53 protein-coding genes and 2 pseudogenes (1 of these 55 cut by a window edge) are annotated in these 56886 nt (G+C 71.0%); 22 read left to right on the forward strand and 33 right to left on the reverse strand.

All coding sequences use genetic code 11. The features are described from left to right. Nucleotides 1–34 precede the first annotated feature (34 nt). Nucleotides 35–715: an SMI1/KNR4 family protein gene (locus ACFYUY_RS23710; RefSeq protein ID WP_387903331.1), complete on the reverse strand. Its 681-nt coding sequence runs from the start codon at nt 713–715 to the stop codon at nt 35–37. A 374-nt stretch (nt 716–1089) separates the two neighbouring features. Here ACFYUY_RS23710 and ACFYUY_RS23715 point away from each other — a divergent pair, with 374 nt between their 5' ends. Then, the gene (locus ACFYUY_RS23715) at nt 1090–1704 is read left to right on the forward strand and encodes a hypothetical protein (RefSeq protein WP_387903334.1); all 615 of its coding nucleotides are present in this window, start codon (nt 1090–1092) and stop codon (nt 1702–1704) included. An 81-nt stretch (nt 1705–1785) separates the two neighbouring features. Here ACFYUY_RS23715 and ACFYUY_RS23720 read toward each other — a convergent pair whose 3' ends face one another. After that, on the reverse strand, nt 1786–2295 hold the full coding sequence (locus ACFYUY_RS23720) for a hypothetical protein (protein WP_387903336.1): 510 nt from the start codon (nt 2293–2295) through the stop codon (nt 1786–1788). Nucleotides 2296–2472: 177 nt separating this feature from the next. On the opposite strand from ACFYUY_RS23720, the gene ACFYUY_RS23725 reads away from it, so the two are divergent. Together ACFYUY_RS23725 and ACFYUY_RS23730 are read left to right on the forward strand one after the other, a co-directional pair. Next, complete coding sequence (locus ACFYUY_RS23725; protein ID WP_387903339.1) at nt 2473–2832, forward strand: hypothetical protein; 360 nt, start codon at nt 2473–2475, stop codon at nt 2830–2832. A 301-nt stretch (nt 2833–3133) separates the two neighbouring features. Further along, nucleotides 3134–3487, forward strand: coding sequence for a hypothetical protein (locus ACFYUY_RS23730; protein ID WP_387903342.1), 354 nt, complete (start codon nt 3134–3136; stop codon nt 3485–3487). Nucleotides 3488–3506: 19 nt separating this feature from the next. On the opposite strand, the gene ACFYUY_RS23735 is transcribed toward ACFYUY_RS23730, so the two are convergent. Further along, on the reverse strand, nt 3507–4889 hold the full coding sequence (locus ACFYUY_RS23735) for a sporulation protein (protein WP_387903344.1): 1383 nt from the start codon (nt 4887–4889) through the stop codon (nt 3507–3509). Nucleotides 4890–5083: 194 nt separating this feature from the next. Here ACFYUY_RS23735 and ACFYUY_RS23740 point away from each other — a divergent pair, with 194 nt between their 5' ends. Genes ACFYUY_RS23740 through ACFYUY_RS23750 form a run of 3 tightly spaced genes read left to right on the forward strand, consistent with a single transcriptional unit; the run spans nt 5084 to nt 8482 of the window. Beyond that, complete coding sequence (locus ACFYUY_RS23740; protein WP_387903346.1) at nt 5084–6109, forward strand: dTDP-glucose 4,6-dehydratase; 1026 nt, start codon at nt 5084–5086, stop codon at nt 6107–6109. Further along, the gene (locus tag ACFYUY_RS23745; RefSeq protein WP_387903348.1) at nt 6099–7328 is read left to right on the forward strand and encodes an ATP-grasp domain-containing protein; all 1230 of its coding nucleotides are present in this window, start codon (nt 6099–6101) and stop codon (nt 7326–7328) included. Before ACFYUY_RS23740 ends, ACFYUY_RS23745 begins: the two co-directional genes overlap by 11 nt. After that, a complete protein-coding gene (locus ACFYUY_RS23750) occupies nt 7325–8482 on the forward strand; it encodes a DegT/DnrJ/EryC1/StrS family aminotransferase (RefSeq protein WP_387903350.1) in 1158 nt (385 codons plus the stop codon). Before ACFYUY_RS23745 ends, ACFYUY_RS23750 begins: the two co-directional genes overlap by 4 nt. 51 nt (nt 8483–8533) lie before the next feature. Here ACFYUY_RS23750 and ACFYUY_RS23755 read toward each other — a convergent pair whose 3' ends face one another. Continuing rightward, nucleotides 8534–9703: a glycosyltransferase gene (locus ACFYUY_RS23755; RefSeq protein WP_387903353.1), complete on the reverse strand. Its 1170-nt coding sequence runs from the start codon at nt 9701–9703 to the stop codon at nt 8534–8536. 266 nt (nt 9704–9969) lie between these two features. Here ACFYUY_RS23755 and ACFYUY_RS23760 point away from each other — a divergent pair, with 266 nt between their 5' ends. After that, the gene (locus ACFYUY_RS23760; RefSeq protein ID WP_387903355.1) at nt 9970–10218 is read left to right on the forward strand and encodes a hypothetical protein; all 249 of its coding nucleotides are present in this window, start codon (nt 9970–9972) and stop codon (nt 10216–10218) included. A gap of 92 nt (nt 10219–10310) precedes the next feature. Next, nucleotides 10311–11102 (forward strand): DUF6215 domain-containing protein, encoded by a 792-nt coding sequence (locus ACFYUY_RS23765; protein ID WP_387903358.1) that lies wholly within the window; start codon nt 10311–10313, stop codon nt 11100–11102. Nucleotides 11103–11396: 294 nt separating this feature from the next. Here ACFYUY_RS23765 and ACFYUY_RS23770 read toward each other — a convergent pair whose 3' ends face one another. The 5 genes from ACFYUY_RS23770 to ACFYUY_RS23790 are packed head-to-tail and all read right to left on the reverse strand — an operon-like array spanning nt 11397 to nt 16117. Further along, the gene (locus ACFYUY_RS23770; RefSeq protein WP_387903502.1) at nt 11397–12236 is read right to left on the reverse strand and encodes a glycosyltransferase family 2 protein; all 840 of its coding nucleotides are present in this window, start codon (nt 12234–12236) and stop codon (nt 11397–11399) included. 45 nt (nt 12237–12281) lie between these two features. Continuing rightward, a complete protein-coding gene (locus ACFYUY_RS23775) occupies nt 12282–12917 on the reverse strand; it encodes a PIG-L deacetylase family protein (RefSeq protein ID WP_387903360.1) in 636 nt (211 codons plus the stop codon). Continuing rightward, a complete protein-coding gene (locus ACFYUY_RS23780; protein ID WP_387903361.1) occupies nt 12901–13545 on the reverse strand; it encodes an HAD family hydrolase in 645 nt (214 codons plus the stop codon). The genes ACFYUY_RS23775 and ACFYUY_RS23780 overlap by 17 nt, the downstream gene beginning before the upstream one ends. Beyond that, entirely contained in the window at nt 13542–15137 is a 1596-nt protein-coding gene (locus ACFYUY_RS23785; protein ID WP_387903362.1) for a PEP/pyruvate-binding domain-containing protein, read from the reverse strand. Before ACFYUY_RS23785 ends, ACFYUY_RS23780 begins: the two co-directional genes overlap by 4 nt. Beyond that, entirely contained in the window at nt 15134–16117 is a 984-nt protein-coding gene (locus ACFYUY_RS23790; protein WP_387903364.1) for a hypothetical protein, read from the reverse strand. Before ACFYUY_RS23790 ends, ACFYUY_RS23785 begins: the two co-directional genes overlap by 4 nt. Before the next feature lie 148 nt (nt 16118–16265). Between ACFYUY_RS23790 and ACFYUY_RS23795 the strand changes: the two genes are divergently transcribed. Beyond that, entirely contained in the window at nt 16266–16760 is a 495-nt protein-coding gene (locus tag ACFYUY_RS23795) for an NUDIX domain-containing protein (protein ID WP_387903367.1), read from the forward strand. Between the two features lie 10 nt (nt 16761–16770). Here ACFYUY_RS23795 and ACFYUY_RS23800 read toward each other — a convergent pair whose 3' ends face one another. Continuing rightward, nucleotides 16771–17436 (reverse strand): PolC-type DNA polymerase III, encoded by a 666-nt coding sequence (locus ACFYUY_RS23800; protein ID WP_387903369.1) that lies wholly within the window; start codon nt 17434–17436, stop codon nt 16771–16773. 171 nt (nt 17437–17607) lie between these two features. Between ACFYUY_RS23800 and ACFYUY_RS23805 the strand changes: the two genes are divergently transcribed. Then, on the forward strand, nt 17608–17997 hold the full coding sequence (locus ACFYUY_RS23805; protein WP_387903371.1) for a hypothetical protein: 390 nt from the start codon (nt 17608–17610) through the stop codon (nt 17995–17997). Nucleotides 17998–18512: 515 nt separating this feature from the next. Continuing rightward, nucleotides 18513–19127 carry a hypothetical protein gene (locus ACFYUY_RS23810; RefSeq protein ID WP_387903373.1) on the forward strand — a complete coding sequence of 205 codons (615 nt, stop codon included), beginning with the start codon at nt 18513–18515 and terminating at the stop codon, nt 19125–19127. A gap of 121 nt (nt 19128–19248) precedes the next feature. Here the strand turns inward: ACFYUY_RS23810 and ACFYUY_RS23815 are convergent, their stop codons facing one another. The 9 genes from ACFYUY_RS23815 to ACFYUY_RS23855 form a co-directional block, all read right to left on the reverse strand. Continuing rightward, nucleotides 19249–20163: a transposase family protein gene (locus tag ACFYUY_RS23815; protein ID WP_387903504.1), complete on the reverse strand. Its 915-nt coding sequence runs from the start codon at nt 20161–20163 to the stop codon at nt 19249–19251. Between the two features lie 163 nt (nt 20164–20326). After that, nucleotides 20327–21331 carry a hypothetical protein gene (locus ACFYUY_RS23820; protein ID WP_387903374.1) on the reverse strand — a complete coding sequence of 335 codons (1005 nt, stop codon included), beginning with the start codon at nt 21329–21331 and terminating at the stop codon, nt 20327–20329. Beyond that, nucleotides 21328–22119: a squalene/phytoene synthase family protein gene (locus ACFYUY_RS23825; RefSeq protein ID WP_387903377.1), complete on the reverse strand. Its 792-nt coding sequence runs from the start codon at nt 22117–22119 to the stop codon at nt 21328–21330. The genes ACFYUY_RS23820 and ACFYUY_RS23825 overlap by 4 nt, the downstream gene beginning before the upstream one ends. Nucleotides 22120–22296: 177 nt before the next feature. After that, nucleotides 22297–23403, reverse strand: a complete 1107-nt coding sequence (locus ACFYUY_RS23830) for a LuxR C-terminal-related transcriptional regulator (protein ID WP_387903380.1) — start codon at nt 23401–23403, stop codon at nt 22297–22299. Then, a complete protein-coding gene (locus ACFYUY_RS23835; RefSeq protein ID WP_387903382.1) occupies nt 23400–23834 on the reverse strand; it encodes a hypothetical protein in 435 nt (144 codons plus the stop codon). Before ACFYUY_RS23835 ends, ACFYUY_RS23830 begins: the two co-directional genes overlap by 4 nt. Next, on the reverse strand, nt 23831–24352 hold the full coding sequence (locus ACFYUY_RS23840) for a hypothetical protein (protein WP_387903385.1): 522 nt from the start codon (nt 24350–24352) through the stop codon (nt 23831–23833). The genes ACFYUY_RS23835 and ACFYUY_RS23840 overlap by 4 nt, the downstream gene beginning before the upstream one ends. Continuing rightward, a complete protein-coding gene (locus tag ACFYUY_RS23845) occupies nt 24349–25296 on the reverse strand; it encodes a hypothetical protein (protein ID WP_387903387.1) in 948 nt (315 codons plus the stop codon). The genes ACFYUY_RS23840 and ACFYUY_RS23845 overlap by 4 nt, the downstream gene beginning before the upstream one ends. 524 nt (nt 25297–25820) lie before the next feature. Next, nucleotides 25821–26381 carry an ATP-binding protein gene (locus ACFYUY_RS23850; RefSeq protein WP_387903390.1) on the reverse strand — a complete coding sequence of 187 codons (561 nt, stop codon included), beginning with the start codon at nt 26379–26381 and terminating at the stop codon, nt 25821–25823. Nucleotides 26382–26728: 347 nt separating this feature from the next. Continuing rightward, nucleotides 26729–27934 carry a helix-turn-helix domain-containing protein gene (locus ACFYUY_RS23855; RefSeq protein WP_387903393.1) on the reverse strand — a complete coding sequence of 402 codons (1206 nt, stop codon included), beginning with the start codon at nt 27932–27934 and terminating at the stop codon, nt 26729–26731. A 544-nt stretch (nt 27935–28478) separates the two neighbouring features. On the opposite strand from ACFYUY_RS23855, the gene ACFYUY_RS23860 reads away from it, so the two are divergent. Together ACFYUY_RS23860 and ACFYUY_RS23865 are read left to right on the forward strand one after the other, a co-directional pair. Further along, nucleotides 28479–28889 carry a hypothetical protein gene (locus ACFYUY_RS23860; RefSeq protein ID WP_387903396.1) on the forward strand — a complete coding sequence of 137 codons (411 nt, stop codon included), beginning with the start codon at nt 28479–28481 and terminating at the stop codon, nt 28887–28889. A gap of 51 nt (nt 28890–28940) precedes the next feature. Then, nucleotides 28941–29321, forward strand: coding sequence for a hypothetical protein (locus tag ACFYUY_RS23865; protein WP_387903398.1), 381 nt, complete (start codon nt 28941–28943; stop codon nt 29319–29321). Here ACFYUY_RS23865 and ACFYUY_RS23870 read toward each other — a convergent pair. From ACFYUY_RS23870 to ACFYUY_RS23880, 3 genes are all read right to left on the reverse strand, one after another. Next, a complete protein-coding gene (locus tag ACFYUY_RS23870) occupies nt 29313–29732 on the reverse strand; it encodes a DUF5959 family protein (RefSeq protein ID WP_387903400.1) in 420 nt (139 codons plus the stop codon). The two genes, ACFYUY_RS23865 and ACFYUY_RS23870, sit on opposite strands and share 9 nt — an antisense overlap. A 65-nt stretch (nt 29733–29797) precedes the next feature. Next, a complete protein-coding gene (locus ACFYUY_RS23875) occupies nt 29798–30280 on the reverse strand; it encodes an Imm21 family immunity protein (protein ID WP_387903402.1) in 483 nt (160 codons plus the stop codon). A gap of 496 nt (nt 30281–30776) precedes the next feature. Further along, on the reverse strand, nt 30777–31136 hold the full coding sequence (locus tag ACFYUY_RS23880; protein ID WP_387903404.1) for a hypothetical protein: 360 nt from the start codon (nt 31134–31136) through the stop codon (nt 30777–30779). A gap of 256 nt (nt 31137–31392) precedes the next feature. Here ACFYUY_RS23880 and ACFYUY_RS23885 point away from each other — a divergent pair, with 256 nt between their 5' ends. Next, nucleotides 31393–32721 carry a HEAT repeat domain-containing protein gene (locus tag ACFYUY_RS23885; protein WP_387903406.1) on the forward strand — a complete coding sequence of 443 codons (1329 nt, stop codon included), beginning with the start codon at nt 31393–31395 and terminating at the stop codon, nt 32719–32721. 26 nt (nt 32722–32747) lie between these two features. Here the strand turns inward: ACFYUY_RS23885 and ACFYUY_RS23890 are convergent, their stop codons facing one another. The 6 genes and pseudogenes from ACFYUY_RS23890 to ACFYUY_RS23915 form a co-directional block, all read right to left on the reverse strand. After that, nucleotides 32748–33083 carry a hypothetical protein gene (locus ACFYUY_RS23890; protein WP_387903408.1) on the reverse strand — a complete coding sequence of 112 codons (336 nt, stop codon included), beginning with the start codon at nt 33081–33083 and terminating at the stop codon, nt 32748–32750. A 147-nt stretch (nt 33084–33230) separates the two neighbouring features. Continuing rightward, entirely contained in the window at nt 33231–34157 is a 927-nt protein-coding gene (locus ACFYUY_RS23895) for an alpha/beta fold hydrolase (protein ID WP_387903410.1), read from the reverse strand. Nucleotides 34158–34255: 98 nt separating this feature from the next. Next, nucleotides 34256–34422 (reverse strand): annotated as a pseudogene (locus tag ACFYUY_RS23900) (site-specific integrase); the annotation flags it as partial. A 176-nt stretch (nt 34423–34598) separates the two neighbouring features. Then, nucleotides 34599–35825 carry a hypothetical protein gene (locus tag ACFYUY_RS23905; protein WP_387903412.1) on the reverse strand — a complete coding sequence of 409 codons (1227 nt, stop codon included), beginning with the start codon at nt 35823–35825 and terminating at the stop codon, nt 34599–34601. 3 nt (nt 35826–35828) lie between these two features. Beyond that, the gene (locus tag ACFYUY_RS23910; protein ID WP_387903415.1) at nt 35829–36470 is read right to left on the reverse strand and encodes a DUF6000 family protein; all 642 of its coding nucleotides are present in this window, start codon (nt 36468–36470) and stop codon (nt 35829–35831) included. 239 nt (nt 36471–36709) lie between these two features. Continuing rightward, nucleotides 36710–36995 (reverse strand): annotated as a pseudogene (locus ACFYUY_RS23915) (site-specific integrase); the annotation flags it as partial. A gap of 137 nt (nt 36996–37132) precedes the next feature. Here ACFYUY_RS23915 and ACFYUY_RS23920 point away from each other — a divergent pair. Then, nucleotides 37133–37255 carry a hypothetical protein gene (locus tag ACFYUY_RS23920; protein WP_387903418.1) on the forward strand — a complete coding sequence of 41 codons (123 nt, stop codon included), beginning with the start codon at nt 37133–37135 and terminating at the stop codon, nt 37253–37255. Further along, nucleotides 37252–38418: a protein-L-isoaspartate O-methyltransferase gene (locus ACFYUY_RS23925; protein WP_387903420.1), complete on the forward strand. Its 1167-nt coding sequence runs from the start codon at nt 37252–37254 to the stop codon at nt 38416–38418. Before ACFYUY_RS23920 ends, ACFYUY_RS23925 begins: the two co-directional genes overlap by 4 nt. Before the next feature lie 76 nt (nt 38419–38494). Here ACFYUY_RS23925 and ACFYUY_RS23930 read toward each other — a convergent pair whose 3' ends face one another. Both ACFYUY_RS23930 and ACFYUY_RS23935 read right to left on the reverse strand, forming a co-directional pair. Continuing rightward, a complete protein-coding gene (locus ACFYUY_RS23930) occupies nt 38495–38746 on the reverse strand; it encodes a hypothetical protein (RefSeq protein WP_387903422.1) in 252 nt (83 codons plus the stop codon). A gap of 104 nt (nt 38747–38850) precedes the next feature. After that, nucleotides 38851–39267 (reverse strand): hypothetical protein, encoded by a 417-nt coding sequence (locus ACFYUY_RS23935; protein ID WP_387903425.1) that lies wholly within the window; start codon nt 39265–39267, stop codon nt 38851–38853. A gap of 211 nt (nt 39268–39478) precedes the next feature. Here ACFYUY_RS23935 and ACFYUY_RS23940 point away from each other — a divergent pair, with 211 nt between their 5' ends. The 6 genes from ACFYUY_RS23940 (at nt 39479) to drmB (ending at nt 53837) form a co-directional block, all read left to right on the forward strand. After that, nucleotides 39479–40042 carry a hypothetical protein gene (locus tag ACFYUY_RS23940; protein WP_387903428.1) on the forward strand — a complete coding sequence of 188 codons (564 nt, stop codon included), beginning with the start codon at nt 39479–39481 and terminating at the stop codon, nt 40040–40042. A 707-nt stretch (nt 40043–40749) separates the two neighbouring features. Further along, nucleotides 40750–41403, forward strand: a complete 654-nt coding sequence (locus ACFYUY_RS23945; protein ID WP_387903430.1) for a hypothetical protein — start codon at nt 40750–40752, stop codon at nt 41401–41403. Nucleotides 41404–42636: 1233 nt separating this feature from the next. After that, on the forward strand, nt 42637–47355 hold the full coding sequence (locus ACFYUY_RS23950) for a sacsin N-terminal ATP-binding-like domain-containing protein (RefSeq protein ID WP_387903433.1): 4719 nt from the start codon (nt 42637–42639) through the stop codon (nt 47353–47355). Further along, a complete protein-coding gene (locus tag ACFYUY_RS23955) occupies nt 47352–48872 on the forward strand; it encodes an NERD domain-containing protein (RefSeq protein WP_387903435.1) in 1521 nt (506 codons plus the stop codon). Before ACFYUY_RS23950 ends, ACFYUY_RS23955 begins: the two co-directional genes overlap by 4 nt. Before the next feature lie 2 nt (nt 48873–48874). After that, entirely contained in the window at nt 48875–52048 is a 3174-nt protein-coding gene (locus ACFYUY_RS23960; RefSeq protein ID WP_387903438.1) for a helicase-related protein, read from the forward strand. Next, nucleotides 52029–53837 carry a DrmB family protein gene (drmB, locus tag ACFYUY_RS23965; RefSeq protein WP_387903440.1) on the forward strand — a complete coding sequence of 603 codons (1809 nt, stop codon included), beginning with the start codon at nt 52029–52031 and terminating at the stop codon, nt 53835–53837. Before ACFYUY_RS23960 ends, drmB begins: the two co-directional genes overlap by 20 nt. 223 nt (nt 53838–54060) lie before the next feature. On the opposite strand, the gene ACFYUY_RS23970 is transcribed toward drmB, so the two are convergent. The 3 genes in view from ACFYUY_RS23970 to ACFYUY_RS23980 are tightly spaced (at most 41 nt apart) and all read right to left on the reverse strand, a layout consistent with a single transcriptional unit that may run on beyond the window. Further along, the gene (locus ACFYUY_RS23970; RefSeq protein WP_387903443.1) at nt 54061–54831 is read right to left on the reverse strand and encodes a DUF6339 family protein; all 771 of its coding nucleotides are present in this window, start codon (nt 54829–54831) and stop codon (nt 54061–54063) included. Then, nucleotides 54831–55688: a hypothetical protein gene (locus ACFYUY_RS23975; protein WP_387903445.1), complete on the reverse strand. Its 858-nt coding sequence runs from the start codon at nt 55686–55688 to the stop codon at nt 54831–54833. Before ACFYUY_RS23975 ends, ACFYUY_RS23970 begins: the two co-directional genes overlap by 1 nt. 41 nt (nt 55689–55729) lie before the next feature. Beyond that, nucleotides 55730–56886, reverse strand: partial view of a hypothetical protein gene (locus ACFYUY_RS23980; RefSeq protein ID WP_387903447.1) — the 3' portion only. It continues 730 nt past the right edge of the window; only the last 1157 of its 1887 coding nucleotides appear in the window; its start codon lies beyond the right edge, outside the window — the gene reads right to left on this strand; it ends in the stop codon at nt 55730–55732.

The raw sequence follows: 56886 nt of genomic DNA on the forward strand, positions 1-56886 counted from the left end.
GTCCGGCGCGAACTTCGCCGGCCGGGGCAGCGGGTCACGGCTTGCGGGCCCAGGGCATCTGCGTCGAGCCTGTGGGCTGGTAGCGGGTGACGCCCCAGTGGGCGCCCCAGTCCTTGCCGGTCCAGTCGTAGCCCGGTGTCCACAGCGGCCGGGCCGGCTGGGGGCCCCATTCCGCGGGGTCGGCTTTCACCAGCAGATCGTCCTCATGGGCGTATTCGCCGCTGAGGACGGTTGCCACGAACTGCGCGAAGCCACCGTCGAAGTGGGCGAGCTTGCCGTCGTCGACGCCGTCGAAGTCGCAGAAGACGGCGACCGGCCACTGCTCGGGGTCGGGGCCGGTGGTGAGCCAGCAGCAGTAGTCGTGATTGCTGTTGGAGCCCCACGGCAGGAGCCCTCCCGGGTCCGGGAACACCGGGGTGTACTCCTGGCCCCAGAACTCGTCCTCGCCTTCGACCTGCGCGCGGAACTCGCTGTCGCTCTCCCGGCGCCAGTGCGCCAGACCGCCGGGTGAGCCGGCAGCGTGAGAGTGCTGCGTGGGCGAGCTCACGCCCCATTCCCCGTTCAGCGTCACCGCACCGTACAGGTCGACGAACGCCCGGTAGTCCGACGGCAGCTGGACACCTAGTTCGGCCGGTGCGAGGTCCCATGGCACCCTCGCGGGCGTGTACACCGGCTCCCCCATGATCGCCCGCAACCGGTCCCACGCCTCGGTCATCGCCCTGTCCCCTTCCGGCCGCCGGCTTGTCAGAGGCCGCACTCTAGGCGACGGCTCCGACCGTCCAGCGACCAGCTGCAGAGCTGCGGCTGACGGAGCCCTCTCCTGGCCTGTTCACGGCCGGGGCATACCGGGATGCCGCTGCTCTGCCCGCCCACCGACGCTCCCCCTGCACGCTCGGACCGATCAGCTCGAACAGCTGCTCCTTGCCCGCCCGGGCCCGCCGCGCGGCACAGCGTCGTGGCCCTGGTCCACGGCGCCGGGCCAGCGGGCCTGTGCTGGGTTGCTTGGTGCGGGGCCGGGGCGCCCGCCGCCTCCGGTGTCACCGGCTACGGATAGCCTCCGGCGGGAGCAGGCGGCTGACGGGAGTGGACGTGGACATCGAGGAGATGCTGGAGCGGCTGGGCGCGGTGATCGGGCCGCCGCCTGCGGGCGGTGTGACCCCGGTCCCGTGGGAGCTCGCACCCGCGGCGATCGGCTTCCAGTTGCCCGCGGACTACCGGGCGTTCGCCGACCGGTACGGGTCGGTCAGCATCAGCGACGAGCTGCACATTTTCACACCAACGGAAGTCCCCAGTCCCCATGCCGCGATGCCGTCCGGCTTCGAGGGGTTCCTGTACGACACGACGGAGCCCTACGGATACTGCGCCTGGCTGGCCGAGTGCTACCGGGACGGGGACTACAGGGAGTGCCCGTACCCGCTGTTCCCAACCGAGGGAGGCCTGCTGAAGTGGGGCAACAACTCCAACTCCGACCACTTCTTCTGGCTGATGCGGGGCCCGGACCCGGACCAGTGGCCGGTGGCCGCCAAGTTCCACTCGATGCGGGAGTGGGACCTGTTCGAGGGCGGCTTCCTGGAGTTCCTGCTGGCGGCGGCGACGGAACAGTACCCCTACCACGAGGACGTCGTTCCCGGCGGGCTGAAGCAGGTCGGTGACGGCCGTGCCTATCGCCCTCGGGGTCACTGGTCCAAGCAGCTTTGGGAGTGAGTCCGCGCAGCCGAAGGTGACCTTGCGGCTGGCCGCGCGGGGCTCCGCGCCGCACCGCTAAGCGCCGGTCCGGGACGGGGGTCACGGGCGGCGCCACGGGCGCTGCTCGGGCGGGATCGGCTGCCGCACCGGGACCCGCGCGGGCGGGACGGTGGCCGGGGACTGGTCCACCACGGCTTGATCCGCGGCTTCGAGCTGCTTGCGCCGGACCTCCAGCCTCTCGTAGGCCCGTTCGAGGGCCCCGGTGGCCTGCAGCGTCTCCGCCACCGCGGCGCGGGTCGACTCGGCGAGGCGGTGCGCTTGCTCGGCGTCGTCGGCGGCGGGCCGGACCGCGTCGTGCAGGTCCCGGATCTGGCGGCGCAGCTCGGCGGTCTGCGCCCAGATCTGGTGGGCGGTGCTGACTTCCTGGCTGGCCTGCTGGACCTGTTGGAGCATCGCCTCCATGTCGGCCCGGCTCTGTGCCAGTTGGGCCGTGGTGTGGGTGAGTTGGTGGCGCAGGCGCTGGTGTTCGAGGCGTTCGGTGGCGGCCGCGGCCAGGGTGTCGGCCCCGACGGCGCCGAGACCGTGCTGGAGGCTCCGAAGGGGGACCATCGGAGGAAGAAGCCGAAAGCCGGGAAGGGCGGGCGGGCAGCGAGCGCCCCGGTCCTCCCGCGCCGGGAGCCCGACGAGGAAGTTCAGCCTCAGGAGCTGCAGACCCCCGCGCTTGCACAGCCGCAACCCGAGCCCGAGGCTCCCGCCGCCGGGGACCCGTTCGCCGCAGCACTCGAAGTGCAGGACTGGCCTACGGCAGCCGCCCACCTCGCGGACCTCAAAGCCGCCGGTGCCTCCGCCGACCGCATCAACGAGCTGGAAGCCCAGATGGCCGCTGTCCGCCGCGACATGGTCTCGGCCACCGTCGAGTACACCGCGCTCGCCCTGGCCCGCCAAGGCGAGTACGGAGCGGACCATCCCGACACCCGCCGCGCCGCCGACCAGGCTCAGGCGGCGTGGCTGCGGATCGGCCCCGGCGAGCAGGACCGGGCGGTCCAGGCAGGGAAGGCGCTCCTCTCCCTGCGCGGACTCGTGCCCAGCGACAGTCAGGACGTCGCCCGCATCCGAGCCGGCCTCGCCCGGCTCCACCTCAGCTGACCCGGCCGAATCAACGCCAGAAAGGGAGGCGTGCCTGCCAAAACGTCCGTTTTGGCAACTGGACTCCACCAGAGATTCCGGCGTGCCGCTCCTCAGTCGACGGTTGCCGGCCCGGTGCGGAGCAGTAGGAGGTCAAGGACTGGGCCGTCACCGGCTCTGTACGGGCCGGCGTACTGATATCCCAAGCCGTCGTAGAGACGGCGAGCGGGGCTGTCTCCGGGCATCGCGAGGAGCGACACCCACTGTGTGCGCAGCGCGGCAACGAGTGCTGTGTAGATGCTGGTGCCGACTCCCCCTGGCCGTGCCAGCCGGTCCGAACAGCGAGTTCGCAGATCCCTGCCAGGGAGTCGGTGTCGCGGGCCTGCGCGGTGATGGCGGGGCGGAGGTCGCCGAACCAGTAGTCGGGTGCCGCCCGACGCGGCCGTCCCGGACCGGCCGGCCCCGTGCCGGGTGGCACGACCTCCCGGCCGCCCTCGACGGCGCCGATGTCGCCGTCCTCGCCACCGAGTGGCCCGAGTACCGGCAGGCCAACCCGCAGGACCTCGTGGGCCGCCCCGCGACCCCGTTGCTGGTCGACTGCCGCACCACCCTCGACCCCGAGCCCTGGCGTGCCGCCGGTTGGACCGTCCACCAGCTCGGGCACCCGGGCAAGTAGCAGCCGCATGCCTGGCCGCTCAGCTGGCCATGGCCAGCTCCGTGTGTGCCCGCTGCAGCAGGTCCCGAACCGCCGGTTCCTTCGGCCAGCGCCGCAACTCCGTCGTGTAGTCCCGCACGTAGTCCCGCGCCCGTGTCGACTGCACCCGCGCGAGGATGTCGACCGCCCGGTGTCCCATCGCGACGCCTTCCTCAAGGCTGCCGCTCTGCAGGTGCACCGTCCCGAGCACCGTGAGGCGCAGCCCGACCGAGCGGGCGAAGGAGCCCTCAGGCATCGCGTCGGCGTGGCGGTTCCACGTGAACGCCGCCTTCGGGTTGCCGAGGTCCCGCCACACCTCGACCGCATCCGATGCGAGCCGGGTGTGGCTCATGTAGCTGATCCACTGCGGATCGTCGCCGGGCCGTGCGCGGCCGAGGAGCGTCTCCGCCTCCGACAGGGCGCGCGACGCCGCCCGCGGGTCCCGTGACCGGCCGTGTGCCCGGGCCTCGACCATCTTCGCGAACGCCAGCACCCGCGGGCTCGCCGATCCCTTCGCGCGCTCGTAGCCGCCCTGGACCATGTCGATGGCCTCGCTCGGGTAGCCGCGCAGCATGGCTTGCAGCGCCATCGTGGACATCACGTGGCTGCCGACCTCGGTGTCGCCGGCCGCGCGGGCGAGCGCGAGGGCCTGGATGAAGTGCCGCTGCGCGGCGTCGTGCTGGCCCATGTCCAGCGCGGCCCAGCCGACGACCCGGGCGAGCTCGGCGGTCACGCAGTACAGCTCGGCGCCGATCTTCTCCGGGTAGGTGCCGGTCAGCAGCGGGCTCGCGCGGTGCCGGAGGCAGTCCGCGACGCTGCTGGAGCGCCAGCTGCCGCCGCCGTACTTGGAGTCCCAGGAGCGGGCCTCGCTCGCGGCCTGCCACAGCTCCTCCAGGTCCGCGCGGCCGACCTGGAGGCTGCCGCGGTGCCCGGGCAGCGGCGCGGAGGGCTGGACCAGCCAGCGGGTGACCGGGGCGGTGTAGGCGGCGACGGCGAATGCGCCGCCGATGAAGTCGCGTCGGTGCACGGTGCTCCAGAAGTTCGCGGCGTTGCGCACGGCCTCGCCGGGGTCTCTGGGGAAATCCAACCCCATCGCGGCCGGGTCGGCCGGGAGGCCGGCCATGCCTATCTCCGTCAGGGCGACAGGCCGTCCGAGGCGTTCTCCCAGCGCAACGGCGATGAGTTCGGGCGCCGGGGCGTCGGGGATCATGCCCTTGTCCACCCAGTTGCCGACACTCGTATGGGTGTAGGCGCGTGGCTGACCGTGTCGTGCGGAGAGCTCGTTGACCCGCTGCGCGAGGCCCTTGCGGCTGCGGCCGCTCGCGGCCAGGAGAGCGCCGAGGCGGTGGTTCGGTTCGCGGGTCCTGCGTGGTGCCGGCGCCATGAGGGCTCTCCTGCCTGCCGGTGGCCGGGCTTCGAGGGTAGGTCAGCGGGCAGCAACATCGTTACCGCTTCTGTGATTTGTGGGCCCCCTCTGTGTGCCTGCCGGGCACCACCCTTCCGGGAGTGTCCTGGAAGCCGGTCGGACCGCTCCTCGCGACAGGGCAGGGCGGCCGTCCCCCCGGAATGGAGGCCCGCATGCGCCAGCTGCTCGTCACCGGCGGCGCCGGTTTCATTGGATCCCACTTCGTCAAGCGGATGCTTGCCGCCGACGACGTCGAGCGGATCACCGTCCTCGACGCCCTCACCTACGCGGGCAACCTGGACAACCTGGGGTCGGCGCTCGACTCGCCGAAGCTCACGTTCGTCCACGGCAACATCCTCGACACCACGCTCGTCACCGACCTGATGGCCCGGCACACCGCGGTCGTGCACTTCGCCGCCGAGTCCCACGTCGACCACAGCTTCGTCGACGCCGGGGCGTTCACGGCGACGAACGTGCTGGGCACCCAGCGGCTCCTGGCGGCCGCGGCCAACGCCGAGGTGTCCAAGTTCGTCCACGTGTCCACCGACGAGGTCTACGGGCCGCTCCTGGACGGTGCCGCGACCGAGGACGCGCCATTGCGCCCGACGGTCCCCTATGCCGCGAGCAAGGCCGCGTCGGACCTGGTCGCCCTGTCGTACGCGGTCACGTTCGGGCTGCCGGTGTGCGTCACCCGCTCCTCGAACAACTACGGGCCCGGCCAGCACCCGGAGAAGGTCATCCCCCGGTTCGTCTCTGCCCTGATGCGGGGCGACAAGGTCACCGTCCACGGGCACGGTCAGCACGTGCGGAACTGGCTGCACGTCGAGGACAACTGCGCCGGCGTCGAGCTCGTGCTGCGCGACGGCATGCCCGGCGAGGCCTACAACCTCGGCCTCGGGACGGACCTGACGAACCGAGAGCTGACGGCGCTGCTTCTGCGAGCCTGCGAGGCGGACTGGAGCCGCGTGGTGTACGTCCCGGATCGGACCGCGAACGACCTGCGGTACGCGATGGACTGCGCCAAGGCCGAGCAGCTCGGCTACCGGCCGTGTCGCTCTCTCGATGACGGTCTCGCCGAGACCGTCGCCTGGTACCAGCACCACCCGGACCGGCAGGTCCCGCAGGCCCGCGACCCGCAGCCACCGGTGCCCGCCGTCCACCTCACGGCCCCGAGCCCGGAGCGTGCCCGTGTCCGGTGACCAGTTGCCGCAGAACGCGCTGCTCGTGCTCGGCGCCTCGGAGGAGCACATCCCTCTCTACCAGGAGGCGGCACGCCGAGGAATCCCGACCATCGCCGTCGACATGCGCTCGGACGCCCCCGCGTTCCCCTTCGCCGACGCGGCCATGAAGATCTCCACCCGGGACGCGGACGCCATCGCCGAAGCGCTGGGCGACACGCGGCCCGCCGGGATCGTGGCCGGTGCGACCGACGCCGCGCTGCCCACCTGGCGTGTCCTGGGCCTGCGCTACGGCATGCCCTACGTGTACCCGCAGGCGGCCTTGGCGGGCCTCGACAAGGCCGCCTTCCACCAGGTCGTCGCGTCCTGCGGCATCGCCGGGTACGGGTGGGCCGCGGGTGGCGACCCCGGCGAGGTCGCCGCGAAGGCCGCCCGGTTGCGTTTCCCGCTCATGGTCAAGCCGGTGGACGGATCGGGCAGCAAGGGTGTCACCCGCGTCACCCACCCTGACGGCCTCCCTGCCGCCATCGCCCGTGCACGCGCCCACTCCGTCTCACAGACCGTGATCGCCGAGGAATTCATCCACGGGCGACAGCTGACCATCGACCTGTTCCTCCAGGGCGGCAAGTCGGTCATGACCTGCATCAAGGATCAACTCCTGGTCGCCGGGAGAAGCGTCGTGCGGCGGATCAGCACGGCGCAACTCTCCCCGCAGGAACACCGCCGCCTCAAGGAAGTCGCCGAGCGGCTGTGCCGTGCGCTCGGCATCACGGACGGGCCCGCGAACTTCGACCTCGTCCTCGGCGAGGACGGCCAGGGCCGCATCGTCGAAGCCAACCCTCGCCTCAGCGGGGACAGCATCCCGCGCCTGCACGAGGCCGCCTTGAGCGTCAACGTCGTGGGCGCGCTCATCGCGCTCGCGCTCGGCGAGCCGTTCGACGCCTATCTGAAGCCGACGCGCAACGCGCACGCCGGGGTGGAACTGCTCGGCTCCCCCCTCGACGTGGAAGGCGAACTGGTCACGTGGGAGGGGGTCTCCGAAGCCCGCAACGTCCCCGGTGTCACCGGCATCGAGCTGTACGCCCAGCCCGGAGACCCTGTGCACCCGCATGACCAGTCCGGCCACAAGATCGGCATGATCACCGCCGCCGGACCGTCGCCCGCAGAGGTGTCCGTGGCCCTGGACAAGGCCAGCTCACTGCTCCGACCGATCATCCGACCGACCCGGGAGGTATCGTGACCACCCCGTCGCGGTTCGACGCCGCACGCAACGCCAGCCCGTACCTGTACGGGACGGAACTCGAAGCCGTGGGGCGCGTCCTGACCGACGGCCAGTATGGGCACACCGCCGTCACCGAACAGTTCGAGCAGGAGGCCGCCCGGTTCCTCGGCGTCCCGGACGCCGTGGCCACCGCCTCCGGCACGGCCGCGCTGCACTGCGCCCTGCTGGCCGCCGGCATCGGTCCCGGCCACGAGGTGATCGTCCCCTCGATGACGTTCTGCGCCACCATCCAGGCCATCCTGGCCTGTGGGGCCGCGCCCCGGTTCATCGAGGTGAACCCCGACACCCTGTGCATCGAACCGGCCGCCGTCCTGGAGGCCCTCACCCCCGCCACCCGAGCCGTGCTGCCGGTCCTGTTCGGTGGCCGGGCCGTGGATCTGGGCGCGGCCCACGACACCCTCAACGAGCGCGGCATCGCCGTGATCGAGGACGCGGCGCATGCCTTCGGCTCCTACAGCGGCTCTGTGCGGGTCGGCAACACCGGCGACCTGACGTGCTTCTCGTTTGGGCCGGTCAAGAACCTCACCTGCGGACAGGGCGGCATGGTCATCCCCCGCAACGCCGAGGACGCCGCCACTCTGCGCGGGCTGCGCATGCTCGGTGTCGTCGCCTCGCAGGCCCAGCGGCAGGCCTCCACCACCTACCGCGTGGAGGGCTTCGGGCTGCGCTACCAGCTGTCCTCGATCAACGCGGCGATCGGTCTGGTCCAGCTCCCCAAGTTCAAGACGACCGAGGTCACGCGCCAAGAGCTGTGGCGAGCCTACCGGGCGGCGCTGCACGGTGCGAAGGGCATCACGCTGGTGGACGTGGACGTGGACCGCACGGTGCCGCACCTGTGCGTGGTACGGGTTGAGGGCCGTGAGGAGGTCTTCCAGCGGATGATCGCCTCCGGGATCGCGGTCGGCGTCCACTACCCGCCCAACCACCTCCAGCCCGTCTTCGCCCCGTGGCGGCGCGATCTGCCCGTCACCGAGCAGATCGGGCGGGAGATCCTCTCACTGCCCTTCCACCAGTACATGACCGAGGACGACGTACGCCACGTCACCTCCGCCCTTAAGGACGCGGTCGAAGGGACGGCTGCGGTGACGCGGGCCCTGCCCGCAGACCGGTAGCTGCGGGGCGCGGGAGCCCGGGGCGGACCTCCCTCCCCGGGCTCCAGTCCGTCAGCGCCCAGCGGCCGCGAAGAGCAGGTCCACCAGCCGGTCGGCGGCATCCGGCCGGCCGTAGGAGCGCGCCCGGTCCGCGATGTCCGTGCGGCGGCGGGTGTCGGTCAGCAGCGGGCCGACCGCCTCGCGCAACTGCGCCGCCGTCACCGTGCCGAGGAGCGCGACTGCTGCTCCGGCGTCGTGGAGGTGGCTCGCGTTGTGGGCCTGCTCGTTGCCGGCCGAGGTGGCAAGCGGGATGAGGACGGCGGCCTTGCCCAGGGCAGTCAGTTCGGCGATCGTGCCCGCTCCGCTGCGGGAGATCACCACGTCGGCCAGTGCGAGGACGTCGGGCAGCTCCGAACCAACGAAGCCCGTCAGCAGGTACCGGGACACCAGGTCGGCGGGGAGGGCGTCGGCGCGGGTGCGAAGCGCTTCGACGTTGTCGGGGCCGCACTGGTGGATCACGTTGGCGCTGCCCAGCAGCCACGGCAGCACGTCGGCCACAAGGCCGTTGATCTGCTCCGAGCCCTGCGCGCCACCGGTGACGTACACGGTCGGCAGGTTGCGGTGGAAGCCGTGCAGCCCGAGGGCCTGGATCGCCTTGTCCGCCTGGCCGGTCAGCACCTCGGGGCGCACCGGGTTGCCGGTGACCACCGCCACCTTGCGGGAAGCCTCCGACAGCAGTGGCAATGTGGAGTCCGAGGAGACGGCGATGTGCGTCGCCTTTCCCGCGAGTGTCCGGTTGGCCAGGCCCAGGCGGACCGTCTGCTCGTGGACGACGAGCGGTCGGTTGCACAGCGAGGCGGCCACGCCGACCGGAACGGCGACGTACCCGCCCGTCGCAAGCACCACGTCGGGGCGGAATCGGGAGACCACGGCGCGGGCCTGGGCGACGCCGAGCGGCACGCGCGCCATGTCCCGCACGTTCGCGGGGGACAGCATCATGACCGGGTTGCGGTGGCGTCGGATCTTTCCCGTGGCGACCGGCGCGAAGGCGATCCCCTCGGCTGCCGCGACGCGGGACTCCAGGCTGTCCGCCGTTCCGGCCCACAGCACCTCCAGCGCGCGGCTCGCCGCGGCGAGCCGCGCCTGGAGGGTCCGGACCGCGGTCAGGGCCGGGTACGTGTGACCGCCGGTACCGCCTCCGGTCACGATCAGCCGGAACGGCTCGCTGCTGTGCTGCGTCACGGGGCGCTTCCTCTGTTCGCGGACGTCGTCCGGTCCACGCTAGCGTCTGCCCCATCTAGGCCGCCCGCACGCTGCTGCCCAACCCCAAGCAGTCGATCACCTCGATCGCCAAGCTCCTCGGCGTCAGCCCTGGCACCCTCTACAACCACATCCCCGACCTGCGCGAGCTCCGCGCCGGCGGTATCCCGGCTCAGGTCTAAGACGGCGCCCGGTGATCCCCGGCGAGCACCGGCTCAAGGGCGGGGCCCCACTGCTCGGCGCCCCGGATGGGTGGCCGTCAGGCCGACGGCCAGGCGGTCGGCGTGGAGGGCGCGGGCGGCCTCGCGCTCGCGGCGGACGAACTGCGCGGTCGTGTGGATCGCCCCGAGGAGGACGGGGATCAGGACGAGGTCGAGGAGTGGGTGCTGCGCTGGACGGCTTGGCCGGGCGGCGTGACGAGCACGGGGCCCACGACGACGGTGAGCATCAGGATGAAGACGGCGGGTGTCCTGTGCCACACGATCTTGACCGGTTGACAGGTCATCTTGACTGGTGGTGCTGGCTTCCCGGGGCGGGGGCGAGGGGTGAGCCTGTGTGGACGCAGGCGACGCCCACGGAGGGGAGTCTTATGATCTTCTCGGCGTGCCGTGCTTCTGCCTCGGCGTTCGAGCCGCATCGAAGAGGAGTGCCGTTGCCGGCAGCACGCAAGTCCAGCAGGAACAACGCCGCCAAGGCGGGTGCAATGCTGCTGGCCGCCATCGGAATCGGCATATGGACAATGGCCGACCGACCCGGGCAGGACCAGCCGTCGGCCGCATGTGCCGCAGCCCGGCCCGCGGACCCGCCCAGCTACGCTGCACTGTGCGCCGCCCTCAACCGCCCCGATCTGCCGGCCCTGCTCGGCACGCCGCACGGCCGGGTTTCGGCCGCGGGTCCGGCTCCGCTCGCCTTCGGCCCCGACGCCGTGGCAGAGGTGCACGTAGGCCTGAGCGTCGTTGCCCTGACGGACAGTTCCGTCACCGTCGAGGACATCGCGGGCATGCCGGAGTTCCATCCCCGGCCCACCACCGTGCTCGGCCACGGCGCCCTGACCTACACCACCAGCACCGTGACCCTCGGGGCAGGCGGCAGCCCGCAAACCCTCTTCGTGCATGACCTCCCCGGTGCCACGCCCTCTCCGGCCAGCGAGGACGACAAGACCAGCCCCGGCTCAGGCGCCCCGGTCCGGCGCCTCGTCGTCGCGCAGGACCCCAAGGGCCCGGGCGGCCGGGCCTTCGAGATCGCCATCTTCCGCACCAACGGCGAGCCCGTCGACGACGCGCTCCTGCACCAGGTCGCCGAAGCCGTGATGCCCACCCTCCCGGGCTGGGTCGCCACACCCTCGGACCCGTCACGTTCGGCCTCCGCCGCATCGCAGTGAACACCAGCCCCCGGGCATCCTTCGGGCAGTGACCATCGCGTTGCAGATGCGCCATCACGCCACCATGGCGCACCGCCGCCCAGTCACCGACCGGCGGTCAAGATCATGTGGCAATCGGTCAAGGTCACCGGTCAGAGGACAGCGGGCCCAGGCTCACTACGATGAGCCCGCCGGAGCCGAGCGGCTGGGCGGCTGGAACGGGGATGCCGGAGCGGGGCCGCGGCGAATGCCTTCCGATGGACCGACCGATCCCTGCCCCCGCGTAGGGCCGCACCGCGCCGCCGAGCGGAGCATCTACACGATCGGCGGGCGGTCGGCCCGGGTGAGGCGTAGCACGGTGTTCCAGGACATGGGGCGGCGTTCGCCGTGACCGCCGCGCAGTCCTTCGCGGAACCCGGCGAACCAGGTGGTGAGGGCCTTGCGGTAGCGGGTCCGTGCCGTGGTGATCAGTACCCACAGGGACAGGTAGGCGGGGACCAGGGGGGCGGGGAGGCGCCGGTAGGCGATCCAGACGCGGTTGTGGGCGACCAGTCGCAGGTAGAGGGCGTGGCGGGCGGGGTCGGTGGCGGGGTGGTGGATGACGATGTCGGGGGCGTACCAGCCGGTTTGGCCGTTGTCCCAGAGGCGCCAGCTGAGGTCGAGTCCCTCGTGATAGAGGAAGAAGTGGCCGGGCCAGCCTCCGGCCTGCTCGTTGGCGGCGCGGCGGATTAGGACGACGCCTTCGGCCATGACGGTGACGGTGCCGGGCCGGGTGGGGTCGCCGGCGCGAAGGCGGGGGACCCAGCGTCGGACGGTGATGCCGGTGTCGGGGTCGGCGATGCGGGGCTGGACGTAGGCGGCTTCGGGGTGGCGGCCGGCCTGGTCGACGAGGCTGGCCAGCACTCGCTCGTCGGGGAGGCGGGCGTCGTTGTCGAAGAAGATGAACTCCCCCGCTCCGGGCCCGGCGAGGGCGTCGGCGCCGATGTTGCGGCCCTCGGGGATGCCGAGGTTGTCATGGAGGGCGAGGGCCTGGACGCCGTCCGGGACGTGGTCGGGCTCGCAGCCGTTGCCGACGATGACCACGCGCAGGTCGATGTCCTGCTGGGCGAGGAGGGAGGCCATCGCCGGCGGAAACTCGGCCGGGCGGTCGTTCATGGTCAGCACGACCGCGTCGATGGTCGTCGGGACGCAAAACGGCTATCACAGGTGGGCGGCTCCCGGTAGACGGCCGAGGACAGGCAGGGCGGTGAAGGCTTCGGCGAAAACGGCACCGCTGCGCCTCCCCCACCCGCGTGCAAGGTCTTCGGCCATGGGTCCGAAGTGGTCGTCGATGGGCTGGGACTTGTGGCAGCGCAGGGCCTTCATCTTGGTGCCGAAGGTGGCGGTGACGTCGACCATCACCGTGGGGGTGATCTGCCCCGTGGTGGTGAGGGAGTTGTAGGTATCGCAGGTGTAGAGGCGGCGGGGCCTGCCGGTTTCAATCTTTGCCTCGGGGAGGGCTTCGAGAACGGCCTCGGCGGTGCGCCGGTGGGCGGCGTGGGTGTCGTGGACGGGGTGGGTGATGACCACGTGCGATGTCAGCTCGACGAGCAGGTTCCGGATCGTGGCCGGGGTGAGTTCGGGGAGCTGGTGGAGGGTGGCGCCGAGGACAGCGGCTCCGGCTTGGGCTTCGGCGTCGCGGACCGGGTCGTGGAGGGGGACGGCGATGTGGACGGGCGCGTGCTGGGCGTGGAGGGCGAGGGTGCCGCCAGCCCAGAGCTCGGCGTCGTCGGGGTGGGCGAGCACGGCGAGGACGGACTGTGGCCCTGCCAGCCGGTCGTCAGGGTTGTGCGGCACGGACAGCTCCCGAGGCGTTGACGGTGGCGGCCTGGACGAGGCGGCCATGGCGGATGGTGAAGGTGCGCATGCCGGCCGCGAGGGCGGCGGCGATGCCGTCATCGGCATCGTCGACGGTCAGGCACCGCGCCGGAGCGGCGCCGAGGCGCCGGGCGGCTTCCAGGTAGGCGTCGGGAGCGGGCTTGCCGCGGGGAACGTCGTCGAGGGTGACGACAACCGGTAACAGCGATCCCAAGTCGAGTCGCTGGATGCCGTCGTGGACGAGGACTGCGGCGGCGCTGGAGGCGACGGCCAGCGGGATACCGAGGCTGCGGGCGGTGTGAAGCAGGTCGAGGGTGCAGGGGATGGGGCGCGGCGCGGGACCGGCGAGAAGCGCGGCCCGGCTGCGCGCCACCACCTCCTCGACCGGGGGTGGCAGGAGTGCGGCGTCGACAGCGAGCCGGGCGATCACCGCGCGCACGGGCAGGCCGGCCAGAGCTCGGTAGCGCTCGGCGGGGACCGGGATGCCGTGCGGGGCGAGGGCGGCATGGAGGGCGGCGCGGCGGACGTCGGTGTTGTCCACCACGGTGCCGTCCCAGTCCACGATCAGTGCCTGCGCGCTGCGGAGGAGGGCGACCCCAGTGGTCACTGGGACACCGTCCTGCGGTAGAGGATCTGCCGGTCGGGGCCGAGGACGGCGATCTCGATGGGCGGGGGCGGCGCGTCCTGGGGCCACAGCAGCGTGCCGAGCCCGGGCAGCCGGATCGGGCGGTACCCGGCCGGGACGGTGACCGGATCCGGGGCGTGGCCGGGGAACAGCACGCCGACGGGGTGCGGACTGCCGGGGCCGAGAATGGACGGCTCGGGGGTGGGTCCGTTGGGGTCGTACCAGAGCAGGGTCGCCGCGCGGCCGTCGCCGGGCGGCGGTTGCTCCAGGGTGCGGGCGAGCACAGCGGTGGCGCCGAGCTGGCCGGAGTCGGGCTCGGTGCGTTGGGTGGGTATGGCGGGGGCGGGGCGGACGGTGCCGGCGCCGCCGTCGACCTCGACGATGGTGCCGGGGGTGAGGGCGGTCAGGGCGGTGGTGACGTTGGTGACGCAGGGGATGCCGAGTTCGCGGGTGATGATCGCGGTGTGGGAGAGCTCGCCGCCGGTGGTGGCCACGACGGCGGCCGGGCCGGTGAGCAGTGCCGGGACTGTTTCGGGGCCGAGGGCGTGGCAGAGCAGGACTCGGCTGGTGATGTCGTCGGCGCCGGTGTGGACGGTGGGTCCGGTGCCGCGTCCGGGGGCGGCTGCGATCCCGTGGAGGATCTGGTCGTCGTCGGCTGCTGCCTGGCCGGCGGTGTGGTCGGTGAGGGGTGCGGTGAGCGGGCGGGCCTGGACGAGGTGGAACTTGCCGTGGGAGTCGATCGCCCACTCGACGTCGATGTGCTGCAGGCCGAGGGCGGTGGCGGCCGTGGCGGCGGTGGCAAGCAGCCGCTCGCGTGCCTCGGGGGTGAGCACCGGGCGCTCGGCCAGTGGGACCGGAGTGTAAAGGTGGAGCACCCCTGCGTCGGACGTCCGAATCTTCGCCTGGACGGAGCCGGCCGGGTCGAGGCTCACCCACTCCCCCGGTGGTTTGTCCAACTCGCAAGGCGTGCCGGGCAGTTGCATGGTCTCCTGGACGGCGGTCCGGACGGTGGCGTGGTGGCCTTGGCTGAGGGTGTGGGTCTCGCCGGTCTGGGTGCCGCTGACAAGCGGTTCGGCCAGGCCGCGGACGGCCTCGATCCGCCAGCGGGTGCACCGGCCGTCGGTGACGTCGGCGGCCAGGACGCCCGAGCAGGTCGGGCGCAGGGCGGGCTGCACGAGAACGGCCATGCGCGGTGGGGCGGTGACGCCTCGGGCCTGGCTGTAGGCGGTGGCGGTCGGGTGGTGGGCAGAGGCGCGGACGGCGCGGACGGCGTCCAGCAGCGCCTGGGGGTGGGCGGGGCTGATGCGGGAGGTGTAGAGGCCGGCGAAGGATGTGGTGGCGCCGTCCTCGGCGACGGCGGAGGAGCGGGCGATCAGCCCGTGGGGGGCGGGGCAGCGGGCGAGGATCTCGGCGACGGCGGCCGGCAGGCGCTCGTCGGGGTGGTCGACGGGCACGACGATCCCGGCGGGGACGGGCAGGCCGGCGGCGGCGAGGCGGGCGAGGGTGGTGGCCTTCGCTCCGGCCGTCTCGGCGTGCAGGTCCTGGTCGAGCGAGGGCAGGTCGGTGGCGGTCATCGGGCGCTCCCCAGGTCCAGGAGGTCGGCGGCGGTGAGGGTGGCGAGGTCGGCGGCGGCGCGCTGGCACCAGCGGCGGGTGGCGGCGAGGAAGCGGTGCCGCTGGACCTTGCGGCTCTCCTCGCTGCCGGCCGCCCACCGGCACACTCTGGTGAGCGCCGCCACCCGCGCGGTGGCGGCGGGGTTGCCGGCAGCGGCGAGCTGGGCGGCCAGCGTCCACGCGTCGCGCAGCCGGACCGCTCGGCGGCGCGATGCGTCGATGAGGTCGCGCTGGCCGGTGGTGTCGGTGGCGGCGGTGGCGGTGAGCAGCCCGGCGGCGCGGGTGCGGTCTTCGAGTGGCATCGCGGTGGCGGCCGGGGAGCCGTCGCCGTACAGGGTTCCGGCACGGGCGGCGAGGGTGCTGGCCGCGGTGGCGAGGTCGGCGCCTTCGGCGAGGGCGGCGACGCGGTCCAGGAGTACCAGGTGGGCGTCCAGGAGGTGGCCTGTGGCATCGGGGGTGTTCAGGGCCAGGCGGCAGGCCCGTCCGTCGGCGTCACTTCCGAGCAGGTCGGCGAGCAAGTCCTGCCACTGGTCTTCGGGCAGGAGCCAATTGACGATGTGAGCGCTCATCACGCCGAGGAACGCCTCGGTCGCGGCGGCCAGCTGGCGTTCGGCCGGTTCGCCGTCGTCCAGCTGGTCTTCCAAGGCGAGGAGGGCGGCGTCGGCGCGCTGGTGGCGCTGCTCGGCGGCGGTGACCATCGCGGTGGCGTAGGCGGGGTCGGCGAGCAGGTGGTGCCAGCGGCCGGTGAGGGCGAGGTGATCCGGCTCGGGGATGTCGACGATGCCCGCGCGCCGCAGTCGCCCGTACGGGCGGGAGTCGTCCATGAAGACCAGCGGCCAGCGAGTGAGCGAGGTGGTGTACAGGTCGAGCTCCAGTGCGGTGCTGCCGGGCCTGGTGTGCTCGTAGTCGCAGATGAGCAGGCCCTTCCAGACTTCTTCCACGGGTTTCTCCCTTGCCGGGTCCGGGCGGCGCGGTGGCCGGATCGGTGACGTTTGGTCAGCTGGGTGGGTGTGGGGTGTGAAAGGCTCGGCCCCTGCTACCCGGGGGTGGGCCCGGGCGGCGCGGTGGGCCGAGTGTCGAGGAGTTGAAGTGATCAAGGAGTCGACGGCCAGCGCGTTCGTCTTCCGCAGCGGCGGGGACGGCGTCCCGAGGGCGGCACTGGTGTGGCACCCGCGGCTGGAGCTGTGGCTGCCGGCTGGCGGGCACGTGGAGGCGGACGAGAGTGCGGCCGAGGCCGCGCTGCGCGAAGTCGGGGAGGAAACCGGACTGCGGGCCGAACTGCTGCCCGGCCCGTCGCTGCCTCTTCCGGCCGGTTTTCCGCACAGCGCGGTGCCGGCGCCGTGGTGGGTGGTCGAGATGGACGCGTGCGCCGACAACCACACCCGCGAGCCGCACGTCCACATCGACCACGTCTTCGTCGCCCGGGTCCACGACGGCACGGTGGACCAGGGCGCGGTGCACGAGGTGCGGTGGTTCACCGAGCAGGAGATCGCCGAGGTCGAGGGCCTGTCGGAGGACTCGCGTCTGCAGGTGAAGCAGCTCTTCGCGATGATCGCGGACGGGTCGCTGCGCCTGTCGGCGTGAGCCCCGGGGGTCAGAACAGGGCGCTCTGTTCCAGCACCGGCTCGGGGGTGAGGCGCTTGGGCTGCAGCCCGGCGGCCGCGTCGAGGTCGAGGAGGGTGCGCCACCGCCCGGCGGCGCACCCGTCGGCCAGCAGCCGGGCCAGGACCTGGGCGGTGACCTCGACGTCCGGCATCGCCCGGTGCCGGTCGGCGGGCCGGGGGATGCCGTAGTAGCCAAGCAGGTTGTCCAGCCGGTAGGTGCCGAGGCCGGGCAGTACGGCCTTCGCGAGGCGCTCCGTGTCCAGCAGCGGTGTGGAGGCCAGGGTCGGACAGTGCGCTGCCTGGTGGGCGATCATCCCGGCCTCGGTCGAGGCGTGGTGGGCGACCAGCCGGTACGCAGGCACGCTCAGGCGCGCGTCCAGGCGGGCCATCACCTCGGCGGCCGCAGGGGCGGCGGCGAGGATCTGCGCGGTGATGCCGGTCTGCGCGGTGTCGAACGCGGTGACGGGGACGTCGGCAGGCGGGCGGATCAGAGACTCGAACCGTCCGACCTCGACCAGTCGGCCACCGTCGGCTCGCAGGGCCAGGGCCGCGACCTCGATCGGTTCGGCGGGCCGGCCTGCCGGGGTGAGGCCCTCGAAGTCGATCACGACGAAGGTCGTGCCGGTGAAGCGCGAGTCCTGCATCAACCGGTCCACGCGGCGGCCTCCTGTCGGATCGTCAACGCTTGCTGCTGGATGGCCTGTTCGGGATCGTGCTCGGTGAACGGGACGGCCAGCAGGGCGTCCACAGTAGCCTGGGCGCGGGCAAGATCGCAGGTCGCGAAACGGGCGCAGGCCGGGTGGCGGTGGGCCGCGGTGAGGCGGTGGGTGCCGACCCGGACCCGCTCAGCTATCGAGGCCAGCGCCCCAAGCCTCCTGGCCCGCTGGGAAGCCGAATGCCCGGCGGTGCGACTCGCCCTTGCGGGGCTCGCCGTGGTCTTCCCGACGGACCGGACGTTGCCGGCACTGACACCACGCCTGCGGCAATTCATTGACCAGCACCCGCTCGGCACGGACACCGGCGACTACGTGCGGTTCGTTCTGGTGATGGCCGCTCAACACGACAACGAGACGCTCGCTGCCGTCGAGAAGTTCACCGATGCTCACTGGCGCGGAACATCCCGCGGAGCACCCACCAAAGCCCGAGCCCTTCACCTGCTCGGTCAGATGCTCGGCAAGGTCGGTTCCAACCTCACCCGGTCACAGCCTGGGGAATAACGTGACCGCACACTCGGGGAATTACGTGATCGTCCACAGCTGGACACCTAGTTCGGCCGGTGCGAGGTCCCATGGCACCCTCGCGGGCGTGTACACCGGCTCCCCCATGATCGCCCGCAACCGGTCCCACGCCTCGGTCATCGCCCTGTCCCCTTCCGGCCGCCGGCTTGTCAGAGGCCGCACTCTAGGCGACGGCTCCGACCGTCCAGCGACCAGCTGCAGAGCTGCGGCTGACGGAGCCCTCTCCTGGCCTGTTCACGGCCGGGGCATACCGGGATGCCGCTGCTCTGCCCGCCCACCGACGCTCCCCCTGCACGCTCGGACCGATCAGCTCGAACAGCTGCTCCTTGCCCGCCCGGGCCCGCCGCGCGGCACAGCGTCGTGGCCCTGGTCCACGGCGCCGGGCCAGCGGGCCTGTGCTGGGTTGCTTGGTGCGGGGCCGGGGCGCCCGCCGCCTCCGGTGTCACCGGCTACGGATAGCCTCCGGCGGGAGCAGGCGGCTGACGGGAGTGGACGTGGACATCGAGGAGATGCTGGAGCGGCTGGGCGCGGTGATCGGGCCGCCGCCTGCGGGCGGTGTGACCCCGGTCCCGTGGGAGCTCGCACCCGCGGCGATCGGCTTCCAGTTGCCCGCGGACTACCGGGCGTTCGCCGACCGGTACGGGATGGTCAGCATCAGCGACGAACTGCACATCTACACGCCGTCGGCGTCGCCCAGTCCCCAGACCGGGCAGCCGCCCGGCTTCGAGGGGTTCCTGTACTTCACGACGGACCCCTACCGATACTGCGCCTGGCTGGCCGAGTGCTACCGGGACGGGGACTACAGGGAGTGCCCGTATCCGCTGTTCCCAACCGAGGGCGGGCTGCTGAAGTGGGGCAACAACTCCAACTCCGACCACTTCTTCTGGCTGATGCGGGGCCCGGACCCGGACCGGTGGCCGGTCGCGGCCAAGTTCGACTCGATGCGGGAGTGGGACCTGTTCGAGGGCGGCTTCCTGGAGTTCCTGCTGGCGGCGGCGACGGAACAGTACCCCTACCACGGGGACGTCGTTCCCGGCGGGCTGAAGCAGGTCGGTGACGGCCGTGCCTATCGCTCTCGCGGTGACTGGTCGAAGAACCTTCGGGAGTGAGTCCGCGCAGCCGAACGTGACCTTGCGGCTGGCCGCGCGGGGCTCCGCGCCGCACCGCTAACGGGTTGCCCCGCGATTGATCTTGGGAGGGGTCGGTCAGGAGGTTCGACTGATGTGTGGCTCAGCAAGCTGTGGGGCGGGCGAGCGCGAGTTCGGTGCTCGGCTTGCGGCGGGTGGGCCGGCGGGCGGCTCGGTCGGAGACAAGTCCAGCGACGGCGCGATGGGTTTCGCTGTAGGCCTCGCGGCGTCCGGTGTATCGCTGGAGCGGACGCCACTGCCGGTGCTCGGCGTTCGCGTGCTCGACGCAGATCCGGCGGGATGACTGGCGGCGCTTCATCTCGCGCCAGCCGTACTTCTCTGTTACTCGGGCGTTGTCGTCGCTTTGGTCTTTCGGCTTCTTCGGTGGGGCCGAGACCTGTCCGGGGAACTCGTTGGCGAGGCCGCGGTATCCCTCGTCGACCGCGGCCTTCACGCTGGGGTGTTGACGGAACTGCTCGGCGATTCCCTCGGTACGCAGTGCGGTCTGATCGTGCATCCGGCCGGGCCGGGTGGCGCCGGACCACAGGGTGTGGCTCTGGCCGTCGCTGATCGTGGTGGTCTTGATGGTGTTCTGCTTCTTCTTGCCAGACACGAACGCGCGCCGTCCGGGCCGGTTCGCACGGGGCCGTCGGATCTGGGTCTCCATCCCGTCGATCCGCAGGGTGATGTTCTCGGCTTCGGCATAGGCAAAAACGTCGGCCAGTGTCTGTAGCCGCACGCCGGGTCGGCCGGGCACGGCGAACCCGCGCCTAGCCAGCAGTGGCCGGAGCTCGTTGATTGCTCTGCCGATGCTGGAGGAGCTCGCGTTGCAGAGCACACCCAGCGCCTCGTGGGAGAGGCCGGTGCGCAGGTGGACGAGCGTGACCACGAGCCGGTCGAGGAAGACCAGTGCGTACTTCGGCCCCGCCCCGGCCCGGCGGCGACGCGCTCCATGGCGCCGTTCATGGCGGGCGGATTCACAGCGAGCCTGCCACCGAGGTGCCAGTTCCCAGGCCAGCTAGTCCAGATGCTGGCGGGAGATGCCGGTCAGGGCGGGATGAGCCATGGCCGCGCGGGAATTCCTGACCTTCATGTCCGGACAACTCGTGTGCTCTGCCCGATGTCCCCCGCCGTCTCGATCGAGACGGCGCGCCGGGTGGTCGTCCGGTGCGGGGAGCTCCTTACAGGCCGATCTCGTAGCGTCCTGTCTCGTGGAGCCAGGCCAAGTGGCCCGCGATCTGTTCCTCCAGGCCGCGAATGTACTGGTCGATGACGCGGATGCCTCGGTGCCGCAGATGGGTGGACAGCTGAACGAAGTTGTCGGTGTGTCTGGTCACTTCCGCCGCGGTGTGATCGATGCCTTCTTGGACCGAGCACCCGTGGTGGTGGGCTAGCACCATGGGGAGGTTGGCGATATGGCGGCGCTGGACGTCACGGGGGCAGCCCAGGACGTCGTTGGTGAGCCCGATGATCTGGATGGCCAGGTCGGTCAGCTCCCTTATCTGTGGGTCAAGCAGCAGGTTGGGAGGCATTTCGAAGCCCTGCGCCACCTCGGTCAGGACGAAGTGGTGGTGTAGATGGGCGATCAGGTGCCGGATGCGCCGGTACTCGGTCACCGACGGGACGATCCCTGCGGCGGTGTAGGCGGCGTCGGCTGCTGCCCCGACGCTGTAGTGCAGCATGCCCTTTCGGATGCGCAGCACCTGTTGTGGAGTGGCTATCTGCTCAATGCGTGCGAACAAGTCCCGGTAGGCCAGCTCGATCGGGCGATGTCCGCCCGGCGGGGCGTGCGGATTCTCGGCGATGGCCTCGCAGGCCAGCAGGTGGGAGGCCAAGGCGGTGGTCTTGCCCTCCAGCCCCAGTTCTTCGGTGTAGTGGTCATCCTGCACGGTGGCCCAGATACAGAACTGGGTGGCGACCAATACCCGTTCCGTCTCCCCTTCGGGGATCATCCAGGCGTAGGTGCGGCCGAGCGTGGAGCGGCGCAGATACGCCTCCTCGGCATCGGTGTGAATGATCCCGAAGTCACGCAGCCAGGCAAGGGTACGCTCCTCCAGTTCATCTGCGGCCGGATGCAGCCGGGCCGGCACCGGGAAGGAGATGCGGGGCACCACCAGCCGGTCCGCCTCGGTGTCTTCCACCGGCGCAGGAATGGTCCCTCTCGGCGGTTCCTGCCACCAGGTCACTGGGCTCGCTCCTCATGCGGCATGGGCTTGCGCGGTGTCGGCGTCCACGGCTGGAGGGCCAGCGCCCGGTGGGCGCGGGATAGGGGTTCGGCGCAGAAGGTGCGGGCCGGACCGGGCGGCAGCCCGGACAGATAGGCATCGGCCAGGGCCAGCTCCTGGCGGGCATAGCGGAGCATGTCCTGCGTCTGCCAGCCGTCCGGCCAGAAGTCGACGCCGCGTCCGGTGTCCTCGGCGCGGTCGATGAGGATGTTGACGGCCTGCAGGGCGCGGCCGTAGCCGATGCCGTGGGTGCGGTTGGCCTGCGTGCCGTCGTACCAGGACCACAGGTCCGACAGGACGAGTACCAAGGTGCCCGCCACGGCGTAGGTGTACTGATCCAGGTCGTGCTCCGTGTGGATGGCGAAATCGTTCTCGGCCCAGGTGGCCATCCGCTCGGCCATCGTGGCGAAGGTTTCCCACACGCGCGGGCCGATCTCGGGCGCGGCCAGCATCACCCACTCTCCCAACCGCAGCGTGACATCCGGCAAGACCGCCTCCTGCCCGCGAAACACCTCCGCGAACTCAGCGGCCCCGCCTCGGGTCTGCAGTGCCCGGCTGACACCGCGCAGCAGCAAAGCCTTGGACGGGCCGTCCAGCCCGGGGTGGTCCTCGATCTCGTCAATAGCCCGCATCATCAGATAGGCGCAGGTCACCGCCTCGTTGAGTCGTGGCGGCATCTTCGTCACTGGCTCAAACCACGTCGTGCTGTACGCCCTCACCACCGCATGCGCATCAGCAAGCACAGGCACCGCGGCCTCCTCAGCTGCAGAACGAGCCTCCCTGTACGGAGAAATCCCCCGATGCCGGCATCGCACACCGGCGCGCTCCCGGCGCACAGCAGCACTCCCGAAGCCACCAAGGGCAAGTCGATCACTCCTCCGAGATCAATCGCGGGGCAACCCGTAAGCGCCGGTCCGGGACGGCGGTCACGGGCGGCGCCACGGGCGCTGCTCGGGCGGGATCGCCTCCCGCACCGGGCCCCGCACGGGCGGGCCGACGGCCGGAGGCCGGTCCACCACGGCTTGATCCACGGCATCGAGCTGCTTGCGCCGGGCTTCCAGCCTCTCGTAGGCCCGTTCGAGGGCTCCGGCGGACTGCAGCGTCTCCGCCACCGCGGCGCGGGTCGACTCGGCGAGGCGAAGTGCTTCCTTGGCCTCGTCGGCGGCGGGTCGGACCGCGTCGTGCAGGTCCCGGACCTGGCGGCGCAGCTCGGCGGTCTCCGCCCACATCCGATGGGCAGTGCTGACCTCCTGGCCAGCCTGCTGGACCTGCTGGAGCATCGCCTCCATGTCGGCCCGGCTCTGTGCCAGTTGGGCCGTGGCGTGGGTGAGTTGGTGGTGCAGACGCTGGTGTTCGAGGCGTTCGGTGGCGGCCGCGGCCAGGGTGTTGGCCCAGTGGAGGGCCTCTGTGCGGGCGTCCGTGGGGGTGCTGGCCCGGGTCTGCTTCTGGTGGGCGGCTACACACGCTGCCGTGGTGCAGTGCGGGCGGCGGTCCAGTTCGTCGAGGGAGAGGAGCATCGTGACGGCGGCGGGCAGGGTGGTGACGCCGAGGTGCCGGTAGACGATCGTCCGACTCGTCTTGATCGTGTTGGGGGTGATCCCGAGCGCTGCGGCGATCTGGCCGATGGTCAGGCCCTCGGCGAACAACGCGAGGACCTCCCGCCGCCGGGCCGTGAGCGGGCCGGGGTGGTGGCGGGGCACGTGCAGCGGGATAAGGCCGGTGCGGACCCCGATCGCGGCGAGGTGGGTGAGGGTGCGGGCCCCGGCCCGCCGTCGCGCCCGCCCCAGTGCGACTTGGACGGTGGTCGGGGCCAGGCCCAGGTGCGTGCCGATGGCCGCGATGGTGCTGCCGCCGGCCAGGCGGACCAGGGCCAGGTGCTCGCGCTCGGTCAGGACGAGGCCGCGGCCGCAGGTCGGGCAGGGCTCGCCCTGGACCGTTTCGCCGTCGTCGGGTGGCTGGCCACCGGTGGGGACGGGGCTGAGCAGGGACCGCAGTTCTGCGGGCCGGCCACCGGCGCGTGGGCGGGTCTTCATGGTGCACCGCCGAGGGACCAGCCGCCGGCGAGTACGTCGATGTTCGCGGCGACGGTCAGCGCGCTGTGCAGCCGGGTCAGGGCCGCGGGGCCGTTGCCGGTGTCGGCCTGGTCGCTCGCGTGGTCCAGTTCGGCGGCGAGGCGCTGAAGTACCGCAGCCCGGCGGTCGAGGGGGGAGGTGCGGCGCAGGCGGGTGGCGACGTCGGCGCAGACCTCGGCGAGCCGGTAGACGGTGGGGTCGGTCAGGACGGGTCCGCCGAGGGCCGGCAGCTGCTGGGCGATGCGGGTGAGGACGTCGTCCCAGGGCAAAGCCGATAGGTCCGCGGCCCCGATGCGCAGCTTCTGCAGGGCGCGCGCGTGCAGGGCGGCGAGCACGTTGCCGGCCGGGCGTTCCGGTGTGCCGGGTTCCGTGGGGTGGGTGCTGCTGTTCACGGCGCACCGTCGCGGGTGCAGGTCGGGCAGAGCGGGGCGTCGTCCAGGATGCCGGGGACGCCGTGCAGCCGGAAGGCGGCCGCCGGCGTTCCCATGGTGCGCATCCGGAACCGGACCGCCGCCAGGCGCTTGCTGATCGTCGAGGCCTCGACGCCCTGCTGCGCGGCGATCGCCTCGCGGGTGGCGCCGTGCGCGACGGCCTGGACCGCGGCCACGGCCGGGGGCGCCAGTGGGCGGGTCAGCCGGCCCGGGGGCGGGATGAGCAGGCGTGCCCGGCAGGCCGTGTCGACGACCTGCGACCAGTTCGCCGCCGCGGTCTTCGCGCGCAGGTCCCGCAGGCGCGATCGTGTGCTGCTGATGGAGGTGTGGGTGTCGCCGGCGATCTGGGTGATGCTCAGGTCGGCGGCCAGCCGGGCCAGCACCGCCCGCTCGCCCTCGTCGAGGTCGATGTGGTGACCGCACCGCAGCCGGATGGGTTCCTGGACCACCGGCAGCTGCCGGACGGCAGCTGTCGTCATCGCTTCCCCCAGTCCCACGGGGCCGGGTGCGCGCCGCGCAGGCACGCGACCTGGTGGGCGGCCAGCTGCCGGGTCCGGGAGTCCAGGTGGGCCTGGCGCACGAGGTCCATCACCGCGGTGAGGACGACGACGTCGCGCACGCTCTGGTAGTGCGGCCAGGCACCGATGTGCGGGTAGGGCAGCGCGACGTCCGCCCGGGTGTGGGCGAGGTAGGCGTCGTGGTGGGCCTGCTGGTCGTCCCGGTGGCCGCGCAGCAGTTCCCCGCGCCAGCGGGCGGCGACCAGGTCCCACTCCCGGCGGCCGCGCCACAGCGGGCGCCGCAGCGCGAAGCGCGGGCAGGTCCCGTCGTCGTGGCAGCGGGCCATCCCGCGGGTTCCGAGGATCACGGTGGCCGGCGTCGGCCAGTCGATGGCCGCCCACTCCTGCCGCAGCCGGACAGCGCGCTCGCGCAGGAACCGGCACGCGGCGCCCTCCAGCGGCGCGTCGTCCAGGCCGTCCAGCAGGCCGGCGAACGGATCGTGCTCCTGCAGCCACGGCGCCGCGCCCGGGCGGATGCGGTGCACGCCGGCCGTCACCCAGCCGCCCAGCGCCGCCGCCTCCCGCAGCAGCCGGCCCGGCTCGTGCCAGAACGTCACCGCCCTACCACCCGCTCGCAGCGCGTCGTAGAAGGGGGCGACGACGGCGACCCGGTGCTGCGCGAGCAGCCGCGCGCCGCGCAGCAGCGCCCAGGCCTCGGCCGAGTCGGTGTGGACGCGGGCGATCGCCCGGGAGCCGGGCAGCGTCCACACGTCGTGCGGGTCGGTCGCGACGAGCTCGGCCCCGCGGGCGTCGTCGCCCGTGGTCGTGCAGGCCTGGGTCAGGGCCGCGTAGGAGGCCGTGATGTGGTGCCGGCGGGTGCGGCTGGTGGTGCTGAGCAGCGCTCTGGTGCGCGGTCCGATGCTCACGGCGCAGGGTCCTCAGGTTGCGGGTCGGTGGTCAGGGGGGGTCGGGACGGCCCTTCCCGGGGGCCGTCCCGACCCGGCCGGCCCCGCGCCGGGTGGCGCGCTCCGGAACGGACGGGCGGAGAGCAGCACGACGCCCCGGCTTCTCCGCCGCCCGGTCGGCCGGACCGCCACTCCCGAGGAACGGTCCGGCCTTGGCCCGCGCCCCTCCCCGGGTGCGGGCGATCGTGGGGCGGGCCCGGCTGCTGTGCGAGAGCCGGGCCCGCGAACCGGCGGCCCCCGCCAGGGCCACCGGGATCTGCCGGCGCCACCCACCCCACGGTGAAGCGGCGCAGCAGGGTCCTCCGGGTCGCCGCCGCACGGAGGCAGAGGCGGTCGGCGGTTCCGGAGAGAGTGCGGTGAGCACGGGCACGCCCCGGGGCGGGGTGTGCTGCTCTTCCGCGGCCCCGCCCCACACAGGCGGGTGCTGGTGCCCGGTGACGGCCTGTCCGGGGGGATCCAGGCCGTCACCGGAGACTAGGTGGCGCTCACGCCGCCGGGATCCGGCGGCGCAGCGCCGGGCGCCCCGGCAGGGAGTGAACGCGGGGCCGGGGTCGGACCGCCTTGACCGTGGTGTCCGCGCGCAGGGCCGCGATCTGGAGGCGGACCTGGGTGTCGGCGGCCGCGGCGGGGCAGGGATGGGCGGTGGTGGGCAGGTCGAGCTCGGCCCAGACCCGTTTGCCTGCTGGTCCGAGGTCGTCGACGCCCCAGGTGCGGGAGTAGGCGGCGACGAGGTGGAGGCCGCGGCCGCCGGTGTCGCCTTCGCCCGACGTTCGCAGCGCGGGTCTGGCGGGGCTGGGGTCGGTGACGGACACCCGCAGTGTTCCGTCGGGGCGCAGTTCCATGCCCGCGGTCAGCGTCACGGCGGGCTGGCCGCCGTGGCAGGCGTGCACGACGGCGTTGCTTCCCAGCTCGGAGAGCACGAGTTCGACGTCGTACTGGTGCCGGTCGTCGAGGCCGAGGTTCCGGAGGGCAGCTCTGGCCCAGCAGCGGATGTGACTGATCTGCCTCGGGTCGGCGGTGAACTCCACGTCAGCTGTGCTGGTCATCACCGGCTCCGTGGGCGGGCGGTGCGACGGTGGCCGTGTGCGGGGGCTCGGTGGGGTGGAACGCGGCCCATCCTGCGGCCACGGTGGCGAGACGCCAACGGCGCAGGAGCGAGGCGGGCGTGTTCCGGTGTGCCGGGGTGGTCCCGGAGGGTCGTGCGGCGTCAGCCATGGGGGTGCCCCTGAGCGGTCGGCAGCGAGGGATCCTCGGGGAAGCCGGCACCGAAAGGCAGGGCGTCGGCTCCCCGGGGGGAGGTCCCGGGCAGGTGCTCAGTTCTTCGCGCCTGCCCGGCCTGCCTCCAGGATGCCGTTCCCGAAAGCCCCTGGCTTTCACAAAATGTGAAAGGCCGTCAGACACCTGTGCGGGTGATCCAGGTGGACAGGCGCCCCTTGTTGCGGACCACGCCAGCCCGGGCCAGGCCCGTGACGGTCTCCTTCACCAGCGGGTGGCGCGTCGCCTGGTGCGGGGCGGCCTCGTAGGCGCAGTCCAGGTGGTTCAGGGCGGCCTCGGGCCGGGCCAGCCAGAGGTTGGCGCGTGCGAGGTCGATGTGGTGGTGCCCGACCCGGGTCGGGGCCCAACCTTCCCTGAACCGAACCTGCCGGGCGGCGACGACGGCCTTGTCGTGTTTGCCGGACTCGACGAGGGTCATGACCCGGTGAACGCTCACGTTGGTGGGGCCGAAGTGCAGGGAGAAGTCAGAGGTCTCCCCGGTGAGCTGGGCGATCCGTTCCGCCTGGTCCAGGTGGTGGTTCATCAGGTCGACGTCCTGGGCCCTGGCTGCGACCACCGCGGATCCCAAGTGCAATTGCCCCTGGGCAACGAGGGCGCCGGGGGTGTGCGCGTCGGTGCCCTCGAGGTGGGCACGGCCGGCGTCCTGGAGTCGTCGGCAGGCCTCCAGGTCCTGAGTGCGCAGGTACGCGGTGACGCGCAGGTAGGACCGGGCCGCTCGCAGGCCCGGCGCGCGGTCACCGGCCTGCTGCGCGGCGAGGTCCATGCGGGACAGCGCGTACGCCGACAGGTCAGGCATGCCGATGGCGATGCCGACGGAGTGCCCGCACCGAGAGGCCTCGGCCAGCAGGCCCCACGCCTGCTGCTGCTGTTCGCCGCTGAAGGTGTAGGCAGCACAGTGAAGCTCGGCGATGAGGCCCGGCAGGGCCTGGCACATGGGCTTGTAGTCGGCTGCCTGGGCGAGCGCGTTGATGTGCTTCACGGCCGCGCGAAGGGCGCCGATCGGCCGCGGGTGCACATCTTCCTTCGGGGGGAGATCGAAGAGGTCGAGGGCGGTACGGATCGGCTCCATGAGCGGGGCCAGGGGATCGGCTGGCATGCCGTCACTGTACGTGGGAGCCGGGTTCAGGTCGTCCGGTGCGATGGTCAGAGCTCGGGCGACCGCGTTGATGAACTCCGGCGTGGCGGGCCTTGCACCCGCCACCACCTTGGTGAGGAGGCTGTAGGAGACGCCGGCCCGCTGGGAGAGCTGCAGGTGGCTGAATCCCCGCACGTCCTCCCACGCCTTGATGCGTTGCCCGATGCTGATGCCGTTCGGTGGTGCCATGATGTACCCCGTCCCGTGCGCGCCTTAGACCCGTGTGCACGGGACGGTACCCCCTTTCAGCGCTGGGTAGTTCTGAAACCACTCATCGTGATCATGGAGTACGTGCTTCGCTCCTCACCCCCCGCACAGCAGCTGCGGGCCGGGCGGCTTCGTCGTCGCGGCCCCCGAACGCTCAGACCCCGGCGCCGCCGCCGGGCTGCAGCGCGGGTCCAGGGTGTTCAGGGTCTTCGTCGTCGCGCACCTCGGCGGTCCCGCATCGGGTCGGCCGGCGGCACCCTGGGGTATGGGCCCCGCAGTACGCAGGTCCGGCTGCCCCTCATCGAGCCGATGCTGGCGACGGCCGGCCCGTTGCCGTCCGGGCCCGGCTGGTTCAGCCCTCCCGGTGCGCGAACAGCGTCATCGCCCCCGAGCACCTGCCGATCTGGCAGGCCGAACACGCCTCCCTCACCCAGATCCGCGACACCCCCGGCATCCCACCCGGCCGCCGAGCCCACCTCGACGCCCAGCTCCACGAAGTCGGCCTCGTGATCAAAAGGACGCAGCAGTGACCGTCACCGCCCGAACCGAGCAGGCACTGCAGGACGCGATGGAACGACTCTTCTCCGGCCAGCCCCAGCACACCGACGGCAAGCTCACCAAGACCAACCTCTGCCGCGAAGCCGGTGTCAGCCGGGCGACCATGAACCGGGCCACCGCCGTCCTCGCCGAGTGGGACGCCCGAACCGCGGCCAGTCCCGCCGCCCTCGTCGGACGACAGCGCGACCACGAACTAGCCGAGCTCCGCCGCAAGCTCCGCGAGAGCGGGGAGGAACGCCGTAGGCTCCAAGGCCAGGTCGACGCAGCCGCCACCGTCATCATGACCCTCCTGACCGAGAACGCTGCTCTACGCGAGCAGGCGGCCAGGCGGCCCGCCGTCATCGTCCCCATCACCAGCAGCGCAACGGACCGCCCATGAGTCATCCGCCCGCGAGCCTGGTCCCGGAGGGGAACTGGGAGAATGTCAGACATGCCGAGTCGAGTCGGAATCCTCAGCGCCAGCCCAGTGAGCGCAGACGGCCGCCACCTCTTGATCTTGCCCGGAGACGCAACCGAACTCGTCGACCCGAGCCTCACGCCAGAAGACCTCGCCGAACGCCATGGGCTCGACGAGGTCGTGCGCGGCCCCAAGATCAGCGTTTGCACGGCCATCTACCTCGACGGACCCCTGGCCGGCACCACGACCAGCTACGCGATCAATCAGCTGGGCTCCCGGGTCGGCTACGCGCTACCGCCACGGCCAAGCGGACCACGCGGGACCTACGAGGTCGTCAGACTCGCGGAAGGCGAACACCCCGCCGAGCTCCGCCATATCGAACCCACCGATGACGAGGCCCAACGGTCAGTCTGAAAGAAGCTCTCGCGCCTTCGCCAGACGCGCTCGATGGTCGTCGATCCAGTCTGCCGGCGGCGACACGGGCAGGCTGACCGTCACCTGCGAAGACAAGGCGTCGCTGATCGTCACGCCGACCGCGCCGGAGGCAAGCGGCTTGATCTTCAGCTGGACCGTCCGGCCGGAGTCCAGCCACGAGACGAACCTGTTTCCAGCGAGGCCGTCGAGGGCTTCGTCCCACCTGTCGAGGTCGAAGGACGTGATCCCCACCGGGAAGCTGCCCGTCACAGTGCTCGTCGACACGACGAACTCACAGTCCAGGAACTCCCCACCGGGGGCCGGCCGCTCCAGCACTCGCAGCGCGACGACGTGATCGCTGGTTCCAGGCGGATCGGCAAGGTGGATCAGATCGTCCAGCCCGTCGTCCATCACAACCCTCTCAACTCAATTTCGATCAAGGACACTTCTCGTCACATGCCCCGCGTTCTGACACGTCATCCGGGGAGACGGCGCAACGCGACGAGCGTGAGCCCGGTTTGCAGGTCGGGCTCGGCGTAGGCCGCACGAACGGCGTAGGGCCCGGCCTCCAGGTCGACCCGTACGTGATCTTGCTGGCGAGACTCTTCGCCCGTCCAGGCCGAGTCGAAGAGAACGACCGGTCCGGGCACCTGCCAGGTCAGCGCCGACTCCCATGAAGCGGCACGCATCGCCGCGTCCACGCTGGCGAGCATGGCCTCCTCGGACTCCGCCGCCGACCAACGCACGAACACACCCTGCGCCGGCAGGTAAGCGGTCGAGGCAGGTTCGTCCCCGAGGACCAGGCCCTCGGCTGAGCCGACCTGGAGCAAGCCGATGTAGCCCTCGACGGCACAGGCCCTGTCGTAGTCGTCAACGACATCGTCGTTCCCAGCCGATCCCGACCATGCCTCCAACACGACCTCAGGAACCACGATGAGCGGCCCACCCAGGGACTCCACCCAGGTGACCGCTCCCGGTACATGACCATGACCGCAACCTACACACCAGGCCTGACAGCCAAATGCTTCGCGCGGCCCGAGCTGCACGCCGAGGTCGAGTTCCTGGAGCTCACCCCCGTTGGCCGGCTGCGGCAGCCGGTGTGGCGGGGGCTGCGAGGCTGACCGACGCGCGGGCGGCCGGCGGGCGCCGGGGGGCGCTCCGTGCGCCGGGTTGAACGTGCCCGCGCGGTGCGCGAGGCTTGCGACCGAGCAAGCTGCGGTACAGGGGGCTGCATAGCCAACGGCCCCGACCCGTGGGAACAGCCGCCGCCTGGCGCCACACAACAGGCACTGGTGCTCCCCGGCCGACGACAGCACCCCAGTCGCTGGCCAGGGACTGGTGCATGTCGACCTTCGAGGTGGTGACGGTGGCGCAAGGGGTGCTGTGCCACTTTCTGGACGGACGACAATCTGGTCGATGCAGCTCAGCAGAGGCTCAGCCGCCCCCTCGCGGCCATCAGGGCCGGAGTCGCCGTGCCTGCGGGTCGTAGCAGTTGAGGCCCATCGACAAAGCCACCTCCGCCGCGAAGGCGGACGCCTCCTCCGCCATGCTGAAACGCATCGGGAAATAGATCAGAGGGCCGCTCGCCTCTCCGATCAGCGGACCGGTCGACCACGGCGAAATGTCGTCCTCATCCTCGGTGAGGTCAGGCCATCGTTCCAAGAGCGCGGCAACATAGGCCGCGATTTGCTTGGCCGGAGGGACGTCAGGCCCGTCCGCGGCGATGTACTCGTTGTACAGATCGGTGAAGCACTGGCCCGCGGCAACGTCATCTGCAGGCCGCTCGCCTTCCCAGACAGCAAGGTCGTAACTCATGGGCGAAGCCTGCCATCCCACACCGACAGCATCCCCGATGGACCAGATCGCCTGAGACAGAGAGCGAATCGAACCAGATCAACTGAGATCGGAGCCAGATCGCAGAAGACGGGACAGCGGCTCCTGACACGCCACGCGGTGGAGCTGACCTTTGACAGGTGACCTTGACCGACTGACAAGCAAGTTTGACTGTTTGACCCGAGGAGACGAGTCGTCTGCAGAACCAGTGTCAGCGGTGCATGCGAGCCTACGGATCATGAAGCAATCCGACGATCTTCTGGCAGGGCTGGACGACATCGACTGGGCGGCCTTGCGGCACGCCTACGGCAACGCCGAGGACGTGCCCGGCCAACTCCGTGCGGTGTGCGGGCCGGACGAGAAGGCCCGGGAAAGCGCGTTCAGCAGCCTGTTCGGCAACATCTTTCACCAGGGCACCCGGTACTCGGCCTCTCCGTACGCCGTGCCGTTCCTCACCCGGATCGCCGTCGCAGGCCCGGCCGACGCCCGGATCGACGCGCTACTGCTGCTGACCCGCCTGGCCGTCGACTGGCACGACGAGTACGACCTCCCGCTCGGCATCGACACCGCCGCATGGCGCGCCGCGGCCATCAGCCCGGAAGAGAATCTGCGCTGGTACGACGAGCAGATCGCCGCCGAGACCGACGAGGAACGGCTGAAGAACCTGCGCGAGGGAAGGGAGTACTGCGCGGCGGGGCACCCCGTGGACGCCCGTGAGGGCGCACTGCGCTCCTACGACGCGGTCCGCGCCCAGCTCCCCGCCCTGCTCGAACCGCTCGGTGACCCGGACCCCGAGATCCGCACCAGGACCGCGTACCTTCTCGGCTGGTTCCCCGACGAGGCCGACACCACCCTGCCCCCGTTGCTGGCCTGCCTCGACAGCGAGCGGAACCCGGCATGCACCGCCACGATCCTCGTCACGGTCGGGCTGCTCGCCGACCACGACCCGGACGGCCGGCTCCGACGCCACCTCGACCACGGGCACCCCCTGCCGCGCTGGGCCGCCGCCACCGCCCTGACCCGCCTGCTGGCCGCGCACCCGACCGCCGCGCCCGGTCTGCCGCCGGCGGAACGCATCGCCGCCGAGCTCGCCGCCTTCGGCGCCGGCCCGGTCCCCGAGGCCACCACCGCCCACCACGCGGGCGACCTGCACAGCTACACCGTCCGCAGCCTGCTGTGCCTGATGGACGCCGTCGAGGATCCGGACGGGGTCCTTCTGGAGATCGTCCGCACCCTGCCCCGCATCGAGCAGACCGGAGTCGTGCCCCGCCCGCTGGCGGCCCGCGCTGACAACCTGCTGGAAGCCCTGTTCGAACCCGCGGACACCGTACCGGTGTTCGCCGAACTCTCCCCCGGGCGCCGAGAACTGCTGAGCAGCCTGGCCGGACTGCTGACCGCCGAGGACTTCCAGTCCTGGCCGTTCGGCTCCGACCTCCACGAGCGGTTCACCCGGTACGGCCTCCCCGGCACCCGCCCCGCCCTACGCGCCTACGTCGGCCTGTCCACCGAAGGCGAGGACCCGAACGCTCCCCTCCCCGACCCCTGGGAACCGTTCCGCGACCGCTGAGAACACAACCCTTCACCACCTGCTGGTCAAGATCGGATGGCAGACACCCGGCACCGGTCAAGGTCACCTGGCAAACGGTCAAGGCCGCCTGTCAGAGGACAGGCGCGCTCGCTGCCCCCGCTGATCGAATGGTTGAAGGCCTCGTTCGACCGCCGCCGCGCCGGCGGCAGGCCTACGCTGGAAAACGTGACGACCACCGCGGCCATCGGATCGAGCGTCGCCCGCCACGCCTGCCTGAACGCGCTGCAGGCCACCGCCGGACAGGACACGACGCCCGCGGCCCGCACCAGCCTGATCGCGGTCGCCTGGTGGTCCGGCACCCGGGACGCCGCGACCATCGCCCAGGCCGCCGGCTGCACCACCGCAGACGTCCACGCCGCCCTGCAGACCGCCGGGATCGACCGGGCGGGCACCGGGGCCCACGTGCACGAGCTGCAGACCGGTCTGCACGGGCACGCCGGGCTCGCCTTTGGAGCCTGTTGGCGGGTATCCGCTCGACGTTCCGCTCCCTACGCGGTGTGCTCGCGAATGATTTCGCCGATCTGCTGGGGAAGTCCGGGAGAGAACAGTGTGTGCCCCATGCCGGGAATCGGCTGGAATCGGGAGTGAGGGATTTCCCCGGCGAGGGCACGGCCATGCGGTAGCGGACGCAGTGGATCTTCCGTTCCGTGCATGACCAGTGTCGGGGCCTTGATCGAGGACAGCAGAGCAAGGCGGTCTTCGGTCATGTGACGTCCAGCCAGATCGTGGTTGAGGACCGCGCTGTGGTTACTGGTCCGGTCGAAGGAGGCTTCCACGAAGCGGCGAGCGGCAGGCTCGTCGAAGGGAAGGACGTCGCCGTTGAGCACTCGCCACGTCTCCAGGTTCGCTGTGACGTACTCGTCGCGAGTCCCCTGCGGGAGAGCGGCGCGTTGTGCGAGGTGCGCCAGGAAACGTGTCGTGGGCGGCGGTAGGTCGCTGGGGTCGGGTGCCTGGCCGGCCATGGCTCGTGCCCAGGCCGGGCCCGCACTGTGGCCCATCGGACCGGTCATCATCGCGGTCAGAGTCAGTACGCGCTCAGGGCGGTACACGGCCAGCCATTGGCCGATCGCGCCGCCTAGGGACGCCCCGACGATGTGCGCGGCGGCTACTCCGTGGCCATCAAGCACGGCCGTCGCATCGGCGGCCATGTCCGCCAGCGTGTAGGGGTGGGTGGCGAAGTCCACGCAGGTGGACCGGCCGGTGTCCCGGTGGTCGTAGCGGATGACCTGGCGACCGCTGGCGGCCAGCACATCCACCAGCTCGTCCGGCCATCCGATGCCTGGTGCGGCGGTCCCCATCACCAGCAGGACCGCTGGGTGGTTTGAGTTGCCGACCCGTTCGGTCCACAGTCGCAATTCGCCAGAGTCGACAATTAATTCAGCATGCGCAGTCATGAGCGCCAAAATAGCGAACAAGGCGCCAATTTTCTATATCCTCATGGATATGACTTTCCATTGCTATTCTGGTAAAATACTGAATAGTTCACGGGGTTCCGGACGAACTGGACTGGCGCCTACCTCTTGCTGTCGCCCGGGGCGAGCAGGCTGGTGACCTCAGCGATCGCTTCCGGGGAGGCTTGAAGTAGCGGCGGACGTTCTCCGCCTTCTTGTGCCGGGACTTCGCCATCAGCATCAGCAGGCTCGCGCCGGCCTCACCGAGGTGGGTCAAGGAGGTCCTTCTTGTGTCCGCAGAGGCCGTGTGCGGATGAGTGCGTGTTGTGATTGAGCTGGCGGGGTTCGAACTCCGCGTTTACGACTCGGGCAGCGGAGCGTGTTGTATTGCGACGGCGGGTGCGTGACGCAGAACACACTCCCGGGTGACGTCGGGTCTCGTCCATCGGGTGGTGCCAACTGGCACTACTGGTGTGTCACGGGGTTCCCGTGGAGACCACCGTCCGCGCAAGGCCAGACGCTGTTCTCCAAGGTGCCGAGGCCCGTCGACTGCAGGATGAAGAGCTCGTCGTGCAGAGCGAAGGCCACCCGTTCCTGGTCGAGCAGCATGATTTTGCTCATCACCGCGCGCTTCTCGTCTTCCAGGGCGAACAGCTCCCGCATTTGGAAGTCGGCGTCGACAGCGAGCAGGCGGCCGTCCCGCCAGAACACCGCGGTGCCATGGTGATCCAGGGCTGGGTAGGTGGTGTAGTAGCCGGACAGTGCAGGCCCGCGGCGCACTGTGCCGTCTGGCTCGAGGCCGACGAACCCCGAACGGGACGGCGTGGTGTTCTCGGACTCGGGGCCGCTGATGGCACCGTGTCGGTCGATCAGCAGCATTGCGTGCGTCGGCCACTCCTGCACGACGGTGCCGGAGGAGTCGTACTGCGCTGTGCTGAACGCGCCGTAGCCCTGGGATCCGATCAGGAACTCGCCGGGTCCAACGATCGCCTTGTGGTGGCTGGGCCCGGGAGGGCTTGCGGCAATGAGCCGACCGGTGGTGGTGTCCAGGAAGAACGTGACGGCGATGCCGCTCCTGCCGTCGGCAAACGTCGCGGCGATGCGATTGCCGGCGATCAGCAACGGCTCCCAGTGGTGTGCCTCTATGGTCTGCGGTGCCCACGGCTTCGAATGTCGCGCTTCCCAGCTCGTCTCCGCGCTGATCTCGATGCAGCCCGGAAACGACAACTGGTCGAGCACCGCCGGTGTCGACCACCGCACCGAGCCGTCCTCGCCGTGCCGTGCGACCCGTGCATGGCGGCCGGTCGGAACGGGACGGTTCCGCTCGGCGGGCAACCAGGACGCGCAGATGCCGTCGGGCAGCACCACGAACGAACCGAGGCGCTCAAAGGGCTCGTGTTCGGGTGTGATCGAGCGCACGGTCGAGCCGGCGGCGTCCAGTTCGGTCAGCACGGCACCCGTCGGCCCCCGATGGGCGATCCATACGGATCCGCTGGTACTGATGCGGGGCCGACCCGGGTGTCCGTCGAACTCGCGGTGCCACAAGACTTCTCCAGCCACGTTCACGGCGGTGAGCACGGTGGTGGACAAGTTCTTTCCGTCGTAGCTGGTGACGAAGATAGGCCCACCGCTATCCGGCGCCGCCAGGCCCCAGACCTGGCCGGGCATCGGCACGCTCTGCGGTTCGGTCATGGTTCAGGCCCCTTCCCGTGGCGCCGAACTGGGGCCTCCGGTGGCCGCGTCTTCGGCAGCATGAGCGCACAGTTCGTCGATGAACCGGCTTGGCGGCGATGGCCTGTACTGGGCCTCGTTCCACTGGTGCCAGAGGCCGCCGGGCGCCAGGAACCGGGCGGCGTGGTTGCTTCCCGTGAGCCTGTCGATGTGGAGGAGCGCACTGATGGCCCAGTGCTGGTCGTACTGGCAGTCGGGCCGTCGGAGGTAGCGGTCCAGGTAGACCGTGAGGTGCTGGGCGTCCTCGTCGGTACCGAAGCGTGCGAGGGCAAAGCAGTAGCCCTGACCAGCGAAGCAGAGCTGACTGGCCAGGAGAAGATCGCCGAGAATGTCACGGAAGTGGTCACGACGATCGAAGCCGATCAGCCACGATGCCGTCAGGCGGGAGCGCCACTCGCTCTCCAGCAGAATTTCGAGTTCTTCATCGGTGATCTCCCGGGCAGCATCACGCATGGACTGCAGGAAGGGCGTGCGCTCGCTCTCATCATCACGCGCGAAGTTGCCATGCAGCAGGTGCAGGTAGCGCCCGACACCTTGCGTTGCTGGTTTGACGTACCGATCGATGACGTTGAGAAGCTCGGGGTCGGAGGCACGAGGAAAGCGCATGAAGGCATCCTCACGTGGCCAGCGAGCCGGGGCCAGAGGTTTTGGCGGTCACACCTGCTCCGAGGGTGGTGAGTCGGGATCGGACCTGGTCAGTGAGTCAGCTGCAGGATCCGATCGAAGTGCTGCGGGCGGTGGGAAGACGGGTCACGCGGTCGGCCGCCGCCGCTGACCTACGGAGATGCACGATCTCCTCGTGTTGGGCTGCGAGGCGGGCGAGGGCCTGGGTGCGGAAGTCGGTTCCCGGGGCTGGGACGGCGGTGGGTGACGAACACCGGTCCGCGGGTGCGGCCCTTGAGGAGGCGAGGTAGTAGCCGTGCGGTGCCGGCGTCCCAGTACGCCGTCTCCAGCACGAAGTCCTCGCGCCTGGCCCCGGCGGCGGGCCTTGGGCTGAGCGCCCTTCGCCTTCACCCTGCAGCGCCGGCCGGCCAGGTCCAGATCCTCGATGTTGATACCCAGGGCCTTCTCCGCCCGGGCGCACGTCTCGTAGAGCATCCGCCACAGCGTCTTCTCCCCCAGGTGCACATCCGTACCGAGACGGCTGGGCCGTACGGCGGGCGCCCCGGCGCGCGCTGCTCACGCTCCTGCACGCCGCCTACCGCCCGCCGGCGGCCTGGACGAGGATGGTCGGCCGACCGTGTCCCGCCACGACGAAGGAGAGCACGATGGCGCTGCGAGGCGATCACGAGAAGCCGCCGCCCCCGCTGGAGGGCGGGAGCCCGCCGCCGGACAACGCCGACGGGCAGGTCCAGAAGCCGCCGCCGTCCGGCGGCAAGCACAAGAAGTGAACGCCAGCGAAGGCGGCCTGACCGCGTACCGGGCCCGGCTGGACGCGGCGATGGAACGCGCCGGGGCGTGGCCGGAGGACTCGCCGTGGCTGCGCGAAGCGGTAGCCGCCGTGCCACGGGACCTGTTCGCGCCGGACCGGCTGTGGCGATGGGACGGCCAGGCCTACGCGCCGCTCGATCGCGCAGGTGACCCGCGCGGGTGGGCCGAGGAGGTCTACGGCGGCATCCACGCCGCGGCCATCACCCAGCTGACCGGCGGCCGGCCGTCGTCGTCGCTGTCCGCGCCCGCGGTGGTGGCGGACATGCTGGACAGCCTGCGCCTGGAACCGGGCCAGCGGGTGTGGGACATCGGCACCGGGCAGGGCTGGACCACCGCGCTGGCCGCCCACCGCGCCAGCCCGGGTGCGGTGGTCTCCACCGAGGTCGACGAGGCGCTCGCGGCCTTCGCCCGCGGGCGCCTGGCCGCGGCCGGTGTCGACGCCGACGTCCTGGTCGCCGACGCCACCACCAGCGGCCCGCCCGGCGGCCGGCCCGTCGACCGGATCCACGCCACCTACGCCGTCGACGCCCTCCCGCACAGCTGGGTCGAGGCGGTGCGCCCGGGCGGGCGGATCGTCTACCCCTGGGGCCAGCTCGGGCACGTCGCCCTCACCGTCGCCCCCGACGGCACCGCCACCGGCTGGGTCCAGGGCCTGGCCCAGTTCATGAGCGACCGCCACGCCCCACCCCAAGCAGGCACCGCCCCCGCCGCCTACGCCGCGGTGCGCGGCGACAACGACCCCGACACCCACACCGCCGTCGACCGCGACCTGGCCCCGCTCGACTCCGACTGGCACCTCAAGTTCGCGATCCGGGTCGCCGTGCCCGACGCGGTGCTGCTCACCGGCCGGGACCAGGACGGCGCCAACGCCTGGGTGCACGACGGCGTCTCGTCATGGGCCTCGTTCGCCGCGCGCGGGGACGGCAGCGCGACGCTGTTCCAGGGCGGGCCCCGGCGGATCGGCGACGAGGTGCTGGCAGCGTGGGCGCGGTGGGAGGAGCTCGGCCGGCCGGACCTGTACGACTTCGGCATCACCGTCACCGCGCACGGGCAGTGGGCGTGGCTCCACGAGCCGGACGGACCGCGCTGGCCGATCCGGCAACCGGCACCGGCCCGGTCGTGACGACCGCTCTCCCCCGTCCGGTCCGGGCCGCGAGTTCGCGCGGGGCGCCCGGGCCGGGGGCCGGTGCACGGCTCGGCTACGCGCCGGTCGCCTGCGCGGCCGTCCGCACCGCCTTCTCCAGCTCGAAGCGGTTGCCGCCGGCGGCCGCCCAGTACGAGTGGTTGTGGAGCTGCAGGCCGGCCGCGATGAACGCCTCGTAGCGCTCCCGGTTGGTCGGGTCCTGCGTCCACCCGGTCTCGGCCTCGAACCACTGTCGCTGGGTGGCCACCGCGTCGGCCAGCAGCGGTTCCAGCTCTGCCGGCGGGGCCCCGTCGTTGCTCTCGCTCACCCCCACATCGTGCGGATGTCCGATTCCGGCTCGGGCCCCGGCACGCCGGGCAACCGGGTGAGGCCCATCGCCGTCCTGCGCCGTCGAACCTTTGACCGCCCTGGTCAGAACGGTTCGGGGTCAGTCGGCGGCTTCGTGCTGCCGGACGGCTCCGGGGATTCACAATCGCTGGGGCTGAACTGCTCACCGATGTTGTTCCACATGAAGCCGTCCCGCCAGCCCGGCTTCGCGCCGACCCAACCGAGCAGAGCACCGAGGACCTTCTCCTGAGAGATCGTCAGTGTCTGATAGTGCTGCTCAGCCACGCCGTCCCTGTATTCGAGCTGGAAGGTGTTGTTCTCGCGGAGCCGGACCTGGATGTACCAACGTCCGGGCTGGTCCTCGTCCACCCGCTCCAGGACCAGGTGGGCGCTTCCCCGCCGCAGGTTGGCCAGCATCCTCCCGACAGTCGGCTTGGACGGGCGTTTCAGCACGTCGCCGCGCTCGTTGGTTGCAATCAGCATGGCCAGATCATCCAGCAAGGGGCTGACACCACTCTGCGAGGCCCTGACCAAGGCAGTCCCCGGGCGCAGCGAGGGCGGGCCACCGCCCGCGGTGGGGACGGCGGCGGCTGAGCCGGCGGGGTACGGCCTTCTGGGCCGCCTCTGTCCCGTGCGCACCTGTCGGTGGGGTTGTCGCAGGTGGCGGGCATAATCGGCGGCATTGCGATCACCGCACCGGTCGGAGGCCCGCTTGTCCTCGCTGTACGACTTCGAGACCCGGGAGCCGCTGCTGCGGACCGCGCACGCGCGGGCGCTCGCCGTTCCGGGCGGCCAGGTGTCGGGACACATCGGCCGCGGCTCGTACAGCGTGCCCGTGAAGCGGGGTTTCCCGCCGCCCGGCCAGGCCATGCTTCTGTCGGACAACCAGGAGGAGCACGACGCGATCGAACGGGCGCGGGACACGCTCGCCGGGGCCGGAGTGAGCGACATCGCCTTCACCGTGGAGATCCCTCCGAACGGAGCGGCGGTTCTTCGGTTGTTCGATCGCAGTACGGCAGTCGATCCCAGCATCGGCAGCGGTGTGGGCGTCCGCGCTGGCACTGCGCGGCCGCCGCAGGGTGCCGGGCGGACAGCGCGGGGCGTGCCAGTGGCTCCGGGGCTGGTGCGGGGATCAGCCTCTGTCGCTGCAGCACGCGTCGGTGGCCGACTGTCCCAAGTGCGGGGTGGAGGCGGGGGCGTGGTGCGGCTGCCCGGCAGGCGAAGCTGCACGACCGTGGTGGGGCGATCCCCGCGCTGCGGCTCGGACGGCAGCTGAGCACAGAGCAGGTCCTGACAGTGCGATGTCCGGCGTGCGGGGCTGCGGCCGGACGGCCGTGTTCGGGGCTGGCCCCGCGCGGGGAGGTTCTGGCGGAGCCTCACCCACAGCGGGCGCCGGAGGCCCGCAGGCGGCTCTTCGGCACTCGGACCGATCCCGCGGTCACAGCTCGGGCGAAGGGTGCCAGGCAACGGGGCCCCGGCGCTGTGGGCGGTGCGGCGGGCAATAACCCGTTCATGGCGGCCGCGCAGGAGCTGACGGGCAAGCGGCCCTCCCGGGCCAAGGCGCGGTCCAAGCTCAGCCAGAAGGAGCTGGACGCCCGGTATCGCCGGGGCACTGGCCGCCGATCCGGGCCAGGCGGGCGCGATGCGTTCGGCGGGCGCCGCCCGCGGCGGGCGTGGCGCGTCCCGAAAGGACATCGGCTTGCACGGGTGGTTGGTGCCTCGCCGCAGACGTCCGCGGCGGTCCCAGCCCGGGGAGACCCGACCCGGCCACGGCGGCCCCGGGTATCCGGGTGCATCACGCGGGTCAGCAGGACTTCGTGGGCCGCGCACTGAGCGGACAATCTGACCTGGTATGCCCGATTCCCATAGTTGGCTTGAGTCAGGCACCGCCCCGGCGGTCACGTGGTCTTTCGGCGGCTTCTACAGTGTCCCGAGGTAAAGGGGCGGGCGGGGACGGTAGATCAGAAGGGCCGACTCAAGAACGTGGTGCGGATCGAGCGATTGGCGGATCTGAAGCCCGTCCACCGGCTTCAGGCCGCCGTCCTGGCCCTGTGGCGGTGGCGCGCGCCGATACTCGCATTCGAATTGGATGCGGAGTGGGGCGTCGACCAGTCTGTACTGGGGTCGCTGTTCCGGCTGGCCGCGTCACCCGCTGGTGAACAGTCGGATCACGCATACCGGCGCGCAGTCGCCGAGCTGTGCACGGCCCCGCTCTTCACGTCTGAAGTCAACCCGGACACCGTCCAGCTCTTCCAGCTGGAGACCATCAGCAACCTGTTGACCTTCGGCGAACTGCTGGACAAACCTGGTGTGGACGAAGTCGAGAGAGTGGTCGAAGCCTTTGCCGGCCTGGCGAACCACCTCGACGGTCTCGTCGAGGGTTCCTTCCACTCCCACCCCTCGGAGGAAGCCCACCGCCAGTACCTCGCCAGCCTGGCGGACCGGGCGCCCGGCGATGGCTATTTCTCGTCGCGCCACTTCGCTGTCGAGACCGCCTGTCACGGTGCTCTCGGGGTTCTCCCCGATTCCGCAGGGCTGCTCGACTCGTCCACGGGTCGCGAGTTGCTCGCGCTCTGCGAGGACTTCGGAGAAGAGCTCGTCACAACGATGCAGTGGCTCCGCATGACGGGCCACTAGCGATCGCGTCGTGAGCCGGGTGGCAGGTGCGGCAGCCGTGACGGACGGGTGGCCTGGAGCGCGGGCGGCTACGGGCGGCGCCGGATGAGAAGGCCCGGTTCGGTCTCGACGAGGACGCCCAGGCTGACCGGACGCTTGCGCTTGTGGCGCGTGCTCCCGATGTTCAGATCGCCGAGCGGCTCCTCACCGGGGCTCAGCGCGATGGTGTCCCGCTGCTGCCTGGCCCGAGGGACCTGGAGCCGGGGGTGAGCTGCTTCGGCACCGCGCGGCAGGCCGTGCAAGCACGCGGCCTCCGCGGTCCTCCAGACGGTCCGCACGCTCGACACCGACCCGATCGCGCTCCTGCTCCTGCTCCTGCTCGGCCGATCCGCCGGTGACTTCCTGGCCGGCGTCGCCGCCCAGGACCACTACAGCCTCACCCGCAGCTTCCGGCCGGGAACCCCGCCGAACTCCCCCGGGTGTCCGCCGACGACGCCTACGCAGGCCGTCCCCCCTCCGCCCGGCCGCAGCTTGTCCTCCCCACGCCCGCGGGGGTCAGCCGTGGCGACGATTCGAATCCACATCTCAGGGTGCGTCCCATCCATGTTCGGCGGCTTCGGTCCCGGTGTTGGTCATTCGAGGAGACTCGAAGGACTCAACCGGGTTCTCTGGCATCCTTCCGGATCGTGACCGCGCACCTTGTCCCCGACGAGCTGTGGGATCGGACAGCCCCGCCGCTGCCGGCACGGCCCGCGCGACGGCACCGCGATCCCGGCGGCCTGGGTACCCGAGCTGGTCGCGCCGGCCGGCATCGTCTTACGTCCTACGCGAGGGCGTCGCCTGGCGCGACGTACCGAGTCAGGTCGTCGGTCGCCGCGGAGTGACGCGGTGTTCGTCCTGGTCGGGAATATCTCAGTTCGGCCTCATACGACGTATCCGTCACCCCGTCAGGTTCGTTGGGTCTAGAGTCCTGTGCCGTGGGGATGTGCGGGCGACGTGTGTTTCCCGCCTGCAAGCGGTGACATCTGGGGGGTTCGAACTGCGGGATCGGCGCTCAATCCGGTCGATGACCCTCGGTGTCGTCTCCTGGCGCTCCGACGCGTACCTGCACCGGGGAGCGGTCGTATCCGAGGGCTCGCCCCTAAGAACGGTATCGGACCCGACGTCGCTTAGCTCCAGATCGTCTCAGGCCGCTTCGAACGGACGCACGATCGGCCGCAGCGCGGAAGGCCCAGACGCAAGGAGTACTCACCTGTGACGACGGCACGACAGTCGTGGGCGCCGGACACGTCTCTTGTGCAGGAGGTGCAGACCCAGTTCGACCGGGCCGTCGCCTCCTACCGGGCGAATCCGCACCTCGTGACCGAGCATGCGAACCACGAGGAGTCGATCCGGGTCGGGGGATACGCCAATCGCACGCTCCTCGAGCTGGTGCAGAACGCCGCCGACGCGATGTCGGGTGTGGACGGGGATCAGGGCGGTTTCAGCGGTCGCGTCGAGATCGTCCTCGACGCGGAACGCCGGACTCTTTACTGTGCCAACGACGGGCGGCCGTTCTCGAGGCACGGGCTCACCGCCATCACCCATGCACATCTCAGCGGCAAGCGAGGCGACGAGATCGGACGCTTCGGGCTGGGGTTCAAGTCGGTTCTCGCGGTCTCGAGCGCCCCGCAGGTGTTCAGTCGGTCGGTTTCGTTCGAGTTCAACTCACCTGTGGCCCGGGAAGAGCTTCGGAGGATCACGTCGGCCGTCAAGCGCTATCCGGTCCTGCGTACCGCGACGGTCCTGGACCCGGACGCCGCGTTCGCCACGGACGGCGTACTCGCGGAACTCGCCTCCTGGGCGTCCACGGTCGTGAAGCTCTCCGATGCGTCCGGCCTCGACAGGATCCGCCGGGAGATCGAGGAGTTCTCCTCGGAGTTCCTCCTCTTCGCGGGGGCGGTGCGGGAGGTACGTCTCAGAGTGCTCGGCCCCGACCCGTTCGAGACGACGCACACGTCACGGGATCTTGGCGGCGGTGTCTTCAGGATCGAGGACCCCGACGGCGACGGCGACGAGTGGATCGTCGAGGACCGGATGCACACGCCGTCCCCGGAGGCCCGCAGGCAGGTCGGCGAGGCCGTCTCCCGGAATCAGGTCAAGGTCACCGTCGCCGTGCCCAGGCGTCACGCGCGCCAGCGCGTCGGGCGTTTCTGGTCCTACTTCCCGCTGCAGGACCGGACGTCGGCGTCAGCGCTCTTCAACGCGCCGTGGAGCGTGAACGACGACCGGACGACTCTCCTCAGGAACGACTACAACCGGGAGATCCTCCGGACCCTGTCGGAGATGTTCGTCGGCATGCTGTCGCGGGTGGCGACGGCCGAAGACCACGCGGCGCACTTCGATTTCATGCCGGCGCGTGGACGGGAGCAGCAGTCCTTCGGTGACGAGCTCCTGTGTGCCCACGTACCGAGGATGGCGGCCGGACTCGCCCTCGTGCCCGACGCCGGCGGGGTCCTGCGTCGGGCCGGCGAGCTCCGTCCGCTCGACCCGATGTTCCCGGTCGACCCGGACGACCACCGCGGCTGGACCGAGTCGCCGCACACCGGCCGGGACGTACCGCACTGGCGGTGCCACTCGTCCCCGCAGCGCTCCATGCGTCTACGGCAGATGTTCGCCGCGTCGGTGTCCGCCGATCTTCTGGACGGCGACGACAGGAGTATGAAGCGCGCCTTGGAGGCACTGCCCAAGCGGGGGCTGCTCTCCTGGCTACGTGAGTGGGCCGAGGGGACGGACGACGTGTCCGCCGCGAGGGCGTTCAGGTTCGTCCTCGGAAGGGCCGGGAACAAGGACTTCCCTGGGCTGGACAGGGCCAAGGTGATCCCCACCACCGACGGCATGTGCGCGCTCGACGACCGAAGCACGGTCTTCCTCCGGCAGGAGGAGGGCGTCGAGATCGACGGGGCGGTCTTCGTCTCGCCCGGATTCCTGGCGCTGCCCGGTGTGGAGGCGGACCTCAGGAAGGCGGGGTTCCGGGATCTGGATCCGGTCGCGATCCTCAACGCGCGACTGGCCTCCCTGACGTACGACTCGGGCGACGAGGAGCTGGTGGGGCTTTGGACCGCGGTCCTCGACGTGCCCGTGCCGACCGCGTCGAAGACGTTGGCGGGTCGGCCGGGCACGGTCAAGGTGCCCACCGTCGACGGTGGGTGGGGTTGGCCTCACCTGGTATTCGACCTGGACGCGCCGTTGGGCGACGAGAACGCGGGCAGGTCGTTGGACCGTACCCGGTGCATGCCGTCGGTCGCCCACGGGTTGGGGGTGGTGCGCGATCCGGTGAAGGGCTACGCGCTGGAGGACGAGCCGTGCCTCGAGCGATACCGGGAGTGGGTTCTGGAGACGCTGAACGCGCAGCGGGGCCCCGGGGAACGGCCGATCGGGAACGTGGACTTCCTGCCCGGGGAGGGGCCGGGTCCGTTCTCGACGTTGTTCCTCCTGCGTGAGGCCCAGGCGTCGGACCAGCTTCGTGCGAGCTGGACCGTCGGCCTGCTTCAGGCGGGTGACTCCGACTGGACCTGCGAGGACCTCGACACGGGCACGGTGCACGCCGTCCGGTCCCCGCTGCGCTGGGCGGTGGAGCATGCCGGGCTGCTGCAGTCGAACCGGGGGTTCCGCGCGCCGGGCGACGTGGTGGCGCCGTCCCTCGTGCGATACGGGAGCCTGTTGCCCCTGTTCAAGGGGTCACCGAGGGTGGCCGACGTCCTGGAGCTCCCCGACGAGCTGGACGCGGTACCCGCCCATGTGTTCGTGGAGGCACTTGAGGCGCCGGAGTTCGATCCCCGGATCCCGGACGCCGTGCTCGTCGACTTCATCCGGACGGCGTGCCGCGTGGCCTGTCCCGGGTCCCGCCCGCCCGGGATCCCGGCCAGGGTGGGACGTGTGATCGAGCGGCGCTCGCCCTCCTCGGTGTACCTCGCCGTGACGGACGAGCAGGAGGAGTACCTCACCGCGCGTCAGCGTCCCTGTCTGCGGGTGACGCCGGAGCAGGTGGACGAGCTGGTGGAGGTGGTGGGTTGCGGGCGGTTCGAGGACAGTTTCGCGTTCTCGGTGATCGTCGAGGGCGCGCAGCACGGCGAGCCGGTCCTCGACGTCTTCACCGGGCTCCGTACCACTCTCGTGACCGACCGGTTGGTCGACGCGACCGTCGCCCACGCCGTCCAGGTGGTCAAGCGGGTGACCACGAAGGACGGCGTGGAGGACCAGTCGCTCGAGTGGCACCTCGACGGGCCGGCCCTGGTCGTCCGCGGCGACGCCGATGAGCGGCGGCTCCTGCGCGTCGTCAACGACGCCTTCGCGCTCGGGCTGACGAACGCCGAGCTCGAGGAGGTGCTCCGGAAGGGCCTCGACCACCGACTCGAACTGCTTCGGCAGGAGGCCTTGGCGGCCGGGAGCGATGAGGAACGCCTCGACCTCTACGTGGGCCCGGACGATCTGCGCGACGCCCTGCCCAAGGGACTGTGGCAGGCACTCGAGGCACAGGGCCTGGTCGACGACGACTCCTCCGTCGCCGAGCTCTTCCTGAAGGTCTACGGCTCGGACTCGGTCAAGCTCCTCGCGCCCACGTTCCGGGACATGGGCTTCCCCGACGTTCCGACGGCCTGGGCCGGTGGTCCCTTGACCGTCTCATGGCTACGGAGGATGGGCTTCTCGGCCGACTTCGCCGGCCGTCGGACGGCACATCAGCCCGCCGAGTTCGTCGTCCCGGGCGCCGTGAGGCTCAACCCCCTTCACGACTTCCAGAACGACATCAGTCGACGCCTGGCGGACATCCTCGTCTCGCGCGGCGAGGACGGCCGGCACCGTAAGGCGATGGTGGAACTGCCGACCGGTGCGGGGAAGACGCGCGTCGCCGCGGAGACCGTGCTGAGGCTCTTCGTCTCGGGACGTCTTCACGGCCCGGTGTTGTGGATCGCGCAGTCGGTGGAGCTGTGTGAACAGGCCGTCCAGACGTGGAGCACGGTGTGGCGTGGGCTCGGTGACGAGCGCCCGCTGACGATCGGACGTCTTTGGGAGAACAACGTCGTCCACGAGCCGGACACCGAGTTCGGCGTCATCGTGGCGACGGACGCCAAGCTCGACGTCGTCCGCGACACGGCCGAGTACGAGTGGTTGAGCAGGGCACACGCGGTCATCGTCGACGAGGGGCACCGCGCCGGGGACTCCGAACGGTACACCCGGATTCTCAACTGGCTCGGCGTGGCGGGTCGTGGTTGGGGGCGTCCCCTGGTCGGTCTCTCCGCGACCCCGTTCAAAGGCACCTCCGAGACGGCGACCGCCGCGCTCGCGAGCCGGTTCGGCAACCTCAAACTCAGCCCGTTCGAGGAGAACGTGTACGACGAGCTGGTGTCACGAGGGGTGCTCGCACGGGTTCAACACAAGGTGCTGGACGGGATCGAGGTCGTCCTGGAGCCGCAGGAGATCGAGGAGGCCACACGCCAGCGACGGATCAGCCCGACGGTCCTGGACCGCATCGGTCAGGACCACGTCCGCATGAAGACCCTCGTCGAGGACATCATCAGCCGGGACCCGAGCTGGCCGGTGCTCGTCTTCGCCCCGAGTGTCCTGTCCGCCCAGGTCCTCGCGGCGACGCTGCGCTATCGCGGCGTCGAAGCGGCCTCGGTCAGTGGACAGACCGGCAGGCAGGAACGGCGCGACATCATCGGGCGGTTCAAGGACAACAAGATCCGGGTCCTGGCCAACTGCGACCTGCTGATCCAGGGCTTCGACGCTCCGGGCGTGCGTGCGCTCTACATCGCCCGCCCGACGTTCAGCCCCAACGCCTACATCCAGATGGCCGGCCGCGGCCTGCGCGGCCCGAAGAACGGTGGAAAGGAGGAGTGCCTGATCGTGGATATGGCCGACAACTTCGGAGACGTCAGCAAGCTGCTCGGGTACCGCGAGTACGAGGACCTCTGGCAGGAGCAGCACGCGTGATCCTCGTTCCCGACCTGAAGGACATCGAGCGCAACGCCAGGAGCGACGCCGAGCGCCGGACCGCCCGTCTGCTGCACCGGATCGACGGCGACCCCGACGCCGTCGCCTTCCACTCCGTCAAGCTGCGCTCCCACGCCTACAAGCAGGAGGGCGAGGCGGACTTCGTCATCCTGTGGAAGAGGCTCGTGATCGTCGTCGAGGTGAAAGGCGGCGGGGTCCGCAAACACCAGGGCAAGTGGTTCAGCGTCGACCGTCGTGACGACTGGCACCGGCTCTCCGAACCCCCGAGGGCGCAGGCGGAGTCGGCCATGTACGCGTTGGAGAACATCCTCCGCGAGGAGGGCGTGGGCTGGTTCGCCCGCGAGGCCGTCGTCATCACGCCCGACATCGACTCCCCTCCCAGCGGACTCGGCTGGCTGCCGAGCCATTGGCTGGCGCGGGACGACATGAGCGTCGCGGGACTCACCGCCGCCTTCGACACGCTCGCCGAGAAGGCGACCGCGCCGCCGACCGGCCGCCGGCTCGCACGTATGGACGACCTGCGGGCACGTCTGTTCGGCGAGTTCGCGCGCATGCCCGTGATCGACGCCCAGCGCGGAGCGGTCATCGAGGAGCAGAACCGTGCCACGGAGGGCCAGTCGAGGGTGCTCGCGTCCCTGGCCCGTAACCCGCGCGTGATGGTGTTCGGCGGTGCGGGCACCGGCAAGTCGCTGGTCCTGGTCGAGGCGGCCAAGCAGGAGGCGGACCAGGGACGGTCCACCCTGATCACGTTCCGCTCCCCCGAGCTCCTGCGGTTCTTCGCCCCCCATGTCGTCGACCGCGACATCGACGTGGTCCCGTTCCACCGGCTCGCCTCGGGTAGGACCTACGACGCCGTGTTCGTCGACGAGGCCCAGGACCTGATGACCGCCGAGGCGATGGACACGCTCGACGCGGTCGTCGCGGGTGGGCGGGCCGCGGGCCGGTGGCGCATGTTCCTCGACACGAACAACCAGGCGCACGTCGACGGGGGATTCGACCCGGACGTGTTCGTCCTCATCGCCCCCGAGGCCACGCCGGTGGACCTGAACCTCAACGTCCGCAACACCCAGGCGATGGTGCACATGGTGCAGGAGTACCTCGGCGCCGACGTGGGAGACCCCGGCATCGTCCACGGGGAACGGGTCCGGTGGCACACCTGCGACGGGTCCGCGGACGTCCGACAGGCCGAGCCGGTGGCCCGGGACCTGGTGGCCGACGGAGCGCGCCCCGACGACGTCTGGATCATCGATGTGGCCTCGGACGCCGCCCCCCACGTGACGGACGACGGCTTCCTGGTGACGAGCCCCCGGTACGCCAAGGGCCTGGAGGCGGAGCACGTCGTGGTCTGCGACCTGCCCGAGACCTACGATGCGGCCGGGACCGCGGCGCTCTACGTCGCGGTGACCCGAGCCCGGGTCTCGCTGCACATCACCGCGTCCAAGGACGACAGACGGCGCCTCCAGCAGCTGCTGCGACAGCGGTCGGTGACGCGATGACCATGACCAGGGCACAGAAGCTCGCACTGGACCACCTGCGGGCGGCGTATGCGGGGCCGGAAGGCGGCGACGAGGAGGAGGTGTTCAACCTCCCCGACCGGCAGTACGCCGTCGGCATGCTCTTCCCGTCGCCGGCACCCGGCTCGCAGGACTGCGAGAACGACCCCGAGAGCGGTGTCGAGGACGGGACCGTGGCGGACGTGATCTCCGGGGAGAACGAGGAGTACGGCGCCGCCGTACCGCTCGCCGAGGACTGGCGACCCTCGTCCGTCGCAATCTCCTTCGTCACCGACCGGCCCGGCGTCCTGTGCGACTTCTCGGGCGGGACCTACGAACCCGTCACCGACGACGGCCCGCCGCGCTGGCGGCGTCGTCCCTTCACTTTCGACGACCGGGAACTCGCGCGCGAACTACCCCCGCACGTGTTGGAGACGGGCGGTGTGGCGTTCGAGCTCGGTTCCCGATGGCGCCGGTACGGCGACGCCCATCTCGTGACGGTGCACGCACGGGTACGGTCCGAGTCGACCGCCAACGACCGCAAGGACATCGCCCGGACGCTCTTCCAGGTCGCGCTCGCCGTGAGGCCGCAGCCCGGCGGCCGGATCCTGGAGTACGACGCGACGAAGTCCTTCGACCTGGACGACGAGTCGGCGGAACTGCGCCTTCGCTATCGGGACAAGAAGGTCTACGCGGTGGGGCACGGCATGGCCGCCGATTGGGAGGTGGAGGACGACGAGTGCACGCGCGTCCTCCTCGACCCCGTGCCGTCGTTCGTCGTCCCGGCCGTCGAGACCGTCGGATTCGACCCCGATTCCGAAGCCGCCGGAGCCCTCGTGCTCGCCGACCTCTCACGGATCGACACCCGGCCCGAGGAGGTCCTGCCGATGCTGGACGCCTTCGTCACGGCCTTCGCCGGCTGGGTCTCACGGCAGGAGCGGCGCGTCCAGGGGTTCGGGGCCGACGCGCCGGTCGCACGATCGATCACCGGGCGGGCGCGAACCGCCGTCGAACGCATGGAGGCCGGTGTCGACCTGCTGCGCGCCCCGGAGCGGGACGGACTGCGCACCGCGTTCGCGCTGGGCATGACGGCGATGCGGTTGCAGATACGCCAGACGAGGATCCGACGCGGCGAGGAGGCGGGGGAGCCGCGATGGCGTCCCTTCCAACTCGGTTTCCTCCTGGTGGCCCTGGCCTCCACGGTCGACGAGAGACACGACGACCGGGAACTCGTCGACCTGATCTGGTTCCCCACCGGCGGCGGGAAGACGGAGGCCTATCTCGGACTCGCCGCCGTCGAGATCTTCCACCGACGGCTCGTCCACGGTCCGAAGGGCGCGGGCACCGCGGTCATCACCCGTTACACACTGCGGCTGCTGACCTCACAGCAGTTCCAGCGGGCGGCCTCGCTCGTGTGCGCGATGGAGATCCTGCGACACGACGACCCGCGGGCGAAGGGCATGACGCCGTTCTCCATCGGCCTGTGGGTCGGTAACGAGGTCACGCCCGCGACGAAAGCGGACGCCAAGAAGGCCCTCGAACGGCTCCACAAGGCCGCGCGTCCCGAGGAGACGAACGAATTCCAGGTCGAGGGCTGCCCGTGGTGCGGCGCCCGGCTCGTACCGGAGTCCAGGTCCCACGACCGGAACCGGTACGGCTTCCGTCTCGTCGGCAACGACGTCGTGATCCACTGCACGGACGGGGACTGCCGCTTCCGGGAGAGCCTGCCCGTGGCGGTCGTCGACGACGTCCTCTACGCGCAACCGCCGACGATCCTGCTGGCGACCGTCGACAAGTTCGCCCGTCTCCAGTTCAACACCAAGGCGGGCAGCCTCCTCGGCCTCGGTACCGCGTTCCGCCAACCGTCCATGATCATCCAGGACGAGCTGCACCTCCTGTCGGGACCGCTCGGTACGACGGTCGCCGTCTTCGACGCCGTGATCCAGCTGCTCCTGAGCCGGAACGGGGCGACGCCCAAGATCATCGCCTCGACCGCCACGATCCGGGCCTCCGCGGAACAGGTGCGCGGACTGTACGGGCGGGACGTCGCCCTCTACCCTCCGGCGGGACTGGACGGCGACCGGACCTTCTTCTCCCGCCCCGTCGAAAGCGGCGAGGGCCGCCTGTACGTCGGCCTGATGCCGCAGTCCCTCTCACAGGTGTCCGCCGTCATCTCCGCGGCCGCCCCGCTGCTCGAGATCCCGCAGGCACTCGCCACGGCCCCCGACCCGGGCGCCACCCGCGACTCGTACTGGACGACCGTGATGTACCACAACAGCCTCCGCGAACTGGGCCGCACGGGGACGCTGGTGGTCGACGACGTGAACGGACGCCTGGAACCGCGCTCGGAACGACTGGGGCTGCCGCTGCGCCGGGTCCGGGCCGGGCGGGTCCTGGAACTCACCAGCAGGCGGGGGCCGGAGGAACTGCCCAACCACCTGCGCGAACTCGGCTTGAGCGCCGACCACACCGACGACGCCGTCGACGTCGTCCTCTCCTCGAACATGCTGTCGGTCGGCATCGACATCCCGCGCCTGGCCCTGATGCTGATGGTCGGACAACCGAAGACGACGTCCGAGTACATCCAGGCCACCAGCCGGGTCGGCCGTGGGACGAACAACGGCATCGTGACCACGTTGTTCCGATCGAACCGGGCCCGCGACCGCTCGCACTTCGAGTCCTTCCGCGGCTACCACGAGGCGCTCTACCGCACCGTGGAACCGACGAGCGTCACCCCGTGGTCGACCGCCTCGCGCGACCGGTCGTTGGCGGGCGCCCTGGTGGCCCTGCTGCGTCACTCGGTACCGGCCCTGGCGGCGAACGACGCCGCCGCCGAACTCGACCTGGACGACGTCCGGATGCGCGACGGGGTCGAACGGATCGTGGCGGCCTTCGTCACCATGGTGAGCCGCTCGGAGCACGTCGAGGCCGAGGAGACCGAGGAGCAGATCCGCCTGCTCCTGCGCGAGTGGGACCGCCGCGCCAGGCTCGCCCGCGAGGACAAGGCCCCCTTGATGTACGACTACCGGAAGGCGGAGGACGCCGCGCTGCTCAAGCGCTTCGGCCAGCGCAGGGAGGGGTGGATCGTCGGCGACTCGATGCGGTCCGTCGAACCCTCCGTCGCCGTCCAGGTACGCGAGCCGCTGGAAGGAGCCGGCAGTGGAACGAATCCTGCATGACCTACGCCTCTCGGAGACGATCACGCCCTTCGGGGTGGGCGCCGTCGTCGACGTACTCGGGGAATCGCTGATCGCGCCCGACACCTCGTGGTGGGATCGCAAGTCCGCTCCGGAGATCCTCTGCGAGCGGCTGCTGACACGGCTGGGGACCGGAGTGCTGCGGCAGGCCCCGTCCCACTCCGGACGGGCCGCCAGGGAGACCGCGCACCTGCTCTACTGGCGCTTCCCGGCCTGGCGATTCTGCGAGCAGTGTTCGACGCTCTCGAAGGCCACCGGCACGTACAAGGGCCGCTGGGACAACACCTGCAAGTGCGGCGGGGCGCTCGTGCCCATGCGCTACGTGGCCGTCTGTCAGAAGGGGAGCCACATCCAGGACGTCCCGTGGTTCAGGTGGGCGCACAGAGGCCACGACGCGGACGTCACCGACGCGGTGAGGTTCTGCCGCGCTTACAAGGAGCTGAAGTTCGTGCGCTCGACGCGGCACGGTGAGGGTCTGGCCTCGCTGCGCGTCCAGTGCGACGGCTGCAAACGCTCCCGCCCGCTCTCCGAGCTCGTGGGCAAGGACTCGCTCCACCGTGACAACATCCGCTGCAAGGGCACCCAACCCTGGGAGGACCCCCAGCCCGACCACACCTGCGACCACAGACTCGTGGCCGTCCAACGCGGCGCCACCGGCAACTACATCGCCGACCGGCTCTCGGCGCTCGACATCCCCGAGGAACGTCCGCAGTCCGCGCGGACCGCGGACGACGTCCGTAACCACGACCTGTTCGCCAGGGTCGTCGCCGACAACGGCGGCCCGAAGGCGGACATGCTGGCCGAGATGATCGCGGACGAGTTCGGGATCACGCCCAAGGACGTCCTCGCCGTCGCGGCCGCGGGCGACGACCCCGCCGACACCCCGCTCCTCGACCTGAAGGACGGTGAGTGGGCCGCGTTCCTCAACAAGCTCCAGAACGGCAGGGACCACGGCGGCGGCGACTTCGTCGTCGACGGCTGGAAGGTCCCCGCCGACACGACCTGGCCCACCGCACTGACCGATCGACTCGGCGGCGTCGGACAGGTACGCCGGGTCCGCGAGGTCAGCGCCCTGCGCGGCTTCCGCCGCCACAGCGCAGAGGCCGACCTCGTCCCCGCGCACCTCGGAACCGACCGCAATCGACGGCCGGTCTACCCCGCCGTCGAGATGTTCGGCGAAGGGATCTTCCTCCGGTTCGACGAGGACCGGGTCCGTGCCTGGGAGGAGCTCCCCGAGGTCCGCGCCAGGGCCGGGATACTCGCACGACGACGCACATCGAGTCCGTGGGCGCATCGCCTCGACCCGCCCGAGCCGCGCTTCATCGCCCTGCACACGATCGCCCACCTGCTCATCCGACGCCTCGCGTTCGCCAGCGGGTACGCCTCCGCGGCCCTCCAGGAGCGCATCTACGCCCATTCCGACCGACCCGATCGCACCGCGGGGATCCTGATCTACACGGCGGCCGGCGACGCCCAGGGCACTCTCGGCGGACTCGTCAGGCTCGGCGCACCGGACAAGCTCCTCCCCCTGCTCCTGGCCGCCCTCAACGACGCGGACGTCTGCTCCAACGACCCCGTGTGCATCGAGAGCGACCACCGCGGCTCCTCATCCCTCAACCTGTCGGCCTGCCACGGCTGCGCGCTCGTCAGCGAGACGTCCTGCGAGGCGGCGAACCGCCTCCTGGACCGCCAACTCGTCCTCGGCGGCCGGAACGTGCCCGGCTTCCTCGAGGACGTTCTCGAGGAGATCCGCCGCACGGCGGTCGTGTAGCCCTGCGGCTCGCAGGAGCACCCCCGCGTGCACGGAGGCGCTCCGCCGGCGCCGGGGGTGCCCGGCGGCGGAGGGCCGGCGGTAGGGCGGTGGCCCGAAGGCGGGTCACCGAGGACGGCACGGAGGAGGTCCGGTACGCCGGGATCGGGTCGACCGCGCCCTCCCGGCGCGACCCGGGAGGGCGCGGTCACCGCTGTTCGAGGATGAGGCGCACGGGCTCCCGTCAGCCTCGAGTGGAGAAGCTTCGGAGTGACTCGTCGGCGAGGACCTGAAGTTCTCCGTCGAGGTGCTCGACGGACAGTGAGTCGAAGGATATGAAGGCCTGAAGCCGCAGGATCCGCTTCAGGAGGTCTCGGAGGAAGTCCCGTTCCGTCACCGTCTCCAGGGGGATGTCGATCTTCTGCCAGACCCTGAGGATGCCGCGCACGATGTGCGGACTGCCGCCGATGGAGGTGCGACGGGCGTAGATCTGGTCGAAGGCGGACTCGCCGAGGACGGAGAGGGCCGCGTAGAGGTCCTCGGGTTCGGCGTCCCCGTCGTGGACCAGGTGGGCTCGCCACCAGAGTCGGCCGAAGACGTGACGGGTGACGTCCGTGCCGAGGACCCGGTCGTGGTGGAGGTCGGTGTACCGCCATGCGGCCACATCGGGCATCACCACGAGGGAGAGGAAGGACCAGAGGTCGCCGGCGACGGCCTCCGCGGGGATGATCCCGGAGTCCCGGTGGAGGATCTCGGCCACGGCGATGTCGAACCCGCTGGCCTGCTTCCGGTTGTGCGGCGCCGGGAATCCCTTCTCGCGGGCCACGTCGACGAGGGCCCCCCGCAGCCTGAGGAGCCGCTCCGGGGGAAGCCGGACGCCGCCGGTCGCCGCGTAGAACATGGCGAGGTGCGTCTGAGCGGCGTGGGCGCTCAGTTCGTCGGGTGACTTGCCGAGGTACGAGGCCCTCAGGTCCTTGGCCGCTCCTGCGAGCAGACGTGGGAAGAGGTAGGCCATCAGGTTTCCTTCGCGAAGAGGCCGACGGCGCTCTGCACGCGGGCGGAGAAGTAGGACGGGTCGCTGCGGCGCGTGAGTCGGAGCGCGGTCAGCGTCATGTCGGGTAGGTGGGTGCGGACCGCTCCGAGGAGCATGTGGCCGAGGGTGTCCGGCTCGAAGGTGGACCCGTCGTCGAGGTCCTCGTTGCCGACGGCGTGTTCGATCATGAGCCGTACGACGTCCTGGCGCAGCGCCGACTGGATCAGTCGTTCCGCGTGGGTCGCCTTCTCGGCCTTGCGCATGGCGTCGAGGACGAGAGTGGTGCGGCTGTTGACCAGGAGCAGGACCGCTCCCATGGTGGCGGCTTCGAGGTTCGGCCCGATGTCGAGGTACCAAGGGGCGTCCTCCGGGTAGCCCGCCTCGGCGAAGTCGACGACGGCCATCGGGAACTGCGAGGCGTCGCCCTGGAGGCGGACCTGCGCGTGGTGTCGCCACAGGATGGACCCGGCGCGACGGGGACCCGTGGGGTCGGGGTTGTCGAGGGGTCCGGCGAGGACGATCTGGGTGTCGATCGACAGCGTTCCTCCGCTGTCCCGCCCCGGGACCGTGAAGGCCAGGCGTACCGACCTCCTCCCGCCGCCGGTCAGTCGTTCCTCGGCGGCGAGCATGCGCAGGCCGGAGCCGGAGGAGTTCCACACGGTGGTGAGGGCGAGTTCGGCGTCCGCGGGCAACGCCGCGCTCTCACGGGCCGTGTCGAGGTCCACCTCGACGGTGCATTCCAGCTCGAGGTCGCGCTGGTAGTCCCAGTCGACCACCGAGGGGGGAAGGGGGATCCCCCGGCCGTCCTCCTGTTTGAGGAGCCATCCGTCGGTGGTCACCGTGTGCGGGTGTGGGCGTCGGTAGGGGTAGGCGCGGCGGCTCACGCGTCACCGCCTTTCCGCTCGGCGGCCACGACGATCTCGGTCACGGTGTCGGGTGCCGGTCGGACGACCAGCGACCAGACGCGCCCGTCGCCTCCGTCGGTGTGGAGTTCGTCGGCGCGGTGGAGTTCCCCGTCCTCCGTGCGCCACCCGAGCACGGTCGGCACGGATGCACCCCGGGGTGGATCGCCCTCGCGCCCGACGGCGTCGTTCAGCGCCACCGCGAGTCGGCTTCGGACCAGCTGTTCCCCGGTGTCGACCAACTCGAATCGCTGCACGAGGACGGCACGTCCGTCCACGGTGTCGTGGAAGGGCTCGTCCAGGTATCGCAGCCTGGCGCCCCGTCCGCCGTGTGCCGTCGGACGGGCGGGCGCGCCTGATCCGGCGTCCCCGGGATTCGGGGCGCCGGCGTCCGGGTGGCCGCCGGCCGGGCTCGGGGAGCGTGTGTCGTCGGTCGTCGGGAAGACCGCGGAGCCGCCGTGTCCGGGGGCTCCGGCCATCAGTCCCGCCATCATCTTGCTCATGCCGGCCAGTGAGACCCCGTCCCCGGCGTTGTTGGCCACGGCGGCGGGGCCGGAGGCGGCTTTCATCTCGTCCGCGATCTTCTTCAGGGCGTGTTTGGCGAGCTTGCGCTCGTCCAGGTCCTGCAGTCCGTCCACCAGCCAGTCGTCGTGGCTGGCCGGCTCGGAGAGTGCGAAGACGCGGTCCATGGCGTCGTCGGCGCGGAAGACTCCGGCGTAGCCTCCGTGGTCCTCGAAGAACGGCGGACCTTCGAGGTACTTCACCACAAGATCGACGGGGCGCATGAGGCAGGTGTGGTGCAGCCGGTCGCCGATCCCGGCTTCCCGGGCGACGGCGGGCGGTTTGCCGGGCGGTGCGATGAACTTGCGGATCCCGAGGCGCCCGAGCGGGCGTTTCATCGTCTTGTGCTCGATGAGGACGTCCATGTCGCCGTGGGCCCGGACGAACGGACGCAGGTGCGGCACCTCGGACGGTCGGGGGATCCGGACCTCCGTCCCGTTGTGGGTGATCGAGAATCGCATCGGAGCGTCCCCGCCTTCGGGGAGCATCTTGGGCCAGAGGTTCCAGACGATCGCGTCGGCGATCCACCGCATCGCCTCGGCGTCCTCGCGGTCTCCGAATTCGGGCTCGATCA

Origin of the sequence: Kitasatospora sp. NPDC004745 (assembly GCF_042873275.1) — a bacterium.
Taxonomy (GTDB): domain Bacteria; phylum Actinomycetota; class Actinomycetes; order Streptomycetales; family Streptomycetaceae; genus Kitasatospora.

Coding starts and splice junctions, on each gene's coding strand:
- ACFYUY_RS23710 (WP_387903331.1), bottom strand. CDS start 715: ATGACCGAGGCGTGGGACCGGTTGCGGGCGATCATGGGGGAGCCGGTG.
- ACFYUY_RS23720 (WP_387903336.1), bottom strand. CDS start 2,295: ATGGTCCCCCTTCGGAGCCTCCAGCACGGTCTCGGCGCCGTCGGGGCC.
- ACFYUY_RS23735 (WP_387903344.1), bottom strand. CDS start 4,889: ATGGCGCCGGCACCACGCAGGACCCGCGAACCGAACCACCGCCTCGGC.
- ACFYUY_RS23740 (WP_387903346.1), top strand. CDS start 5,084: ATGCGCCAGCTGCTCGTCACCGGCGGCGCCGGTTTCATTGGATCCCAC.
- ACFYUY_RS23760 (WP_387903355.1), top strand. CDS start 9,970: ATGGGTGGCCGTCAGGCCGACGGCCAGGCGGTCGGCGTGGAGGGCGCG.
- ACFYUY_RS23765 (WP_387903358.1), top strand. CDS start 10,311: ATGATCTTCTCGGCGTGCCGTGCTTCTGCCTCGGCGTTCGAGCCGCAT.
- ACFYUY_RS23770 (WP_387903502.1), bottom strand. CDS start 12,236: ATGAACGACCGCCCGGCCGAGTTTCCGCCGGCGATGGCCTCCCTCCTC.
- ACFYUY_RS23785 (WP_387903362.1), bottom strand. CDS start 15,137: ATGACCGCCACCGACCTGCCCTCGCTCGACCAGGACCTGCACGCCGAG.
- ACFYUY_RS23830 (WP_387903380.1), bottom strand. CDS start 23,403: ATGAAGACCCGCCCACGCGCCGGTGGCCGGCCCGCAGAACTGCGGTCC.
- ACFYUY_RS23840 (WP_387903385.1), bottom strand. CDS start 24,352: ATGACGACAGCTGCCGTCCGGCAGCTGCCGGTGGTCCAGGAACCCATC.
- ACFYUY_RS23850 (WP_387903390.1), bottom strand. CDS start 26,381: ATGACCAGCACAGCTGACGTGGAGTTCACCGCCGACCCGAGGCAGATC.
- ACFYUY_RS23855 (WP_387903393.1), bottom strand. CDS start 27,934: ATGGCACCACCGAACGGCATCAGCATCGGGCAACGCATCAAGGCGTGG.
- ACFYUY_RS23865 (WP_387903398.1), top strand. CDS start 28,941: ATGCCGAGTCGAGTCGGAATCCTCAGCGCCAGCCCAGTGAGCGCAGAC.
- ACFYUY_RS23870 (WP_387903400.1), bottom strand. CDS start 29,732: ATGGACGACGGGCTGGACGATCTGATCCACCTTGCCGATCCGCCTGGA.
- ACFYUY_RS23880 (WP_387903404.1), bottom strand. CDS start 31,136: ATGAGTTACGACCTTGCTGTCTGGGAAGGCGAGCGGCCTGCAGATGAC.
- ACFYUY_RS23885 (WP_387903406.1), top strand. CDS start 31,393: ATGAAGCAATCCGACGATCTTCTGGCAGGGCTGGACGACATCGACTGG.
- ACFYUY_RS23905 (WP_387903412.1), bottom strand. CDS start 35,825: ATGACCGAACCGCAGAGCGTGCCGATGCCCGGCCAGGTCTGGGGCCTG.
- ACFYUY_RS23910 (WP_387903415.1), bottom strand. CDS start 36,470: ATGCGCTTTCCTCGTGCCTCCGACCCCGAGCTTCTCAACGTCATCGAT.
- ACFYUY_RS23920 (WP_387903418.1), top strand. CDS start 37,133: ATGGCGCTGCGAGGCGATCACGAGAAGCCGCCGCCCCCGCTGGAGGGC.
- ACFYUY_RS23960 (WP_387903438.1), top strand. CDS start 48,875: ATGACCAGGGCACAGAAGCTCGCACTGGACCACCTGCGGGCGGCGTAT.
- ACFYUY_RS23970 (WP_387903443.1), bottom strand. CDS start 54,831: ATGGCCTACCTCTTCCCACGTCTGCTCGCAGGAGCGGCCAAGGACCTG.